General features: G+C 29.4%; 43 protein-coding genes, 1 tRNA gene and 2 riboswitches. Of the genes, 39 read left to right on the top strand and 5 right to left on the bottom strand.

What is annotated here, in order from left to right:
- The 5 genes from ACRC8M_RS00615 to ACRC8M_RS00635 all read left to right on the top strand — a co-directional run.
- Positions 1 to 663 (top strand): putative PEP-binding protein (locus tag ACRC8M_RS00615; RefSeq protein ID WP_438527347.1); only part of this gene is annotated, 663 nt, incomplete at its 5' end.
- Positions 664 to 747: 84 nt separating this feature from the next.
- Complete coding sequence (locus tag ACRC8M_RS00620) at positions 748 to 1797, top strand: alanine racemase (protein ID WP_438527348.1); 1050 nt, start codon at positions 748 to 750, stop codon at positions 1795 to 1797.
- A gap of 70 nt (positions 1798 to 1867) precedes the next feature.
- A riboswitch (SAM riboswitch) is annotated at positions 1868 to 1955 on the top strand.
- A gap of 76 nt (positions 1956 to 2031) precedes the next feature.
- Positions 2032 to 3039, top strand: coding sequence for a methionine ABC transporter ATP-binding protein (locus ACRC8M_RS00625; RefSeq protein WP_438527349.1), 1008 nt, complete (start codon positions 2032 to 2034; stop codon positions 3037 to 3039).
- Positions 3029 to 3679, top strand: coding sequence for a methionine ABC transporter permease (locus tag ACRC8M_RS00630; RefSeq protein ID WP_438527350.1), 651 nt, complete (start codon positions 3029 to 3031; stop codon positions 3677 to 3679). The genes ACRC8M_RS00625 and ACRC8M_RS00630 overlap by 11 nt, the downstream gene beginning before the upstream one ends.
- Positions 3680 to 3681: 2 nt before the next feature.
- The gene (locus ACRC8M_RS00635; protein ID WP_438527351.1) at positions 3682 to 4452 is read left to right on the top strand and encodes a MetQ/NlpA family ABC transporter substrate-binding protein; all 771 of its coding nucleotides are present in this window, start codon (positions 3682 to 3684) and stop codon (positions 4450 to 4452) included.
- Between the two features lie 37 nt (positions 4453 to 4489).
- Here the strand turns inward: ACRC8M_RS00635 and ACRC8M_RS00640 are convergent, their stop codons facing one another.
- Both ACRC8M_RS00640 and ACRC8M_RS00645 read right to left on the bottom strand, forming a co-directional pair.
- Positions 4490 to 4933, bottom strand: coding sequence for a DUF134 domain-containing protein (locus tag ACRC8M_RS00640; RefSeq protein WP_438527352.1), 444 nt, complete (start codon positions 4931 to 4933; stop codon positions 4490 to 4492).
- A 2-nt stretch (positions 4934 to 4935) separates the two neighbouring features.
- Positions 4936 to 5307, bottom strand: a complete 372-nt coding sequence (locus ACRC8M_RS00645) for a NifB/NifX family molybdenum-iron cluster-binding protein (protein WP_438527353.1) — start codon at positions 5305 to 5307, stop codon at positions 4936 to 4938.
- Positions 5308 to 5459: 152 nt separating this feature from the next.
- On the opposite strand from ACRC8M_RS00645, the gene ACRC8M_RS00650 reads away from it, so the two are divergent.
- From ACRC8M_RS00650 to ACRC8M_RS00665, 4 genes are all read left to right on the top strand, one after another.
- A complete protein-coding gene (locus tag ACRC8M_RS00650; protein ID WP_438527354.1) occupies positions 5460 to 7217 on the top strand; it encodes a sigma-54-dependent Fis family transcriptional regulator in 1758 nt (585 codons plus the stop codon).
- A gap of 225 nt (positions 7218 to 7442) precedes the next feature.
- The gene (locus tag ACRC8M_RS00655; protein ID WP_438527355.1) at positions 7443 to 8729 is read left to right on the top strand and encodes an L-cysteine desulfidase family protein; all 1287 of its coding nucleotides are present in this window, start codon (positions 7443 to 7445) and stop codon (positions 8727 to 8729) included.
- A 27-nt stretch (positions 8730 to 8756) separates the two neighbouring features.
- Positions 8757 to 10100 (top strand): CoA-disulfide reductase, encoded by a 1344-nt coding sequence (locus ACRC8M_RS00660; protein WP_438527356.1) that lies wholly within the window; start codon positions 8757 to 8759, stop codon positions 10098 to 10100.
- A 47-nt stretch (positions 10101 to 10147) separates the two neighbouring features.
- The gene (locus tag ACRC8M_RS00665; protein ID WP_438527357.1) at positions 10148 to 11578 is read left to right on the top strand and encodes a cation:dicarboxylate symporter family transporter; all 1431 of its coding nucleotides are present in this window, start codon (positions 10148 to 10150) and stop codon (positions 11576 to 11578) included.
- Between the two features lie 35 nt (positions 11579 to 11613).
- On the opposite strand, the gene ACRC8M_RS00670 is transcribed toward ACRC8M_RS00665, so the two are convergent.
- Positions 11614 to 13323, bottom strand: a complete 1710-nt coding sequence (locus ACRC8M_RS00670) for an ABC transporter ATP-binding protein (RefSeq protein WP_438527358.1) — start codon at positions 13321 to 13323, stop codon at positions 11614 to 11616.
- A gap of 160 nt (positions 13324 to 13483) precedes the next feature.
- A riboswitch (cobalamin riboswitch) is annotated at positions 13484 to 13660 on the top strand.
- 124 nt (positions 13661 to 13784) lie between these two features.
- Between ACRC8M_RS00670 and ACRC8M_RS00675 the strand changes: the two genes are divergently transcribed.
- The 29 genes from ACRC8M_RS00675 (at position 13785) to ACRC8M_RS00815 (ending at position 39762) form a co-directional block, all read left to right on the top strand.
- Positions 13785 to 14627: a sirohydrochlorin cobaltochelatase gene (locus ACRC8M_RS00675; protein ID WP_438527359.1), complete on the top strand. Its 843-nt coding sequence runs from the start codon at positions 13785 to 13787 to the stop codon at positions 14625 to 14627.
- A gap of 43 nt (positions 14628 to 14670) precedes the next feature.
- Positions 14671 to 15531 carry an ABC transporter substrate-binding protein gene (locus ACRC8M_RS00680; protein WP_438527360.1) on the top strand — a complete coding sequence of 287 codons (861 nt, stop codon included), beginning with the start codon at positions 14671 to 14673 and terminating at the stop codon, positions 15529 to 15531.
- Complete coding sequence (locus tag ACRC8M_RS00685) at positions 15528 to 16559, top strand: FecCD family ABC transporter permease (RefSeq protein ID WP_438527361.1); 1032 nt, start codon at positions 15528 to 15530, stop codon at positions 16557 to 16559. Before ACRC8M_RS00680 ends, ACRC8M_RS00685 begins: the two co-directional genes overlap by 4 nt.
- A gap of 2 nt (positions 16560 to 16561) precedes the next feature.
- Complete coding sequence (locus ACRC8M_RS00690; RefSeq protein ID WP_438527362.1) at positions 16562 to 17311, top strand: ABC transporter ATP-binding protein; 750 nt, start codon at positions 16562 to 16564, stop codon at positions 17309 to 17311.
- A gap of 133 nt (positions 17312 to 17444) precedes the next feature.
- The gene (locus ACRC8M_RS00695; RefSeq protein ID WP_438527363.1) at positions 17445 to 18512 is read left to right on the top strand and encodes a peptidoglycan DD-metalloendopeptidase family protein; all 1068 of its coding nucleotides are present in this window, start codon (positions 17445 to 17447) and stop codon (positions 18510 to 18512) included.
- Positions 18513 to 18581: 69 nt separating this feature from the next.
- Positions 18582 to 19574, top strand: coding sequence for a FecCD family ABC transporter permease (locus ACRC8M_RS00700; protein WP_438527364.1), 993 nt, complete (start codon positions 18582 to 18584; stop codon positions 19572 to 19574).
- Positions 19574 to 20356 (top strand): ABC transporter ATP-binding protein, encoded by a 783-nt coding sequence (locus tag ACRC8M_RS00705; protein WP_438527365.1) that lies wholly within the window; start codon positions 19574 to 19576, stop codon positions 20354 to 20356. Before ACRC8M_RS00700 ends, ACRC8M_RS00705 begins: the two co-directional genes overlap by 1 nt.
- Entirely contained in the window at positions 20353 to 21207 is an 855-nt protein-coding gene (locus tag ACRC8M_RS00710; protein WP_438527366.1) for an ABC transporter substrate-binding protein, read from the top strand. Before ACRC8M_RS00705 ends, ACRC8M_RS00710 begins: the two co-directional genes overlap by 4 nt.
- A 96-nt stretch (positions 21208 to 21303) precedes the next feature.
- Entirely contained in the window at positions 21304 to 21684 is a 381-nt protein-coding gene (locus ACRC8M_RS00715; protein ID WP_438527367.1) for a hypothetical protein, read from the top strand.
- An 89-nt stretch (positions 21685 to 21773) separates the two neighbouring features.
- Positions 21774 to 22382: a MotA/TolQ/ExbB proton channel family protein gene (locus ACRC8M_RS00720; protein ID WP_438527368.1), complete on the top strand. Its 609-nt coding sequence runs from the start codon at positions 21774 to 21776 to the stop codon at positions 22380 to 22382.
- A 4-nt stretch (positions 22383 to 22386) separates the two neighbouring features.
- Entirely contained in the window at positions 22387 to 22776 is a 390-nt protein-coding gene (locus ACRC8M_RS00725; RefSeq protein WP_438527369.1) for an ExbD/TolR family protein, read from the top strand.
- Positions 22769 to 23473 carry an energy transducer TonB gene (locus ACRC8M_RS00730; protein ID WP_438527370.1) on the top strand — a complete coding sequence of 235 codons (705 nt, stop codon included), beginning with the start codon at positions 22769 to 22771 and terminating at the stop codon, positions 23471 to 23473. Before ACRC8M_RS00725 ends, ACRC8M_RS00730 begins: the two co-directional genes overlap by 8 nt.
- Before the next feature lie 64 nt (positions 23474 to 23537).
- Positions 23538 to 24743: an RNA polymerase factor sigma-54 gene (rpoN, locus tag ACRC8M_RS00735; protein ID WP_438527371.1), complete on the top strand. Its 1206-nt coding sequence runs from the start codon at positions 23538 to 23540 to the stop codon at positions 24741 to 24743.
- Between the two features lie 90 nt (positions 24744 to 24833).
- Entirely contained in the window at positions 24834 to 26171 is a 1338-nt protein-coding gene (bioA, locus tag ACRC8M_RS00740) for an adenosylmethionine--8-amino-7-oxononanoate transaminase (RefSeq protein ID WP_438527372.1), read from the top strand.
- Positions 26172 to 26183: 12 nt separating this feature from the next.
- Positions 26184 to 26837 carry a GntR family transcriptional regulator gene (locus ACRC8M_RS00745; RefSeq protein ID WP_438527373.1) on the top strand — a complete coding sequence of 218 codons (654 nt, stop codon included), beginning with the start codon at positions 26184 to 26186 and terminating at the stop codon, positions 26835 to 26837.
- Positions 26838 to 27013: 176 nt separating this feature from the next.
- Positions 27014 to 28399 (top strand): oxaloacetate decarboxylase subunit alpha, encoded by a 1386-nt coding sequence (locus tag ACRC8M_RS00750; RefSeq protein ID WP_266188413.1) that lies wholly within the window; start codon positions 27014 to 27016, stop codon positions 28397 to 28399.
- A 24-nt stretch (positions 28400 to 28423) separates the two neighbouring features.
- Positions 28424 to 28735, top strand: a complete 312-nt coding sequence (locus tag ACRC8M_RS00755) for an OadG family protein (RefSeq protein ID WP_438527374.1) — start codon at positions 28424 to 28426, stop codon at positions 28733 to 28735.
- Positions 28736 to 28753: 18 nt separating this feature from the next.
- Entirely contained in the window at positions 28754 to 29110 is a 357-nt protein-coding gene (locus ACRC8M_RS00760) for a biotin/lipoyl-containing protein (protein ID WP_438527375.1), read from the top strand.
- Between the two features lie 30 nt (positions 29111 to 29140).
- Positions 29141 to 30259 (top strand): sodium ion-translocating decarboxylase subunit beta, encoded by a 1119-nt coding sequence (locus ACRC8M_RS00765; RefSeq protein ID WP_438527376.1) that lies wholly within the window; start codon positions 29141 to 29143, stop codon positions 30257 to 30259.
- A 21-nt stretch (positions 30260 to 30280) separates the two neighbouring features.
- On the top strand, positions 30281 to 30562 hold the full coding sequence (citD, locus tag ACRC8M_RS00770; RefSeq protein WP_438527377.1) for a citrate lyase acyl carrier protein: 282 nt from the start codon (positions 30281 to 30283) through the stop codon (positions 30560 to 30562).
- Between the two features lie 10 nt (positions 30563 to 30572).
- A complete protein-coding gene (locus tag ACRC8M_RS00775; protein WP_040406397.1) occupies positions 30573 to 31472 on the top strand; it encodes an aldolase/citrate lyase family protein in 900 nt (299 codons plus the stop codon).
- A 1-nt stretch (position 31473) separates the two neighbouring features.
- Positions 31474 to 33024 carry a citrate lyase subunit alpha gene (gene citF, locus ACRC8M_RS00780; RefSeq protein ID WP_438527378.1) on the top strand — a complete coding sequence of 517 codons (1551 nt, stop codon included), beginning with the start codon at positions 31474 to 31476 and terminating at the stop codon, positions 33022 to 33024.
- A 60-nt stretch (positions 33025 to 33084) separates the two neighbouring features.
- A complete protein-coding gene (locus ACRC8M_RS00785; protein ID WP_438527379.1) occupies positions 33085 to 34437 on the top strand; it encodes a 2-hydroxycarboxylate transporter family protein in 1353 nt (450 codons plus the stop codon).
- 124 nt (positions 34438 to 34561) lie between these two features.
- Complete coding sequence (locus tag ACRC8M_RS00790) at positions 34562 to 37333, top strand: DEAD/DEAH box helicase (RefSeq protein ID WP_438527380.1); 2772 nt, start codon at positions 34562 to 34564, stop codon at positions 37331 to 37333.
- Positions 37320 to 38072 carry a nucleoside triphosphate pyrophosphohydrolase gene (mazG, locus tag ACRC8M_RS00795; RefSeq protein ID WP_438527381.1) on the top strand — a complete coding sequence of 251 codons (753 nt, stop codon included), beginning with the start codon at positions 37320 to 37322 and terminating at the stop codon, positions 38070 to 38072. Before ACRC8M_RS00790 ends, mazG begins: the two co-directional genes overlap by 14 nt.
- Positions 38073 to 38145: 73 nt before the next feature.
- Positions 38146 to 38436 carry an RNA-binding S4 domain-containing protein gene (locus tag ACRC8M_RS00800; protein ID WP_023049993.1) on the top strand — a complete coding sequence of 97 codons (291 nt, stop codon included), beginning with the start codon at positions 38146 to 38148 and terminating at the stop codon, positions 38434 to 38436.
- Entirely contained in the window at positions 38436 to 39296 is an 861-nt protein-coding gene (gene ispE / locus ACRC8M_RS00805; RefSeq protein WP_438527382.1) for a 4-(cytidine 5'-diphospho)-2-C-methyl-D-erythritol kinase, read from the top strand. Before ACRC8M_RS00800 ends, ispE begins: the two co-directional genes overlap by 1 nt.
- A gap of 32 nt (positions 39297 to 39328) precedes the next feature.
- Entirely contained in the window at positions 39329 to 39640 is a 312-nt protein-coding gene (gene spoVG / locus ACRC8M_RS00810) for a septation regulator SpoVG (RefSeq protein WP_023049991.1), read from the top strand.
- Positions 39641 to 39687: 47 nt separating this feature from the next.
- Positions 39688 to 39762: transfer RNA gene (locus ACRC8M_RS00815), tRNA-Gln, on the top strand.
- 111 nt (positions 39763 to 39873) lie between these two features.
- On the opposite strand, the gene ACRC8M_RS00820 is transcribed toward ACRC8M_RS00815, so the two are convergent.
- Both ACRC8M_RS00820 and ACRC8M_RS00825 read right to left on the bottom strand, forming a co-directional pair.
- A complete protein-coding gene (locus ACRC8M_RS00820) occupies positions 39874 to 40794 on the bottom strand; it encodes a pseudouridine-5'-phosphate glycosidase (protein ID WP_438527383.1) in 921 nt (306 codons plus the stop codon).
- Complete coding sequence (locus ACRC8M_RS00825; RefSeq protein ID WP_438527384.1) at positions 40791 to 41876, bottom strand: PfkB family carbohydrate kinase; 1086 nt, start codon at positions 41874 to 41876, stop codon at positions 40791 to 40793. Before ACRC8M_RS00825 ends, ACRC8M_RS00820 begins: the two co-directional genes overlap by 4 nt.
- A gap of 155 nt (positions 41877 to 42031) precedes the next feature.
- On the opposite strand from ACRC8M_RS00825, the gene ACRC8M_RS00830 reads away from it, so the two are divergent.
- The gene (locus ACRC8M_RS00830) at positions 42032 to 43366 is read left to right on the top strand and encodes a DUF1576 domain-containing protein (RefSeq protein ID WP_438527385.1); all 1335 of its coding nucleotides are present in this window, start codon (positions 42032 to 42034) and stop codon (positions 43364 to 43366) included.
- Positions 43367 to 43565: the final 199 nt, after the last annotated feature.

A 43565-nucleotide genomic window follows, 5' to 3' on the forward strand; every position in this document is an offset into this window, starting at 1 on the left:
TTAGGATGGAGAGCTTTAAGAATATGTCTAGATAGACCTGAAATCTTAAAAACACAGTTTAGAGCGCTTTTAAGAGCATCAGCATTTGGATATATTAAAATAATGTTACCTATGGTAATTTCAATAGAAGAGTGTAGAAAATCAAAAGCTTTATTAGAAGAGTGTAAAGCTGAATTAAGAGCTGAAGGAATAAAATTTGATGAGGATATCCAATTAGGAATTATGATTGAAACTCCAGCTACAGCATTTAGAGCTAAATGGTTTGCACAAGAAGTTGATTTCTTCTCAATAGGAACAAATGACTTAACTCAATATACATTAGCAGTAGATAGAGGAAATGAGAGAATATCTCACTTATATGATACATACAATCCAGGAGTTTTAGCAGCTATTAAAGCAGCAATAGATGGGGCTCATGAAGGTGGAATATCTATATCAATGTGTGGAGAGTTTGCAGGAGAAGCTAGAGCAACAGCTTTATTATTTGGAATGGGATTAGATGCATTCTCAATGTCAGCTATTTCAGTTGCAAAAGTAAAGAAAAATGTAATGGCTATAGATAAAGCTTCAGCAGAGGCTTTAGTTGAAAGAGTAATGTCAATGAGTACAACAGAGGATATCTTAGCAGAAATAGACAAATATAATGAAGAAGTATTAGGATAATACTTTATAAAAAAGGTGAAACTTTGTTTCACCTTTTTTTGTTTTTAGAGTATACTATTGTAAAAAAGTTATAGGGAGGGTGTTATGGGATTAAAAGATTTTAAAATAAAGGTTTCTAAAGAAAATATTCTACATAACTATCACTATTTAAAAAAACTTAGAAATAAAGATATAATAGCTGTTGTAAAAGCTAATGCTTATGGGCATGGAATAGAAAATATAGTTAAATTTTTATCAGAAAATGGTTGTAAATATTTTGCAGTAGCTAGAGAGTGCGAAGCTGAAAAAATATTAAAGTTAAAAATAGAAAATATAAATATTATTATTTTAGAAACAATAGATGAAATAGAAATTTTAAAAAATAATAAAAATATTCATATGGTAATAAATAGTTTTAAAGATCTTTTAAATCTTTTAGATAAAGGAGTTTCAACACAGCAATTACATTTAAAATTAGATTTTGGATTTGGAAGAAATGGAATTTTAGAAAAAGACTTTTTTAAACTAAAAGAGTTAATAAAAGAAAAAAATTTAAAATTTAAGGGTCTTTGTACCCATGTTTTTGCTGCAGATTATGATGATATGATTTTAATAGAAAAAAAATTTTCTCAGATGTTAAAAGAGTTAGGAAATGAGAGATTTGAGATTATTCATATGCAGAATAGTGCTGGAGTTATTTCAATAGAGGGTGAATTTTGTACCCATATAAGGTGTGGAACTATTCTATTTGGACTTCAAGAAATAGGATATTACGATCCCTGTATAAAAAGAGCGTTTAAGTTAAATGGCAGAATATTAGATATAAAAAATATCGATGATTTAAAATATATAGGATATGAAAAAAAAGAAAATTTAAATATAGGAAAATATAGAAAAGTAGCAAAAATTCGTTTAGGTTATGGAGATGGATTTTCCAAAAGAAGTGAAGGGATTATGTCTATAATCAATAATAAAAAGTTTAAAATAGTTCATATTAGTATGGATAGTTCATTTATTTTAGTGGATGATTCAGTAAAAGAAGGGGATAGTATCGAGATATTTCACGACTTAGAAGAAAGTATAAATCATTTAAAAGTTCCTCATTATGAATTTTTATCTTGTATAAATGATAGAATAAAAAGAGAATTGATATGACTATAAACAAAAATAAAATTTTATTTTAAAAAAATATTGACATTTTTTTTCAAATAAGATATTATACAGCAAACCATCAAGAGAGACCGAGGGACTGGCCCAATGACGTTTCAGCAACCTACCATTATGGTGTGGTGCTAACTCCAGATAGATGGGAGAAGTAGAAGTCTTGTTTACTTACTCTCATCTTAATTAAAAATTAAGATGGGAGTTTTTTTTATACGGGAGGATAAAATGATTACTTTAGAAAGAGTGAATAAAATTTATAATAACAAATTTCATGCTGTAAAAGATGTTTCTTTGAAAATTGAGAAGAGCGAAATATTTGGAATCATTGGATTAAGTGGTGCTGGAAAATCATCTTTAATTAGATTATTTAATGGATTAGAACCATTGACAACGGGAAAAATAGAGATTGAAGGAGTAGATATCTCAAAGCTTTCAAAGAGAGAACTTTTAAATAAAAGGAAAAAAATTGGGATGATATTTCAACATTTTAATTTATTAAAATCTAGGACAGTTAAAGAGAATATAGCATTTCCTTTAGAAATTGATGGTTGGTCAAAAGTAGAAATTGATGCAAGAGTTAAAGAACTTTTAAAGTTAGTAGAACTTGAAGATAAAGAGGAGTTTTATCCAGCTCAACTTTCTGGAGGACAAAAACAAAGAGTTGCAATAGCTAGAGCTCTAGCCAATAATCCAGATATTCTTTTATCAGATGAAGCAACTTCTGCTTTAGATCCAAAAACTACAAAGTCTATATTAAAATTAATTAAAGATATTCAGAAAAAAATGGGATTAACAGTTGTTTTAATAACTCATCAAATGGAAGTTATTAGAGAGATTTGTGATAAGGTAGCTGTTATGTCAAATGGTGAAGTTGTGGAAACTGGAAAAACATATGAAATATTTTTAAGCCCAAAAACAGAGATTACAAAAGAGTTAATATCATATGTTCCCCCTCAAGAAAAAGAGGAGATTGAATACATAAAAAAACCTGGAAATAAAGTTATAAAATTAATGTTTTTAGGCTCAGTAGCTGGAGATCCAATTTTATCTAAAGCTGTAAAAAAGTTTAATTTGGATATAAATGTTTTAGGTGGTGCAATTGATCTTTTATCGACCATGCAGGTAGGGCACTTAATGGTTGAATTGATAGGGGAAATGGATAAACAAAATGAAGCAATAGCTTGGTTTCCAAGTTTAGATGTAGGAGTGGAGGTTATTTACGATGGTATTTAATATGTTAGTACAAGCGACGATAGAAACGGTATATATGGTTTTATTATCTGCTGTGGTTTCATTAGGAATAGGATTTCCTTGTGGAATTTTAGCAGCAATAACATCAGATGGGCATATATTTGAAAATAAAGGAATAAATAGAGTATTAAATGGAATTATAAATATAACAAGATCATTTCCTTATATAATTTTAATGATTTTATTATTACCACTATCTAGATTTATAATAGGGACGACAATAGGAAGTACTGCAGCAATAGTACCTCTTTCTATATCGGCAGCTCCCTTTGTAGCAAGAATAGTTGAAAACTGTGTTTTAGAAGTGGATAAGGGAGTTATAGAAGCAAGTGAAAGTTTAGGAGCTAATAATTTCACAATAATAACTAGGGTAATGATTCCCGAGTCATTGCCATCATTAATTCAAGGAATCACACTATTAATCATTAATTTAATAGGTTTATCTGCAATGGCTGGAGCTATTGGTGGTGGCGGACTTGGAGATTTAGCTATCAGATTTGGTTATAATAGGTTTAAGTTAGATATAATGATTTATTCAGTTTTAATTATTATAGTTTTAGTTCAAGGGGTTCAATTAATTGGAAATTTAATATCAAATAGATTGAAAAAAAATGGGAGGTAGTTATGAAAAAATTAGTTTTAGTATTAGGTTTATTAGGATCGGTTATAAGTTTTGGGGCAAAATTAAAAGTTGGAGCTTCTCCAGTTCCCCATGCACAGCTTTTACAATTGGTAAAAGATGATTTGAAAAATGAAAATATAGAGTTAGAAATAATAGAATTAACAGATTATGTAACACCAAATTTACTATTGGATTCAAAAGAGTTGGATGCCAATTTCTTCCAACATAAACCATATTTAGAAACTTTTTCTAAAGAAAAAAATTTAAAATTAGTATCAGCAGGTAATGTTCATGTGGAACCATTAGGGGTTTATTCTAAAAAAGTTAATAAGATAGAGAGCTTAAAAAAAGGTGGAGTGGTAGCGATACCAAATGATCCTACAAATGGTGGAAGAGCATTAATTCTTTTACATAATAATGGTATTATAAAATTAAAAAATCCTCAAGATTTATTAGCTACAGAATTTGATATTGTAGAAAATAAAAATAATTTAAAATTTAAATCTTTAGATGCTGCTCAAATACCAAGAGCATTAGAAGATGTTGATTTAGCAGTAGTAAATGGTAACTATGCAATTGAAGCAGGACTTAACCCTTTAACAGAAGCTTTATTAATTGAAGGAAAAGAATCACCTTATGCTAACTTAATAGCTGTTAGAGAGGGTGATGATAAAAAAGAGGATATCCAGAAGTTAGTAAAAGCTCTACAAAGTGAAAAAGTAAAAGTTTTTATAGAAAATACTTATAAAGGTGGAGTAGTTCCAGCTTTTTAGAAAAACAATAAAAAAAAGTGAGTTTAGACTCACTTTTTTATTTTATATCCAATTTACAAACTTTCTTACACTTAACTTTCTTTTTTGTACAAAATATATCTTCTGAATTACAATTAGGGCAAAGATCTAAATCTTTTTTTAATGTGGGAATAAAAGTTTGTCCACAAGAGTTACATATAAATTGACAATGAGGAGTTTTAAAATCTCCTCCTTTCAATTGAATTCCATACCCCATAATAAGAGCTTCAGTTATTTTAACTCTTGCTGAATTGAGGATATTTTGAAATGTTTGTCTAGAAACGCCCATTTTTTCAGCACACTCTTCTTGGGATAAATTTTCTAAGTCTTTAAGTCTAATTGCTTCTAATTCTTCAATTTTTATATTATTAAAATGAATATTACAATTTTTACTTCCCTCAGGGATAAATTTTGTTTCATTTGGAATAAATTCGACACTTCTAACTTTAGTAGGTCTAGCCATATTTACTTTCCACACTTACAGTTACAAGAATGTCCATGTTCATGATGATGTCCATGATGATGTTCATGACTATTACATACAGCTTCTCCATTAACTAATATATGTTTAAAGAATCCCTCAGCTATATCATCACAAAATCCTTCTAGTCCAGAAAAAACTTTAATATCAAGAGATTTTAAGTTATTTAAAGCTCCTTCACCAATTCCACCACAAGCTACAAATTCAACACCTAATTCTTTTAATTGTCCAGGAATAGTTCCATGTCCATTACTTTCATGGTATTCCTTATTTGTACCATCATAAACAAAAAAACCTTCTGCTCTTCCAAAATGTTGACTAATTTTGTTATTCTCAGAAACAACTGCAATTTTCATAAAAACACCTCTTTTTTTAGTTATTGGCATATGCTATAATTAATATTAGAGTTTTTTAGTAAAAAAGTCAAGAATTATTTTTTGAAATTGACTGTTGTGATTATTTTTGATAATATACATATATAAAAATGGTATAAATTAAAGGGAGTATAATGAAAACTGATTTATTAGTAATAAAAGATGAGTTAAAAAAATATGCAAAAACAATATCAAAGCTGTTTGCAATGGACGTTGGAATTTGTGATAAAAATCTTATAAGAATAACAGGAAGTGGTCCTCAAAAAATAGGTGAAAAAATAAGAGGAAGAGCTAATAAAAAAACATTAGAAACCAAAGAAACAACAGTTATTTTAAATCCCAGAGAGGATGAGATTTGTAATGGCTGTTCAGAGAAAGACTCTTGTTTAGAAGTGTTAGAAATATCAACTCCAATAATGTATGAAGGAAAATTAATTGGTTTAATAAGTTTAGTTTCTTTTGATGAAAATCAAAAGAAAAGGGTTTTAGAAAATCTAAAAAACTATTTAGATTTTGTGGAACAAATGGCTGAACTGATAAGTATAAGATTTATTGAATATAATGAAAGTTTAGAAAAAACAGAAAGAGAAAATGTTCTTACAACAATATTAAATATAATTCAAAAAGGTGTTTTAAGATTTAATAGTGAAGGAATAATAACAAGTATTAATAATTTTGCTTTAAAAAAAATAGAGTCAGATAGTAGAATAATTGGAAAAAAAATACAGTTAAGCTCACAAAACGACTTCCTTATGGAAGAGGAGATATATAAATTAAAAGTTCAAGAAAAAGAGTTAACTGTGCTTGGAAAAATACTACCTTTTGAAGCTTTTGGAAAGAATGAGAAAATTTTTATTTTTGATGATATGAATAAGGTAAACGATGGAATTAGAGGGCTTGTTGAAACATCAAATAGTGTTTCGCTGGAAAATATAATAGGTGATTCTGAATTTACCAATCTATTAAGAGAGAGAATAAAACACGTTGCACCTTCAAAATCGACAGTGCTGATAACAGGGGAAAGTGGAACAGGAAAAGAGCTAGTAGCAAGAGCTTTACACTATCATAGTTCAAGAAGAAATGCACCATTTGTTGTTATAAACTGTGCGGCAATTCCTGAATCTCTTTTAGAGAGTGAACTATTTGGATATGTAAGAGGAGCTTTTACAGGTGCTGATAAAAATGGACGTATGGGTAAGTTTGAGTTAGCAAATGGAGGAGTTATATTTTTAGATGAAATAGGAGATATGCCTTTATATTTACAAGCTAAAATATTAAGAGTTCTTCAAGAAAGAAAAGTAACAAGAGTAGGTTCAAATAGAGATATAGAGTTAGACATAAGAATTATTGCAGCAACAAATGTAGATTTAGAAAAAAAGATTATTGAAAAAGAGTTTAGAGAGGATCTTTATTATAGATTGAAAGTTATACCTTTTGAAGTAGCACCTTTAAGAGAGAGAAGAGAGGATATTTTACCAATAACAAAGAATCTCATAAAAAAATATAATAGAATAACAGATAAATATATAAGTTTTATTGATATTGAGGTAGAAAAACTATTTTTAAATTATTCTTGGCCAGGAAATATAAGAGAGCTAGAGAATGTAGTAGAATTTATGTTTAATCTTTCAGATAATAGTGATATTTTAAGTTTATCTACAGTTCCTGAAAAACTATTAGAAGATAGAAAAACAAATAGTGAAATAGTAGTAGAAAAAAAAGAGTCAAAAGATGTATCTTATATGGAAGATTTTCAAGTAGTAGAAAAAAGTTATATTGAAAAAGCACTTAAAATTTTTGGAAGAGATACAGAAGGAAAGAAAAGAATAGCAGAGAAAATGGGAATAGGACTAACAACTTTGTATAGAAAAATACAAAAATATAATATTTGATTTTTTCAAAATGAAAAAATAAATTTTCAAAATGAAAAATTTTTCAAAATGAAAAAAAGTAAAATTAACTTTACACAAAAAATGTTAAATTATATTTAAAGTTTATAGAAAATAATACAAAAATATATAAAAAATGACAAAATTATAAAAAAAATATCTATTGGAATGAAAATTGCTTATTAGATACTTATATATTATAAAATAATTAGTTATTTAAAGGAGGAATTGAGAGTTATGATAGATAAAATTTTAAGGATTTTAAATGAAGAGATAGTTCCAGCAGAGGGGTGTACAGAACCAATAGCTTTAGCATACATAGGAAGTAAATTAACATCTATATTAGGTGGAGTTCCAGAAAAGATTGAGATTGCTTTATCTGGTAATTTAATAAAAAATGTTAAAAGTGTAAAAATACCAAATTCAGAAGGAATGGTAGGGATAGAGGCATCAGTGGCTCTTGGAACAATTTTAGGAGATTCTAAAAAAGAATTAATGGTTATATCAAATGTTGATAAATCAAGACTAAATGAAGTTAAGGAGTATTTAGATAATAAAAAAGTTGTAGCTACTAAAATAGATGGAGATGTAAAACTTCATATGAGAGCTACAGGAGTTTTAGGACAAGATACAGTTACAATAGAGATTAAAGATTATCATACAAATATCGTTAAGATAGAAAAAAATGGTGAAATAATAAAAGGAGCATCTTGTGATGAGGTTGTTACTGGAGATATGATGACAGATAAAAGTTTTTTAACTGTTGAATTAATCCACGATTTAGCTAAAACTATAGATTTAGATTTAATCGCTCCAATTTTTGAAAAAGTTATAGCTTATAATTCAGCTATTGCAAATGAGGGTTTAAAAAATGATTATGGAATAAGTATGGGTAAAAGCTTATACGAAGGTATGCAAGAGGGAGTTTACGGTAAAGATTTAAAAAATAAGATTGTAAGTTTTGCAAGTGCTGGAAGTGACGCAAGAATGAATGGATGCTCTATGCCAGTAATGACAACAAGTGGAAGTGGAAATCAAGGTATGTCTGCATCTTTACCAGTTATAAAGTATTGTGAAGAAAAAGGATTAACACATGAGCAGCTAATAAGAGGATTATTCTTCTCACATTTAACAACAATTCATATTAAGTCAAATGTTGGAAGATTATCAGCATATTGTGGAGTTGTTTGTGCTGGTGGAGGAGTAGCTGGTGCTTTAGCATTTTTAGATGGAATGCCTTTAGATAGAATAGATGCAGCAATTGAAACAACTTTAGCAACATTATCAGGAATGCTATGTGATGGAGCAAAGAGCTCTTGTGCAACAAAAATAGCAAGTTCAATTGGAATGGCATTTGATTCATACTATTTATCTAAAAAGAAAAAGAATTTTGAATATGGAGAAGGAATAGTTGGTAAAGATGTAGAAGCAACTTTAGCTAACGTAAAAGTTCTAGCTCACGAAGGATTAAGACAAACAGACGAAGTTATTTTAGAAATAATGTTAAATAATTAGTTTTAATATATGGTTTTAGGAGGAAAAATGAAAATAATAATAATCGGTGGAGTTGCTGCTGGAATGTCAGCTGCAGCAAAAGCAAGTAGACTTAACAAGGAAGCAGAGTTGGTAATTTATGAAAAAACTGAGGTTGTTTCATGGGGAGCTTGTGGACTTCCATATTATGTTGGAAACTTTTTTGAAAGTCCAAACAACATGATAGCAAGACCTGTAGAGAAATTCATAGAAGCTGGAATGAACATAAAAATAAAGCACGAAGTTATAGCAATTGATGTAAATAAAAAAGAGGTAACAGTTAAAGATTTAGTAACAGGTGAAACTTTTATAGACAATTACGATAAATTAATGGTAGCTACAGGAGCTCATGCAATAATGCCACCGATTAAAAATTTATCTACTAAAGGTGTATATACTTTAAAAGATTATACAGATGGTATAATCTTGAAAGAAGAGATGTTAAAAGATGAGAACCAAGATATAGTTATAGTTGGAGCTGGATACATTGGACTTGAAGTAGCTGAAGCAGCTAAACATTTAGGAAAAAGAAGTGTTAGAATAATTCAATTAGGTGATAGAGTTCTTTTAGAAAGTTTTGATAAAGAGATAACTGATGTTATGGAAGAGGAAATAAGAGCTCACGAGGGTATAGAACTACATTTAGAAGAGATTGTACAAGAGATTGTAGAAGAAAATGGAAAAGTTGTAAAAGTAAAAACTAACAAAGGTGAATACCCAGCTGATATAGTTGTTGTATCAACAGGAGTAAGACCAAATACAGCTTTCTTAAAAGAAACAGGAATTGAAATGCTAGGAAATGGAGCTTTAGTAATAGATAGCCACGGAAGAACAAGTATTGATTCAATCTATTCAGCAGGAGATTGTGCAACAGTTCCTCATTTAGTAAGAAAAGAAAATGTATATATTCCGCTAGCAACAACTGCTAATAAAATTGGTAGAATAGTTGGAGAAAACTTAGCTGGAGTAGAAACTGAGTTCCAAGGAACTTTAGGATCAGCAGCAGTAAAAGTTATGGATGTAGAAGCTGGAAGAACTGGAATAACAGAAGCTGAAGCCATAAAAATGGGAATAAATTATAAAACTGTATTTATAAAAGATAAAAATCAAACAAACTACTATCCAGGTAGAGAGGATATATTTGTGAAGTTAATTTATGATGCAGATACAAGAGTTCTTTTAGGAGGACAAATTGCAGGTAAAAAAGGTGCAGTTTTAAGAGTGGATTCTTTAGCAACAGCGATTTATGCTAAGTTAACAGTAGATGAGATTGGAATGATGGATTTTTGCTATGCTCCACCATTTGCTAGAACTTGGGATGTAATGAACGTAGCTGGGAATGTGGCAAAATAAAATAGGCTTCAATAAAAATTAAATTATAGAAACAGGAGAAAAAAACAATGAACAATGTATTTTTTGAACAATTTTTAATGATTAGTGATTTGAAAACTGTTGGTTTCTTAGTAGCTTTATTAGTAATTTTATTTCTAATAAATATGTTACCAAAGAAAAAATTTAACTTTTCAGCAAAAGTTATGGTTGCAACAGTTGTTGGTTTAATTTTAGGATTAGCAATTCAATTTGTAGCTGGATTCCCAGAGAACCCAATGAATTTAACATTCGTAAAAGAGACAACACTATGGTATAGCTTACTTGGTGGAGGGTTCATCTCTTTGATTAGAATGTTAGTTATTCCATTAGTTATAGTATCAATTATACATGTTATTATTAACATGAAAGAGGATGCTAATTTAGGAGATTTAGTAAAGAAAAGTTTAATCATTACTTTAGTAATGGTTGCAATTTCTGTAGGTGTAGGATTACTTTTAGGAAATCTATTTGAAGTTGGAAAGGTTTCGAATGATGCAGTACAAGCTGTAGCAACAGCAGGTGGAGGAAAAATTAGAGAGGTTAGTAATATCGTTGATACATTAAAAGCTCTTATCCCTTCAAATCCAGTTGAAGCAATGGTTAAGTTAAACATCGTTGGGTTAGTTATATTCTCAGCAGTTGTTGGAGTAGCAGCAAAGAGAATGTCAAAGAAATATATGGATACTGTAAAGCCATTCTTTGATTTAATAAATGCTTCTCAAAAGATTATAGTGTCAATGGCAATGAGTATTATTAGATGGATGCCTTTAGCAGTAGTACCATTATTGGCAAATACAATTGCACAAAAAGGTATCGGAGCAATAGCAGAAGTAGGAAAATTTATCGCAGTTTTATACTTAGCAACAGCAGTTATGTTTGTAATACAGATGATAGCAGTATCATTCTTTGGATTAAATCCATTTACATATGTTAAGAAGAGTATCTCTTTAATGATTTTAGCATTTACATCTAGATCAAGTGTTGGATGTTTACCAGTAACAATTTCAACATTAACTAATAAATTAGGTGTTAGCGAATCAACAGCAAGTTTTGTTGCAAGTTTTGGTACAACAGCAGGAATGCAAGGTTGTGCAGGAATATTCCCAGCATTGACTATCGTATTCGTTACAAATATGAGTGGACATTCAATTGATGCAACATTAATAGTAATGTCTGTGATTGTTGTGGCAATCAGTTCATTAGGAATTGCAGGAATTCCAGGAACAGCAACAATGGCAGCTTCAGTTGCTTTATCAGGAACTGGATTAGCGGCTATGTTCCCTCTAATTAATCCAATTTTAGCTATCGATCCTATTATCGATATGCCTAGAACAATGTTAAATGTAATTGGATCAGTTACAAATGCATTGATGGTTGATAAGAGTTTAGGAAACTTAAATCATGAAGTTTATCAAGATATGGAAGCAGGAAGTGAAGCAAACTCTTCTGAGATTGAGTAATAATAAAAAAAGCCACCTTGAAGGTGGCTTTTACTTTATCTAATTCCATGATATAACCTATAGAATTTACCTTCTAATTTTAGAAGTTCTTTAAATGAACCAGATTCAACAATATTATCTTCTCCTAAGACATAGATTTTATCAAAATCTTCAAGAATACTAAGTCTGTGGGTTATTGCAATAACAATTCTATCATCATATTCCTCTTTAATATTTTTTAAAATAGATTTTTCATTGATAATATCCAAGGCATTAGTTGCTTCATCTAAAAGAATTAAATCGGGATTTTTTAAAAATAATCTAGCCATAGCAATCTTTTGTCTTTGTCCAGAGCTTACATGAACTCCACCCTCACCAATTATAGTATTTTCCTCTTGAGGAAATTTATCAAAGATTTCATATACGTATGATTTTTCAATTGCAAAATTTAATTCATCTTCAGTATAATTTTCTTTAACAAGAGTAATGTTATCAATTAGACTTCCATTTATAATATAATCACTTTGATCTACAATTCCCAGTCGTTCTAAATATGTCTTGAAAGTTATTTTATTTAATGGAATATTATTAATTAAAATATCTCCATTTGTAGGAAGTAAAGCTCTTTTTAAAAGAGATGCAGTGGTACTTTTTCCAATTCCACTTTCACCTACTAAAGCTATTTTTTCTCCTTTTCCAATTTTTAAATTAAAGTTTTGTAAAATAGATTTTTCATTGTAAGAAAAACCGATATTTTTAAATTCAATTGATGTAATAGGTTCTATTAGAGGTATTTCTCCGTCTACCCTATTATTAAGATTTATAATTTCACTAAATCTATTAACTCCTGATATTCCTTTTTGATAGATATCAACAAGTCCAACCATTCTCATAATTCTAAGTCTAAAACGATCAACTAAAAGTAAGAAAGATAAGATGATTCCCATAGTAACTCCATCTTTTATATACAAATATCCACCAGCAAGAATAATTATAAGTTGAGTTATATTGGAGTAAAAAGTTACTCCTGAAACAATTAAACTGGATGGAATCATATTTTTCTTTTCACTTTCTAAAAGAGTAGCGTTTTTTTCAAGAAATCTTTTTTGAGCATAGTTTTCTAAGTAATTATCTTTTAAAAAAGAGATAGTTCTTAAAATATCATGAAGATTAGCTGATAACAAACCTGAATTTTTTCGAACGCTTCTATGACCTGCTTTCATTTTTTTATTTTCTTTATAAACAAATATTAACGTTAGTGGCAAAGGAAATAGGGTAATCAATGAAAGTTTTAAATCAAAATCTATCATTATAAAGATAGAGGCAATAATAGTTATAACTGAAAATATAAAGTCCTCTAACCCTCTGTGGCAAAGAGTAGAAACACTGTCTAAGTCATTGATAACTCGAGAGATTAAATCACCACTTTGATTTTTTTTAAAAAACTCACTAGGTTGGTTTAAAAGTTTTTTTAATAGATCGTTTCTCATACTTTGTTTTATTTTGCTTCCCATTAGTTTACCGTTTGCTTGAGAGTTTACTGCAAAAACCAAACGTAAAATATAAAGAACAATCAATACAACTGAAAATTTTAACAGTAAATCAATATTTTTAGAGGGAAGAGCGTCATCTATTAAATTTTTAATTAAAAGTGGTGAGTAAATATCAATAGCAGTCATAGCTAATCTCACACCTAAAAATAGAACAAGGAGTTTATTTTCCTTTTTTAAATAGTAAATAAGAGTTCCAAAAGATGTTTTTTTCATAAAAATTTCTCCTTAATATACATTTATTTCTAAATTAATAGTAACTTTTTTTTTATATAAAAGTCAATACTTCTAGATATAAATAATATAAATAATAGATGATAATGTTATAAATTTTAGATAATTTGATTGAAATTTGTACTATAAAGTGTTAATATTAGTTAGATAAAAATGTAATGGTTCAATTTGATTAAAAGGGAATTGAGTGAAAATCTCAAACGGTCCCGCCACTGTATAGAGGATGAAAACAGTAATACCACTGAGGTGATAAATCTTGGGAAGGGCTGTGAGTAGGATGAATCTAAGTCAGGAGACCTGCCATTATTTAGAATTCTGCGAGGACAGAGAAGGTAAAGGTTTTTACACTTCTCTTTTAGTATTTTCAAAAGGGAGGTTTTTTTTATTGGTGAGAAATTTTAATCTAAAATAAAATAAAGAAAAATAATATGGGGAGATTAGGGATGAACTTTTACAAAACTATGGAAAAGGGCGCAATTGTAGCAGCACATTTTGGAACGACACACGAGGACACAAGAGAAAAAACAATAGATGTAATAAATAAAAAATTAAAAAATGAGTTTGATAAATTAGATTTTTTTCAAGTTTATACATCAAGAATTATAAATAGAATACTTTTAAAAAGAGGTATTGAAAAATTAAATACTATTCAAGTTTTAGAAAAATTAGTAGAACAAGGATATCAACACGTAATTATTCAGCCAACATATATAATAAATGGAACTGAAATGGAAGCTTTAAAAAGAGAAGTGGATATGTTTTCTGATAAATTTGAGGATATTAGAGTTGGATCTCCCCTATTAACGGAGATAGATGATTATTTTAATTTAATTGAAGTAATAGAAAAAGAGAGTGGTATTTTAAAAGATGACGAAGGAGTTGTAATGATAGGACATGGGACAGAGCATCCAGCATTATCAGCTTATCCAATGTTAGCTTATATTACTAGAGATTTAGAAAAATCTATATACATTGGAACAGTAGAAGGATATCCAGGATTAGATAACGTTATAAGAGAGTTAAAAAGAGATAATAAAAGAAAAGTTACACTAATGCCTCTTATGTTTGTAGCTGGAGATCACGCTAAAAATGATATAGCTGAAGATTGGAAAGAAGCATTAGAAGAAAATGGTTTTGAAGTAGAATTAAATTTAAGAGGTTTAGGTGAAATTGAATCTATTCAAAATATTTTTATAGAAAGAGCTAAAAAATTAGAAAATTCTCAACCAGAGGATATACTAGTAAAAAAAGCTGAGTATGCTAAAGGAAGAAAAGCTTCTCATTAATTGGAAGAGTTTAACTCTTTCGATTTTATTAAAAGGAGAAATTATGAAGAAAATATTATTACTATTTTTACTGATAACTACTTTAAGTTTTTCTAAAGAGAATATAAGAGCAGTTTCAACATCACAGTTTACTACAGAAATTTTATTGGCTATAGGAGCAGAAAGTCAGATTTTAGGAACAGCTTATTTAGATGATGAAATACTTCCAGAATTAAAGGAGAAATATGATAAGATACCAGTTTTATCTAAAGGAGCTCCAACTAAAGAGCAATTTTATGCTTTAAATCCCAATTTTTTAACAGGATGGAAGTCTATAGCAACTCCTAAAAATCTAGGAACAGTGGAGGAGCTAAAAGAAAATGGTGTAAAAGTTGTGTTTACAAAATCTCAAGATACATCTAAAATTGAGGATATATATGACGATATACTGATGTTTGGAGATATTTTTGACTTAAAAGATAACGCTAAAAATGTTGTTGAAAATATGAAAAAAGATATCATTAAAGTTAAAGAAAATAATAAAAATGAAAAAAGTATTAAAGTTTTTGCATATGACAGTCAGGAATCAGCACCATTTGTGGTTGGAGGAAGTGGAATGGGAAATACTATGATTGAAATAGCTGGAGGAGAAAATATTTTTAAAGACACAAACTTCTCATTTGGACCTGGAACATGGGAGAAAGTATTAGATGAAAATCCAGAGGTTATTATAGTTATAGATTATGGAAATATAAGTTATAAAGATAAAATAGAGTATTTGAAAAATAGATCTCCAATATCTCGACTAGAAGCTGTTAAAAATAGTAGATTTATAAGAATTCCATTAAGTTATATATCGGCAGGAGTTAAGATTAGTAAAGGTATCGAGATAATTTCAAGTGGACTAAGAGAGGAAAAAAAGTGAAAGCAAAAGATAGAAATATAATTATAATATCTCTTATTCTAATTATAATTTTAGGAACAGTAGCAGTTACAATTGGAAGTGTGTCCTTATCTCCAATTCATGTTTGGAAAATATTGATGAATAAACTTTCTAATAGAGAAGTTTTTTCTATTGAATGGAAAAAATCAACAGAGATGATTGTTTGGAATTTGAGAGTTCCAAGAGTTGTTTTAGCTCTGTTAGGAGGAGCAGGATTATCTTTAGTTGGTATTTTAATGCAAGCGTTAACAAAAAACTCTTTAGCTAGCCCATATATTTTAGGAATATCTTCAGGAGCTAGTACAGGTGCAGTAATCTCTATTGTATTAGGAAGTATTTTGGGAATACCCTTTTCTCCAGGTGTTGGAGCTTTTGTTTTTGGGACCTTTACAGCTTTTTTAGTTTTCTATTTAGCTGGAAATGGAGGATATTCAAGTACTAAATTAGTTTTAATAGGTGTAGCTGTATCCTCTTTATTTTCTGGAATTACAACATTTTTAGTGACAACTGCTAAAAATGAATCTCAGTTAAGAGGGGCTATGTTTTGGATTTCTGGAAGTCTGGCAGGAGCTAGGTGGGAAAATTTAATGACACTATTTTTAGTATTATTGATATCGACAGTTTTAGTTATATTCAAATATAGAGAGTTAAATATTTTAATTGCAGGAGATGATTTAGCTGAGACATTAGGTGTGGATGTAAAGAAATTAAGATTTTTTATTGTAATTATATCTACTTTTTTAACAGGATTTATAGTTTCTGCAACAGGAGTAATCGGATTTGTAGGATTGGTAATTCCTCATATATGTAGAGGGTTAGTTGGAAGTAACCATAAAAGATTAATTCCATGTGCAATACTTTTAGGTGCTTTATTTTTATTAGGAACAGATACTCTGACAAGAGTGATGTTTAAAACACAAGAGATTCCAATAGGGGTTGTGACGTCTATGCTAGGGGCCCCATTTTTTATGAGTATGTTAAGAAAAAATAGTTATAATTTTGGAGGATAATTGTGATAAAAATAGATGATTTAGATTTTAAAATAGAAAAAAGAGATATTTTAAAAAATATAAAATTAAATATAAAAGAGAAAAAGTTTATTGGAATAATTGGTGAAAATGGTTGTGGGAAAAGTACACTTTTAAAAAATATTTATAGAAACTATACTCCTAAAAAGAATAGTATCTATATTGATGGAATAGAATTAAATGATTACTCTGTAAAAGAGTTATCTAAAAAAATATCTGTTCTAAGTCAAAATCAAAAAATTATTTTTGATTTTACAGTTAAAGAGATAGTTGAAATGGGAAAATATAATAAGAGCTCTTTATTTTCAAAAAAAGATTACGAAAAAGATATTGATGAAGCATTAGATAAGGTTGGAATGAAACATTTAAAAGATTCTAGTTTTTTAACTCTTTCTGGTGGGGAGATGCAGAGAGTTTTAATAGCTAGATCTATAGCACAAGAGAGTCAAGTATTATTATTAGATGAACCAACGAATCACTTAGATGTAAGATATCAATATCAAATTATGGATTTAGTAAAAAGCCTTGATAAAACAGTTGTTGCAGTAATACATGATATAAATATAGCGAGTCGTTACTGTGATTATATTTTTGCCATAAAAAATGGTGAAATAAAATATGAAGGAATACCAGAAGAGGTAGTTGTACCTGAAAAAATAAAGGAGATATTTCAAATAGAGGTAGAAGTGATTAAACACCCTTTAAATAATAAGCCGATAGTCATTTTTTTATAGAATTTTTTGAAAAAAGCTAATTGTATTCAGAAAAAATACAAAAAAATAAAAGCTAGACTAAAAAGATAAAAATATGGTAAAATTTATAAAAATTTATAAAAATACTAAAAAACAAAGAAAAGAATGGTGGATTATGAAAAAAAGGAAAAAATTAGTCATAGGGATTTTAGTTTTTTTAGTAACATCAATTTTTTATAGAGAGTTTACATTAAAAAATAACGAGGCTAAAAATAAAGAGGTAATAAAGAGCGAACAAATTATGGAAACTGAAACTGTAGCAACACAGAAAGTTGAAGTTGTAGAAAATAAAATAGAAGAAAAAGTTGTACAAACTTCATTGGAGGATTCTACTTTAGAGGATTTAGAGTTAGAAAATAAAATTGCTAAAGAGTGGGATAATCAAGAGGGACAAGAGTTAGCAGAGTTGGACAGCAGTATCGACTTAGAAGAGAAAATTGTATTGGAAAATATGGAATATGTAATTAAAAAAGGAGATACTATTTCAGATTTATCTAAAGAATATAAAATAAAAACTGACTATATCTATGCAAATAATATTGATAAAAACTTAAGAGTTCTTCAAATAGGGAAGAAAATAAATATTCCAACAGAGCCTGGAATATTCTACTCAATCAAAAAGGGAGATACTTTTGAAGGGTTGTCAAAGAGATTTGAAGTGGATGTTAAAACAATAAAAGAGGATAACGAGATTGATAGACTTTTAGTTGGAGCCAAAATCTTTTTAAGAGAGCCTAAAGTTTCAAGATACTTAAGTAGTTTTAGACAGGAATACGTAAAAAAAACTAATTTAGGTACTTTTTCAAATCCTTTAATGGCTATGAGTTTAACAAGTAGTTTTGGTTCAAGAAAACATCCTGTATTAAAGAAAGTTTTAAATCATGCAGGTGTAGATTTAAAAGCTAAAACTGGTACAAAAGTTGTTTCTGCAAGAGAAGGCGTAGTTACTTTTGCTGGAAGAGCTAGTGGATATGGAAAACTTATTATAATAAAACATTCAGATGGTTATGAAACAAGATACGCCCATCTTAGTCAAATAGACGTTAAGAAAGGTCAAAAAATATCTCAAAATCAATATATAGCTTTAAGTGGAGCAACAGGAAGAGTAAGTGGTCCTCATTTACATTTTGAGATAAGAAAAAATGGAAAAATAGAAAATCCGTTGACGTATTTAAAATTTTAATAAAATAAAAAATCCCCCAAATTATTTGGGGGATTTTATTTTTTGATAAAAGGTAAAAGGAGAAGTACAATGATTTCAAAGCACAAAAGTATGTCTATAGTTTCAGTTGGAATTTTAATTTTTCTTTTCTGTTTCTCTTTGTTCATAGGGAACTATGAAATAGATTTTATCGAAGGTTTGAATCTACTTTTGGGAAATGGAAATAGAGATTTGTTAGAGTATAAAATAATTTGGAATTTAAGAATACCCAGATCAGTTATGGCAATAATAATTGGGATGTTATTAGGGAGTAGCGGAGCTATAACTCAAACGCTTTTTAGAAATCCAATGGCAGATCCATATATAATTGGAATATCAGCTAGTGGTACTTTTGGAGCTGTTATAGCATTTTTACTAGGACTTTCAGAGGTATATTTTGGTATTTTTGGATCGATATTCTCTTTTATTACATCTCTATTAATTTTTAAGCTTTCCAATAGCAAAAGAGGAAGTTTAGATTTATCTACTCTTTTAATAATAGGGATAGCTATTTCAGCTCTTTTAAGAGCGGTAATCTCTTTGGTCATGTATATTGTTGGTGAGGATAGTTTTAGAGTTGTTCTCTGGACTATGGGATATTTAGGAGGAGCAGATTGGAGAAAAATAATAATTCTTTTAGTTCCACTTTTGTTTTCATTAATCTATTTTTATATAAATAGATACAATCTAGATATAATTTTGCTTTCAGATGAAGAGGCTCATAGCTTAGGTATAGATATAAAAAAATTCAAATATAAAGTATTGATGATTTCTACATTTATGGTGGGGTTTTCAGTAGCTTTTACAGGAATGATAGGTTTTGTGGGTCTTATAATACCACATTTAGTTAGGATTATATTTGGAAGTAGTAATATAAGATTAGTTCCATTATCAATGTTATATGGAGGATTATTTCTTTTACTATGTGATACAATTTCAAGAGGGGTATTAACAACTATGGAAATCCCTATAGGAATTGTAACAGCTATATTTGGAGCTCCATTTTTTATATACTTAGCTTTTAAAAATCGAAGAGGTGTGTAATGGAAAGTTTAAAATTAAAAAATTTAAGATACTCATATGGGGATTATAAAATTTTAAATGATATAAGCTATGATTTTTTTTCAGGTGAACTTGTAGGTATATTAGGAGCTAATGGTTGTGGAAAAAGTACTCTATTAAAAGTTATAATGGGATTTCTAGAAAAAGAAGAGGGAGAGATTTATTTAGATAATCTAGAAGTTGAAAAACTTTCAAGAAAAGAGTTTGCTAAAAAAATCTCTTTTATAGCACAAAAATCCAATCAAAATTTAAATTTTACAGTATTAGAGATATTAAAACTTGGAAGAGTACCCCATATAAAAAATAGCTTTAAAGGTTTAGATTTAGAAGATGATAAAATAATAGATGAGGTTATAAAAAACTTAAATTTACATGAATATTTAAATCGAGATATAAAAAGCTTAAGTGGAGGAGAGTTTCAAAGAATTTTACTAGGAAGAGCGTTTATTCAAAATAGTGAGGTTATTTTATTAGATGAACCAACATCAGCTTTAGATATAAATTACTCCTTAGAATTTTTAGAACTTTTAAAAGAGGAGATTAAAGCTAAAAGTTTAATTGGAATAATTGTAATACATGATATAAATTTGGCTTCGTTGTTTTGTGATAAAATTCTTTTTATAAAGGATGGAAAAATACCAATATCGGGAAAACCAAAAGATGTAATAAAAAAAGAGTGGTTAGAAAAAGTATATAATTTTACACCAGAAATTTTAAATTTAGAAAATGATGTATATGTATTACCAAAGCGAGGTGAAAAATGAAGAACTTAATTTTATTATTTTTGATGTTATCTTTAAAAATATTTTCATTAGATATAGTTGGTAATTATGTGATTGGAGAAAAAGGTGAAAAAATTTTATTAAAAGAATACAAAAGAATAGTTATCTATAATTTTGGAGCGGTAGAGATTTTATATAAACTGGGAGCAGATAACAATATTGTGGCTATTGCAAACCATAGTAAAAAAATATGGCCACAGGAGAAAACTGAAAAATTACCTTTAGCGGGAAGCATATCTAAGCCTTCATTAGAAAAAATTTTATCTTTTAATCCAGATCTAGTTATTTTTAATGTTATGGGAAATGAAAAGAGTGGACTAGAAAAGTTTAATATACCTTCAATAACTTTTTCAAATAAAAATTTAGATGATATTTTAAAAAATACATTAATTTTAGGGAAATTAGTGAATAAAGAAAAAGAGAGTAAAGAACTTGTAGTAGAGTTAAATAATAAATTGAAATATATAAAAGAAAATTTTAAATTGCAAGGTAAAGCCGTAATTTTATATTCAGATTCTCCACCGACATCCTTTGAAAAAAACTCTCTTCCAGTGGAGATTTTAGAAACTTTAGGATTAGATGTAATAGTTCCAAAAGTAGGGAAAAAACCAATTCTATCTTCAGAATATATTTTGAGAGAAAATCCAAAATATATCATAGGAACTAGAGGGATAAAAAATATTGATGGAATAAAAAATAGCTTACAGTTAATTGAAGAAACAGATGCTTATAAAAATAAAAACATATATGTTGTTGATTCTAGTGAGATACTTAGAGCATCTCATAGAGTTTTTGATGAAATTGAAAAAATATATGATGAATTAAAAAAATAAAAAAAGTCAAAAAAAGAAATTTTGCCATATTTTAGCCATAAAACTTTGTTAATATGTTTGTGTAAAGACAAAGAGAAAACTTAGGAGGTATAGAAAATGAAAAAATTTTTATTAGTATCTATGATGGCTTTAGGGTTAGGAACAGTGGCAATGGCAAAAGGAAACAATGGACACAAAATGTCAGCTGATGGAATGGGACATAACAATGGTGGAAAAATGATGATGGGTCAATGTCAAACAAATGAAGATAAAGCTTTAATGAAAGAGAAAATGAGAACAAATCCAAAACTTCAAGAGGGAAGAATTAAACTTCAAGAAAATAAAGTAGCGATGATGAAAGAGATGGCTAAAGAAAATCCAAATTTTACAAATATCGAAAAAATAAATAAAGATAGAGCTAACATTCAAGCTGAGATGAAAACAGAGCAAATGAAAATGAGATATGAGATGTTAAAAACAAATAAAACTACAAATTAATTGTTGAAGAGCAAGGTTAATACCTTGCTCTTTTTTATTGAATAATATATACTTTAACTATAAATATTATTAAAAATTTGGAGGGTGAGATGTTATATTATATAAAAGCTGGAGGGCCAATACTATATGTATTACTTGTTTTATCAGTGGTTTCTTTAGGAGTAATTTTAGAAAGGTCTTTGTGTTTTATAAAAAATAAAACATCAGTAGATTCTATGTTTAAAAAAGAGATAAAAGAACTTTTAATAGATGAAAAATATAATGAAGCTATAGAATTTTCAAGGAAGGAAAAAGGGGTAGTAGGAAAAACTTTAACAAAGTTTTTAATCCGTTATTGTTTAGTTGGGGATTATAAAAATAGTGATGAACTTTTAAGAGAGATTGAATTAGAAGAGATGGACATATTAGAAAGAAATACGTATATTTTGGGAATTATTGCATATACAGCTCCTATGATTGGACTTTTAGGAACTGTTACAGGTATGATACAAGCTTTTGGTAAAATTGCAGTTTCTGGAACAGGGGATCCAAATGCAATAGCAGGTGGAATATCACAAGCTCTGTTGACAACTGCAGGTGGTTTGGTAATAGCGATACCTTCAATAATAGCTTATAATATATTCAATAAAAAAATAGAAAAAATGAGTTTAGAAGTGGAAAAAATAGCTACATTTATAGTAAATACAGTGAAGAGGTAACAGTATGAAAAGAAGAACAAAAAGAAGAAGTTTAGCAACTCCAGACTTAACACCTTTAATTGATGTTGTTTTCCTACTCTTAATTTTTTTCATGTTAGTTACAACTTTTGATAAATATAGTGGATTTAAATTAGAGCTTCCCAAGGGAGGTGTAGTTTCTGAAACTTCTAAAGGTGTGTATGAATTAGTTATAGATAAAGATGAAAACTATTTTTTATTAGTAGATAAAATTTCTAATCCTGTAACTTTAGAAACTCTGGGAGAAAAAGTAACAAATATAAATGAAATAACAATAAGCGCAGATAAAAACTTAAAATATGAAGTTGTAGTGAAAGCTATTGGAGCTTTGAAAAGCAGTGGTGTTGATAAAGTGGAGCTGAACTTTTATGAATAAATTTTATATTTTATCAGCTATTTTACATGGTGCAGCTATATTTTTTCTATTTGGATTTACGAAGGATGAAGAGTTAAAGTTCAGAGAGAAAAAGACAATGATAGTATCAGTTAAAAATAGAAGAGCGGTTAGTAATAACACTAATATTAGCTCAGTAAAAGAGAACGAACAAAAAGAAGAGGCTCAAGAGGAAAAGGTTATGCCTCAAGAGAGGCCAGCAGAAGAGGAGATAGTAAGAGAAAAAGCCAAAAAAATAGTAAAAAAAGAAGAGATTAAGAAGAAAAATTCAAAAAATAAAAAGCCAGAAAATAAAGAACAAAAAAATAAGTCTGATAAAGCAAAAGAGAGTTATAATGAGTTTAAAGATCAGAATAGATTTTTACAAGGAGAGGACGGAGTATTTACAGCAGTATCATTAGATGGTATAGAGTATGAGATATTAAAAGAAGTGGATCCTCAATACCCTATAAAGGCAAGAAAAATAGGATATAATGGAATTGGTAGTGTTAAAGTTAAGTTTCTTGTGGATATAGATGGGACAGTAAAAGAGATAAAGTTTATATCTGGTGAAAGTAAGTTTGGATTTAGAGAAGAAGTAGAGAAAGCTCTAAAAAAATGGAAATTTAAGCCAATTGTATATAAAGGAAAAGTAATAAAAGTTCATTTTGAAAAAGAGTTTAAATTTAAAAAAAGCTAATAATTAGGTAGAGTGTAGTAAGATTAAAACTCTACCTCTTTTATATTTAGAGAGGGGGATAAATATGGATTTCAAATTGGGGCTAGACCAAAGTTTAAAGTTAAATCTTTCTATGGAGATGAAAATATCGATAGAAATTTTAAAAATGAGTTTAAAAGAACTAAAAGAGTACCTAGAGAAAGAGAGTACAAAAAATTCAAATATAGAGATTATTTTTCCAAAGTCATCTTTCTCAAAAAATGAAGATTATGAAAACTATATTGAAAATATAGGGGAGGAAGACGAGAGTTTAATAGATTTTTTAGAAGAACAGATAGGTTACTTAGAAGTAAAAAGAGAGATTAGAGATATTTTAGAATACCTAATAAATAATTTAGATGAAAGGGGATATTTAATTTCTAGCTTAGAAGAGTTGAGGAGAAGTGGTGGTTTTAAGCTAAATATATTCAAAGATGCTATAAAAATTTTACATACACTAGAACCGCTAGGAGTTGGTGCTACTAATCTTGTAGAGTGTTTAAAAATTCAACTTGAAAATAAGGGGATTTTAACAGAAACATTGTCAAATATTTTAGAGAGAAATTTAGAAGATATTGCAACTGGAGATTTTAAAAAGATCTCTTTAGAAAGAGATATACCACTTGTTAAAGTAAAGGAATATGTAAATACAATAAAAAGCTTAAATCCTAAGCCTGCAAGAGGATTCTACGTAAATAGAAGAATAGACTATATTATTCCTGATTTATTTGTAGAAACAGATAAAGAAGAGATTATTGTAAATTTAAATGAATCAGTAATTCCAAAAATAAGATTAAAAAGCGAAGGTAAAAAAGATCAAATGCTGGCTTTAGCCTTAGGAAAAGCGTTAGTAAAAAGAGGAGAAACACTTTTAAAAGTTGGAAAGTATGTTTTAAATTATCAAAAAGATTATATTCTTTTTTCTAAAAATTTAAAAACATTGAGAGTTAAAGATATTGCATATAATTTAAATCTTCACGAATCAACAATATCCAGAGCGTTAAAAGATAAATTTATAAAAATAAATGGAAAGATAGAGAACTTAAAGAAGTATATTATTCTAGATGATAAAACTGAATTAATAAAAAGGGAAATTTTAAAGATTATTGAAAATGAAGATAAAAAAAATCCATTATCAGATGAAAAAATTTTGTTAAAGCTTGCAGAAAAAAATCTTCTAGTACAGAGAAGAACTATAGGAAAATATAGAGAAGAACTTGGAATACAATCTAGTAGAAAAAGAAAAAAATAGGTAATAAAAAAGTATTTATGCTATAATAGGCACTAAAGATTATTTTTGTATTAAATATACGAATTTTATAATTGAAGAGGTGTACCTTAAATGAAAAATCTAAGTGATTTACAAAAAAAAGATTTAGAACATATTTTCCACCCGTGTTCACAGATGAAGGATTATGAGCAACTTCCTCCTATGGTAATAGTAAAAGGAGATGGACTATACGTAGAAGATGAGTTTGGAAATAGATATATGGATTGTGTTTCGAGTTGGTGGGTAAACCTATTTGGACACTGTAATCCAAGAATTAATGCGGCTATAAAAGAACAGATAGATAAATTAGAACATATAATTTTTGCAAATTTTTCTCATGAAGCGGCAATTGAATTGGGAGAAAGGTTGACATCTGTTGCACCAGAAGGGCTTGATAAACTTATTTTTACAGATAATGGTTCTTCAAGTACAGAAGTAGCTATAAAGTTAAGTTTTCAATATCATGCTCAAACAGGAAATCCACAGAAAAATACATTTGTTTCAATAGATGGAGCTTATCATGGAGAAACAATTGGTGCTTTGGGTGTCGGGAATATGGATAGATTTACAGATATTTATAAACCACTTTTAAAAGAGGGTATAAAAGTAAAAGGACCAGATTGTTTTAATTGTTCTTTTGGTAAAAAAAGAGAAAGCTGTAATGCTGAATGTTTTATTTTTATGGAAGAGTATTTAAAAGAAAATGGAGATACAATTTCTGGAGTAATAATTGAATCAATGGTTCAAGGTGTTGCAGGAATGAGAATATATTCGCCAATATATTTGAAAAAACTAAGAGTATTGACAGAAGAGCTAAATATTCATTTAATTGCAGATGAAATAGCAATGGGATTTGGAAGAACAGGAAAAATGTTTGCTATAGAACATGCAGGAATTAGCCCCGACATTATGTGTATTGGAAAGGGGTTAACGGCTGGATATTTTCCAATGTCCATAGTTTTGATAACAAATAAACTATATGATGCATTTTATGCTGATTACTCTGAAGGAAAATCATTTTTACACTCTCATAGTTATTCTGGAAATCCTATAGGGTGTAGAATAGCTGTGGAAACTTTAAAGATTTTTGAGGAAGAAAATATTTTAGATGTTATAAAAGAAAAGGGCGATTATTTAAGAAAAGTTGCTACAGAAAAATTAAAAGATATCCCTTATTTAGGAGAATATAGACAAATAGGATTAATTGGAGCTATTGAATTAGTTGGAATTCCTGGGAAAAGAGCAGGATATGAAATATATAAAATAGCTTTAAAAAAGGGAGCTATTTTAAGACCATTAGGAAACGTTGTTTATTTTATGCCACCCTATATAATTAAAAGGGAAGAGATAGATAAAATGTTAGATATTTTCAATGAATCACTTAGGGAGTATTTAGAGACAATTGATTAAAAGGGGAATATGATGGTTATAAAAAAGAAAAAATCAATCCGTGAGCAAGTATATGATTATCTAAAAGATGAGATTGTAAACGGAAAGATAAAAGAAGGAAGTAGAATAGTAGAAGAGGAATTTGCAGAAAAGCTTAATATAAGTAGAACACCTTTAAGAGAGGCAATTAGGATGCTAGAGTTAGAAGGACTTATTGAAGCAAGGGAAAAGGGTGGGGTAACAGTACCAAAAACCACTAAAAAGGATGTAGATGAAGTAGTAAAAATTAGGATTGCTCTAGAAACAGTGATATTTGAAGAGTTATTTGAAAGAGTAACAGAAAAAGATATAGAAAGATTAGAGGAGAATGTAGCTAAAGCAGCAGCTATAGTTAATGATGAAGAAAAATCTTTAGAGGTTTTTAAATATTTTTCTGAGTTTAACAAAATACTTTACAGTATTTCAGATCTTCCAAGAGTGGTGACTCTAATAAATAATTTAAATTTATATTTAAAGAAGTTTAGAAAAATATCGGCTGAAAATAATACTAGAAGACTAAGTGCTCATAGAGATCATGCTAAGATAGTAGAATTGATAAAAGCTGGTAACAAAGAAGAAGCTATAGCTATAAATAAAAAGCATCTGTTAGAGGCTAAAGAATTTTTAATAAAACAGGTTGAAAGTTAAAATCAGAAGAAATTCTGATTTTTTTTTAAAAATGGTTCACAGTGTACTAAAATTATATTTTTTACCATATTAAACACACAAAAAATAATTTGACAAATATAAAAAATGTTGTATACTTTAGTGTAGATAATAAATTGTATACAGAATACGGGACACCGAATACCAAGGAGGATATTTTGAAAAATAAAGTTAAAATAACAGAAACTTGTCTGAGAGATGGACATCAATCTCTAATAGCCACAAGATTGACAACTGCAGAGATCCTTCCAATTGTAGAAAAAATGGATGAAGTTGGATATCATGCATTAGAAGTTTGGGGAGGAGCCACTTTTGATGCTTGTATTAGATTTCTAAATGAGGATCCTTGGGAGAGATTAAGAGAGATAAAAAAGAGAGCAAAAAATACAAAGTTACAAATGCTATTAAGAGGACAAAACCTTTTAGGATATAGACACTATGCTGATGATATAGTGGAGGAATTTGTAAAAAAATCAATAGAGAACGGTATTGATATAATTAGAATATTTGATGCTTTAAACGATACAAGAAACTTAAAGGTTGCAGCGGAAGCTACTAAAAAATATGGTGGGCACTGTCAACTTTCAATTGCTTACACAATAAGTCCTGTTCATACAACAGAGTACTATAAAGAGTTAGCAAAAGAGATGGAAAGTATGGGTGCTGATTCAATCGTTATAAAAGATATGGCTGGAATATTATTGCCTGAAACAGGATACAACTTAATAAAAGAGATTAAGTCAGTAATTAATGTGCCATTAGAGTTACACACTCATGCAACAAGTGGAATAGCAAGTATGCTATATTTAAGAGCTGTAGATGCAGGAATTGATATTATAGATACATCAATTTCAACTTTTGCAGGAGGAACAGCACAACCAGCAACAGAATCTATGGTTAGAACTTTTGAAGGTGGAGAAAGAGATCCAGAACTTAATTTAACACTTTTAAAAGAGATTGCTGAGTACTTTAAGCCAATTAGAAAAAAATATATGGATGAAAAGGTTTTAAATATGCAAGCTTACTTTGTTGAGCCAAGTATTTTAGAATATCAGTTACCAGGAGGAATGTTATCAAATCTAGTTTCTCAATTAACAGCTCAGAAAGCAGCAGATAAGTATGAGGATGTTTTAAAAGAGATTCCAAGAGTTAGAGAGGATTTAGGATACCCTCCATTAGTAACACCATTAAGTCAAATGGTAGGAACACAGGCGGTATTTAATGTATTGACTGGAGAAAGATATAAAATGGTTCCTAAAGAGATAAAGGATTATGTAAAAGGTCTATATGGAAAATCACCAGCACCAATGTCTGAAGAGATAAAGAAGAAAATTATTGGAGATGAACCAGTATTTACAGGAAGACCAGCAGATCTTTTAAAACCTGAATATGCTGAAATAGCAAAGGAGATAGGAGATTTAGCAAAATGTCCAGAAGATGTTTTAATGTATGCTATGTTCCCACAAATTGCTAAGCCATACTTAGAAAATAGAAATAAACCTAAAGTAGAAAAAGAGTACAGAAATATAAATATAATTTTTTAGTTGAAAGGAGAATGATTTATAAGAATGTTTAAAGGAGCAATATCACTTATAACGTCTCTTGAAATAACTTTAATAAGTATGCTAGTTGTATTTACAATATTAGCTATATTAGCTTTTGTTCTTTCTCTGTTTAAATATATTCCAGCAGAAAAAGTTCAAGAGATAAAAAAAGCTACACCAGCAACAGCACCAAAAAAAGTTGAAAGAGAAAAGTTTGATCCATCTAAAATAACAAGTGAAGAGATGAGAGTAGCGATGATGGTAGCATGTATAGAGGCAGCAGGAGAAGATAAAGATGCCAATGTAAGAGTTGTAGGAATAAAAGAATTAAACTAAATAGGAGTGTAATTAAAGATGATAAAAGTATATAAAGTTAAAATTGGAGAAAAAGTATACGAGGTAGAAGTAGAATCGGTTAAAGAAGTAAATGGAACAATATCAACACCAGCATCAACAACTGCAGCACCAGCTGCTCCAGTATCTGCACCAGCAGGAAATGGAACAAAAGTTGAAGCACCTATGCAAGGAATGGTAGTATCTATAGAGGTAACTCCAGGAGCTAGAGTAAAAGCAGGAGATACTTTATTAATATTAGAAGCTATGAAAATGGAAAATCCAATCGTTTCACCAGTTGATGGAGTAGTGGAGTCAATCACTGTAAATAAAGGTGATACAATTGATGGTGGAGTAGTAGTAGCAACAATAGCTTAATAATAATGAATGAAGTAGAGAGGAGTTAAAATGGAGTTTTTAAATAATCTATTTGCAACAACAGGAATTGCAATGATGACAGTAAATCAAGGGATTATGATATTAGTTGCCCTATTCCTATTGTTTTTAGCAATAAAGAAGCAGTATGAACCATATCTATTACTTCCAATAGCTTTTGGAATGCTATTAGTTAATCTACCAGCACCAGTAAGTGAAGGAATAATGGACAAAAATGGACTTTTAAACATTTTATATCAAGGAGTTAAATATGGAGTTTATCCTCCGTTAATATTCTTAGCAATTGGAGCAAGTACAGACTTCGGTCCGTTAATTGCAAACCCTAAGAGTTTACTTCTTGGAGCAGCAGCACAACTTGGAATTTTTGGAGCTTTCGTAGGAGCGGTTCTATTAGGATTAGATGGTAATGAAGCAGCATCTATTGGAATTATAGGTGGAGCAGATGGACCAACAGCAATCTACTTAACTTCAAAATTAGCACCACATATGTTAGGACCAATAGCAGTTGCGGCTTATTCGTACATGGCATTAGTACCAGTAATTCAACCACCTATTATTAAATTACTAACAACTAAAGAGGAAAGACAAATAAAGATGACTCAGCTTAGAACTGTAAGTAAGAGAGAAAAAATTCTTTTCCCAATAATAGTAACAATAGTAGTAACTTTAATAATTCCATCAGCAATTCCATTAGTAGGAATGTTAATGTTTGGAAACTTAGCTAAGGAGAGTGGACTTGTTCCAAACTTAGTTGAACATATAAAAGGAGCTTTAATGTATATAATCACAATATTTATTGGATTAACAGTTGGAGCTACTACAAATGCAGAAGCATTTTTAAATCTTGCAACAATAAAGATAATAGTTTTAGGACTTTTCGCTTTCTCTTTTGGAACGGCTGGCGGAGTAATCTTTGGAAAAGTTATGTGTAAACTTAGTAAGGGTACAATAAATCCAATGATAGGAGCAGCAGGAGTAAGTGCTGTACCAATGGCAGCTAGAGTTGTTCAAAAAGTAGGACAAGAGGAAAATCCAAGTAACTTCTTACTGATGCATGCAATGGGACCAAACGTAGCAGGAGTTATAGGTTCAGCAGTAGCAGCAGGTGTGTTACTAGCAATGTTTAAATAAAAATAAAGTGGAGGCCAGGAGATGGAGATCAAAGTAAAAGCAGTGGCAGGTACTCTTGAATCGAGTGATATGTACGTAATAATTGAGCCAAATGCTACAGGAATTGAATTAGAAATTGAAAGCGTTGTAATGGGACAATATGGAGATGACATTAGAAGAGTAATTTTAGAAAGCCTAGAAGAGCTTGGAGTTACTTCAGCTAAAGTTTTAGTTAATGATAAAGGGGCTATTGAGCCAGTAATCAAAAGCAGAATCCAAACAGTTGTTACAAGAGCAGCTCAACAAAAATTCACTTGGAAGTAGGAGGAAAAAAATGAAATTAAGACGTTCGATGCTTTTTATTCCAGGAAATAATCCAGGAGTAATAAAAGATGTACATATATATAGACCAGATTCAATAATGTTTGACTTAGAGGATGCAATTGCTGTAACAGAAAAGGATTCAGCTAGATTCTTAGTTTACAATATGTTACAAAAAATGAGACCAGTATATAAGAGTTTAAATATAGAAACAGTTGTAAGAATCAATGCTTTAGACACAGAGTATGGAGTAGAGGACTTAGAATTTATTGTAAGAGCTCAGCCAGATATCATAAGAATACCTAAAACAGATACACCAAAAGATGTTTTAGATGTTGAAGCTCATGTGGAAAGAATTGAAAAAGAAGCTGGAATTCCAGTTGGAACAACAAAGTTAATGGTAGCGATAGAGAGTCCTTTAGGAGCTTTAAATGCTTACCAAATTGCAACTTCTTCAAAAAGACTAGTAGGAATGGCTATTGGTGGAGAGGACTATGTAACTAACTTAAAAACAAATAGATCTCCAGAAGGTGTAGAGTTATTCACAGGAAGAGGATTAATAGTAATGGCAGCTAGAGCAGCTGGAATAGATGCTTTAGATTCTGTTTACTCAGATGTAAATAATGATGAAGGATTTATAAAAGAAGCAACAATGATTAAACAAATGGGATTCTCAGGAAAATCATTAATTCACCCAAGACAAATTGAGTTACTTCATAAAGTATATACTCCTTCAGATATTGATATAAAGAAAGCTAAGAAAATTGTAGATGCAACAAGAGAAGCTTTAGAGCAAAATAAAGGTGTATTTACAGTGGATGGTAAAATGGTAGATAAGCCAATTATTGAAAGAGCTGAGCATGTTTTAAGACTAGCAAAGGCAGCTGGGGTAAGATTAGGAGGAGACGAGTAATATGATAAATAAAAGAGTTGACGAAAATCTTTTAAAAACAATAAAAGGTTACGGAGAAAGAAATGCATATAAAGCTCCATTTACTAATCAACCTGAAGGATCTGTTAATGAAAATGCAGAATCTTTAAAAGGTGCTATAAAGAGAACTAAAGTTGTAGATTCTTTAGAAGAAGCTATAAGAAATTCAGGATTAAAAGATGGAATGACTATATCTTTCCACCACCACTTTAGAAATGGTGATAAAGTTTTACCAATGGTTTTAGATAAATTAGCTGAGATGGGATTCAAAAACCTAAGAGTAGAAGCTAGTTCATTTACTAAAGCTCATGAGGGAATTGTAAAACATATTAAAGCTGGTGTAGTAAATAGATTAGGTTCAAGTGGATTAAGAGGAGATTTAGCAAAAGAGATATCTAATGGAATGTTAGGAGATTATCCAGCAGTTATAAGATCTCACGGAGGAAGAGCGAGAGCTATTGTTGAAGGAGATATTAAAATAGATGTGGCATTCTTAGGAGCATCATCATCAGATTGTATGGGAAATGCAAATGGAGTAAAAGGAAAATCACTTTGTGGATCATTAGGATATGCAAAGGTAGATGCAGCTCATGCTGATAAAGTAATCATAATAACAGATACTTTAGTTGACTATCCAAATAGCCCAATGAGTATTCCACAAACACAAGTTGATTATGTTGTAGTAGTTGACGAGATTGGAGATCCAAATGGAATAATGTCTGGAGCTACAAGATTTACATCAAATCCAAAAGAGTTATTAATGGCTAAAAAAGTTTTAGATGTAATGTTAGCATCAGGATACTTTAATGATGGTTTCTCTATGCAAACAGGTTCAGGAGGAGCTTCATTAGCAGTAACAAGATTTATAAGAGAAGAGTTATTAAAAAGAAATATAAAGTGTAGCTTTGGTTTAGGAGGAATAACAAAAGCCTTCGTTGACTTGTTAGAAGAGGGACTGATGGGACAACTTTATGATACACAATGTTTTGACTTAGCGGCAGTTGAGTCAATTGGAAGAAATGAAAAGCACATAGAAGTAAGTGCAGATTTCTATGCAAATCCATTTAACTGTTCACCAGCTGTGAATAAGTTAGACTTCGTTATCTTAAGTGCTTTAGAAGTGGATAAAGATTTTAATGTTAACGTTATATCTGGTTCAGATGGAGTTATTAGAGAAGCTTCAGGAGGACACTCTGACACGGCAGCAGCAGCAAATGTATCAATTATAGTTGCTCCATTAACGAGAGGAAGAATTCCTACAATAATTGATAAAGTAACAACTGTTGTTACTCCAGGAAGTACAGTAGACGTAGTTGTAACAGACTATGGAGTAGTTGTAAATCCAACTAGAACTGACTTATTAGAAAGATTCCAAAAAGCTGGAATAGAACTAGTAACTATGGAGAAACTAAGAGAGCTAGCAAACTTTATTGTTGGAGAGCCAAAAGAGATAGAGTTTGAAGATCAAGTTGTAGCTGTTGTTGAATATAGAGATGGCAGTATAATTGATGTTGTTAGAAAAATAAAAAAATAGTAGGATGTATAAATCAAGATTCAAAAAACATATATAAATAAAAGAAATAAGGGGAGAAAAATGGCACAAAAAAATTTCAAAGAACTGTTTGATCCAAAACAGTCAAAGTGGAGCGGATTATCAATTCAGATGTTCCTAGGTTTATTAGCAATAGTTGCATTAACTGTGTATGTACCTTTTGGTGGAAAAGAAGCTGCTTTTTTAAGAGGTAACTTTTTAGTAATATTCGGTATATTAGCAGTGTTTGGTATCTTATTTGGAGAAATCGGTGATAGAATTCCAGTATGGAATGACTACATTGGTGGAGGAACAGTTTTAGTATTCTTTGCATCGGCAGTAATGGGTACTTATAACTTAGTTCCAGCAAAAGTTTTAAAAGCAATTGATGTTTTCTATGGTGAGCAACCAGTAAATTTCTTAGAGTTATTTATTCCAGCTTTAATAGTTGGTTCAGTTTTAACAGTAAATAGAAAAACTCTTCTTCAATCAATAGCTGGTTATATTCCTTTAATTTTAATCGGAGTAGCAGGAGCTACATTAGGTGGAGTAGGAGTAGGATTCTTATTTGGAAAAGAGCCTTTAGATATTATCATGAACTATGTTTTACCTATAATGGGTGGAGGAACTGGAGCAGGAGCTATCCCTATGTCAGAGATGTGGGCTCAAAAAACTGGTGGAAATCCAAAAGATTGGTTTGCATTTGCTATCTCTATATTAACAATAGCTAACGTTATAGCTATATTCACAGGAGCGTTCTTAAAAGAACTTGGAAAGAAGCATCCAGGATTAACAGGAAATGGAAACTTAATATTAGATGATACTAAAGAAGCTGTAAAAGAGGAAGCGGGACCTAAAGTTGTAGTTACTGCAAAAGATATCGCATCAGCATTTATTTTCATCGGAGTATTATTTATGTTCTCACATATATCAGGAGTAATTTGGACTTCATTAAAGTTCCCATTTGAAATGCATAGATTAGCATTCTTAGTAATTTACTCTATCGTTTTAAATATACTAAATGTTGTTCCTGCAGCATTAAAAGCTGGAGCAAAGGAGATTCAAGCATATTTCTCTAAATATACTATTTGGGTATTAATGGGAGCAGTAGGATTTGGAACAGATGTACAAGAGATAATAAACTCTCTATCTTTTGCCAATTTAGTAATCGCTTTAGCAATAGTTTTAGGTGCAGTTGTATTTATTATGTTAGCATCTAAGAAAATGAAATTCTACCCAGTGGAAGCTGCTATAACAGCAGGATTATGTATGGCTAATAGAGGTGGATCGGGAGATATCGCAGTTCTTGGAGCAGCAGATAGAATGGAACTTATTTCTTTCGCACAAATCTCTTCAAGAGTAGGAGGAGCAATGATGCTTATCCTAGGATCTATGGTATTTGGATTCTTTGCATAATTAGCTCTTAGTTAATTTAATTTACATACATTAAAAGAGGTTGGAGTAATCCAATCTCTTTTTCTTTTAATTTGAAATAAATAATGTATAATAAAGATAAAATGAAGAAGAATCGGAGGCGTATATGTTTAGAAAAGATATTCCAAAATTTTTAATAGAGAATAAAAATAGTGTAGTATATATAGGGTCCTCTAATAAAAATATAGATATTTATTTTGAGAATATGATTAATCAAGAAAATATAGATCTAATTGAACTTTCAAATATACAAGAGGAAGATGATTACTATAGAGTAAACTACCAACTTTTAGAAAGTTTAAAAAGTAATAAAAAATTAGTAATTTTAACCTCTTTAGAGGGCTTATTAACAGAATATTCTTTAAATAATGATATTTTAACGTTAACGCTAGGAACTGGAGTAGCAAGAAAAAATATTATAGAATTGTTAGAAAAAAATGGATATAAAAAAAATTATTTAGTGGAAAAAAGAATGGAGTTTTCAGTTAGAGGAGATATTGTAGATATATTTCCTTTGAATGGAGAGAATCCAATTAGAGTAGAGTATTTTGGAGATGAAATTGATAGAATAACATATTTTTCTATTTTTGATCAAAAAAGTTTTGAAAAAATAAATAGAGTAGATATGTATATAAACAAAAATAATTTAATGAAAATTAACTTTTTAAAGCTTTTAGAAAAGATAAAAGAGAATAGAGCGTGTGACATCTATTTAGAAAATGCTGAAATAATAAGTTATAAATTAGAAGAAGCGATAGTAAGAGAAAGAGATAAAGAGCAACAAATAAGAGAGTTATATGAGAAAATAGAAAATCTTTCTAAAAAAATAGATGTAATTAAAAGTGAAGGTGATACTGAAAGAGTAAAGTCTTTAAGTACAAAAGATGGAATAAAATATGAAAATATCTCTCAAATTAGAGAGGGAGATTACATTATTCATGAAAATTATGGTGTTGGAATTTATTTAGGTATTCAAGAGATTGATGGAAAAGATTATTTAGCAATAAGATATGCAGATGAGGATAAACTTTTTGTACCTATTGAAGGATTGAATAAAATAGAAAGATTTTTAGTATCAACTGGAAAAACTCCTGAACTATATAACTTAGGAAGAAGAGGATTTAAAAGAAGAAGAGAAAAGTTAGAAGAGGATATGCTTAAATTTGCTAAAGAGATTGTAGAAATTCAAGCTAGAAGAGCTCTTTGTACTGGTTATAAATTTTCTCCAGACACAGTTTGGCAAGAAGAATTTGAAGAAAAGTTTCCATATATAGAAACTAGAGATCAAAAAAATGCTATAAAAGATGTAAAAAGGGATATGGAGTCTTCAAAAGTTATGGATAGAATTGTGTGTGGAGATGTTGGATATGGGAAAACAGAAGTAGCTATAAGAGCAGCATTTAAATGTGTTATGGATGGAAAACAAGTTTTGATAATAGCACCAACAACAGTTTTGGCTCAGCAACATTATGATAGATTTGTAGAAAGATATGAAGATTATCCAATAACCCTTGAACTGTTAAGTAGATTAAGCGGAGATAAGGAACAAAAAGAGATAATAAAAAAAGTTGAAAATGGAAGTGTAGATATTGTTATTGGAACTCATAGAGTTTTATCAGGAGATTTAAAGTTTAAAAACTTAGGACTTATTATAGTTGATGAAGAGCAAAAATTTGGAGTAAAAGATAAAGAAAAATTAAAAAAAATGAAAAGTAATGTAGATATGTTGACTCTGACGGCAACTCCTATTCCTAGAACGTTAAATTACGCATTATTGGGAATTAGAGATATATCTGTTATAGAAACTGCACCTGAGGGAAGAGTTCCTGTAGAAACTAGTTTTATAAATGATAATAAGAAAGATATTAGAGAATCTATTATGAAAGAGATAGCTCGAGAAGGACAAGTTTTTTATATATTTAATAGGGTTAAAAGAATAGAGGATAAGTTAAATGATTTAAAGAAAATTTTACCTAAATTTGTAACTATAGATTATATTCATGGAAAAATGTCTCCTAAAAATATAAAAGAGAAGTTAAAAAAGTTTCAAGATGGAGATATAGATATTTTATTGAGTACTACAATTATAGAAAATGGAATTGATATAGAGAATGCAAATACTATTTTAATAGAGGGAATCGATAAATTAGGACTTTCTCAAGTTTATCAGCTACGTGGAAGAGTAGGTAGAGGAAAAAGAAAAGGTTATTGTTATTTAATAGTTGATAAAGAAAAGAAACTGGGTAAAAAAGCTTCTGAGAGAAAAGAAACTTTAAAAGATATAGGGGAGTTTGGAGGAGGGTTTAAACTTTCTTTAGAAGATATGAGAATAAGAGGAGCAGGGGAAATATTGGGAGATAAGCAACATGGTGCCTTAGAAACTTTTGGATATAACCTTTATACAAAATTATTACAAGAGGAGATAGCTAAAGTAAAAGGAGATTATAAAGAGGATTTTGAAACAAAAATTATTTTGAAAGAGGATTCGTATATTCCAAGAGATTATATAGAGGGAGATGAAAGATTAATAATCTATCGAAGATTAGTTGATATAAGAGATTTAGAAAAATTATCAGAGATAAAAGTAGAATTAGTAGATAGATTTGGAGAATTACCTAAAGAGGTAATAAGTTTATTAAGGTATTTAGAGATAAAAATACTAGCTAAAGATTTGAAAATTGAAGAAATAGTAGAAAAAGATGGAGAATATTTCTTAAAATTTAATAATGATTACGTAAATTTTGAAAAATTGATGAAGCTGATTGAGGAAAAAAAAGCTAGATATTCTCAAAAAGAGGGAGGATTATATTATTTTGAAGATATTTTAAAATTTTTATATTGGTATAAGGGAGATGATGATTTAAATGAAAAAGTTTGATGAATTAGTAGAGATTATAAAAAAACTTAGAGAACCTAATGGTTGTCCTTGGGATAGAGAGCAAACTTTAGAAAGTTTAAAACCTCACTTATTAGAAGAAACATATGAGGTTTTAGAAGCTATGGATGAGGGTGGAGAAAAATTAAAAGGTGAATTGGGAGATCTATTACTTCAAATAGTTTTTCAATCTAATATATGTGAAGAAAAAGGTGAATTTAAAATAGAAGATGTTATTGACAGTATCTCAGAAAAAATGATAAGAAGACATCCTCATGTTTTCGGAGATGAGATAATTGTAAAAACATCAGATGAAGTTTTAATTAATTGGGAAAAAATAAAAAAAGATGAAAAGGAGCATGCAGAAAGAATCTCTATTTTAGATGGAGTTCCAAAGGGAATGCCAGCACTTTTAAGAGCTGAAAAACTTCAAAAAAAAGCATCTAAAGTAGGATTTGATTGGCCTGAAATTCATGGAGTTATAGATAAGGTAGAAGAAGAGATAGATGAATTGAGAGATGAAGTTATGGCTGGAGATGAGAAAAAAGCTAGAGAAGAGCTAGGAGATCTGTTCTTTGCTTTAGTTAATTTATCTAGACATTTAGGAATAAATCCTGAGCTTTGTTTAGATGAAGCATCCAATAAATTTGAAAGACGTTTTAGATATGTTGAAAAGAATTGTAATATAGAAGAAGCAACTCTTGAGGAGATGGATAGAGTTTGGGAAGAGGCTAAAAAATAAAAATATTTTTTAGAACTATTGACATATGAAAAAAATAAGGTATATATAATATTACGAAAAGGGAAGTGACAAGATGAGATTAGACAAGTTTTTAAAAGTAAGTAGAATAATAAAAAGACGACCAGTTGCTAAAATAGTAGTTGATGGTGGAAAAGCAAAATTAAATGGTAAAGTAGCAAAAGCTAGTACTGAAGTTAAAGTTGGAATGGAATTGGAGCTTGAGTATTATAATAAATATTTCAAATTTAAAATATTAGAGGTACCAGAAGGAAATGTAGCTAAGAGTAAAACATCTGAATTAGTTGAACTGTTAGATAGTAAAGGTATAGTTATTGATTTAGATGGTGAGGAGGATATATTTTAATGAAAATATTTGATCTTCAATCAAATGCTAAAATAAATATTGGTTTAAATGTAGTTGGTGTCTTAGAGAATGGATATCATCTTTTAGATATGACTATGATACCGATTGATTTATGTGATAATTTAACAATAAAAGTTGAAGATAAAAGTGGCGATTTAAAAATAAAAACAAATAAAAAGGATATTCCAGTGGATTCAAGTAATATCCTTTATAAAATATATATAAAATTTTATGAAAAAGTAAAATTAGCTCCTTTAAGTATGGAGGTTTTTTTAGAAAAGATTATTCCACATCAAGCAGGATTAGGTGGTGGGAGTTCTAATGGAGCAATATTTTTAAATTTTTTAAATAAATTTCATGGTAATATCTTATCTTTTGAAGAGTTAGTAGAATTAGGAAAAAGTATAGGAGCAGATATTCCTTTCTTTATACTAAACAAACCTTCGAGAGTTCAAGGTATAGGTGAAAAAATCCAAGAGATTGAAAATAATTTAAAAGTTTCTGTGGTCGTAGTTAAGCCACCGTTTGGAGTGTCCACAGTTGAAGCCTATAAACAGATGAAAAATATAGAGAATCCCCAAAAATCAAATATTGATAATATAATAAAAGGGTTGAAGGAGAATAACTTATTATTAGTTGAAAAATACATTGAAAATAATTTAGAAGAAGCACTGTTGAAATCAGATGAAAATTTGATTGAGTTTAGAAAAAGATTAGCAGAAGTAGAAGAGTTAAAATTTTTTATGTCTGGAAGTGGAAGTGCATTTTATGCATTTTTAATAGAGGGTATTGATGAAAAAATTAGTAAACTAAGACACAGATTTAACGATTGCGAGATTTTTCTTTGCAATTTTAAATAAAACTACTAAATCATAAGGAAGGTGCATTTAGAATGAGAATTACAGATGTAAGATTGAGAACAGTGAAAAATGAAAACGAACTTAAGTTAAAAGCTTATGCAGATGTTACTTTTGAAGAATGTTTTGTAATTCATGGATTAAAAGTAATTGATGGTCAAAAAGGAATGTTTGTTGCTATGCCTTCAAGAAAAATGCCTGATGGAGAATACAAGGATATAGCTCACCCGATAACACCTGAACTTAGAAAGGATATAACAGATTCTGTTATAGCTAAGTACAAAGAGGTTATGTCGCAGGAAATAACACCAATAGAAGTAGTAGAAGAAGAAATTGTAGAAGAATAAAAAATCGTTGACAATGTTTAAAAAAAATGATATTATTTTATTGATGTTGGGGTGTCGCCAAGCGGTAAGGCAACGGACTTTGACTCCGTCATGCGTTGGTTCGAATCCAGCCACCCCAGCCATTTAAAATAGTATTTAACAGGGACTTGTATGTTCCTGTTTTTTTTTAATATTTTTAGTTTATTAAAAAATAAATCCCTCTTTCAAAATATATGAAAGAGGGATTTTATATTTTATAATTCGCAATAGTTTTTAGCTATTTTAGAAGCTAATTTAGCATTGTTAAAAACTAATTGAATATTAGATTCTAAACTTTTTCCTTTTGTAATATCTTTAACTTTAGCAAGTAAGAACGGAGTACTATCCTTTCCTTTGATACCTTTTTCTTCAGCTTCAGCAACAGCATTATTTATAGCGTTAGTGATTGTATCAAAGTCCATAGCAAACTCTTCAGGAATTGGATTTGCAATAACAACTCCACCTTTTAGATTAACATCCCATTTAGCTTTTAAAGTTTTAGCAATTTGCTCAGGTGTATCCATTTTATAGTCTACTTTAAATCCACTTTTTCTAGTATAGAATGCAGGTAATTCTTTGGTTTGGTATCCAAGAACAGGAACACCTTTTGTTTCTAAGAACTCTAATGTTAAACCGATATCAAGAATTGATTTAGCTCCAGCACAAACAACAGCCACATCAGTCATAGCTAACTCTTCTAAGTCAGCAGATATATCCATTGTTGTTTCAGCACCTCTATGAACGCCACCAATACCTCCAGTAGCAAATACTTTAATTCCTGCAAGAGCAGCAATAATCATAGTCGATGCAACAGTAGTAGCACCATCATCTTCAGAGGCTAATATAGCAGGAATATCTCTTCTACTAGCTTTAGTAACTTCTAAACCTTTTTTACCTAAATAGTCAACCTCTTCTTTGCTTAAACCAACTTTAAGTTTTCCGTTTAAAATAGCGATAGTAGCTGGTACAGCACCATTTTCTCTAACAATTTCTTCAACTTTTAAAGCTGTCTCAACATTTTGTGGATAAGGCATACCATGAGATATTATAGTTGACTCAAGAGCAACAACTGGTTTGTTGTTTTCTAATGCTTCCCTAACTTCTTTTGAAATTTCTAAATATTTTGCTAAATTCATAAATTTTCCTCCTTGATTTTATTAATGTTTTCTAAAGACATATTATCACTTATTGTTTTTTCACTTGAAATAGCTATTGCAGCACATGCAATACCATTTTTACAACTTTCAATAATATCTAAATTTTCTAAATAACTATAGGCGATTCCAGACATAAAAGCATCCCCAGCACCAGTGGTATTTATAACTTTTGTTTTAAATGGTTTCATATGGCCACATATTTCACCGTTAGAGTAAAAGACCCCTTTTTCACCTAAAGAGATAAAAACTTGCTTAACTCCTTTTTGAATGAAGAAATTAGCACATTCTTGTAGTGAAGTTTGATCTATAATATTTATACCAGAAAGAATTTCAGCTTCAAGTTGATTAGGCTTTATGGTATGGAATTTTCCAATAAATTCTTTTATTTTTAAAGCTTTAGTTGTAGAAACACAATCTAAAAATAATGGAATTGAAAAGTTATTAACAATGTATTCTATAGTTTCTTTTGGTATATTAGTGTCAATTATACATAACTTTGATTCATCCAAAATTTCTTTCTTAGATTTAATAAAATCTATGGAAAGATTATTATAAAGATCCATAGCTGAAATAGCTAGCTTCATGTCATTATTGTCATCTAAAATTGATATATAAGTTGACGTTGGTGAATTAGCAATTGTTAAGGAGTTAGATATATTTATTCCTAAAGACTTACAATTCCTTTTAATCTCTTCACCATTAAAATCATCACCTAATACTGTTATTAACTCAACATCTTGATTTAATCTAGATAAATTATCTGCAATATTTCTTCCAACTCCACCAAAAGATGTACTAATTTTCCCAGGATTAGAATCGTAGTCTTTTAAAGATGAATAAGATTGAGCTGAAATATCAATGTTAGTTCCACCAATAACAGAAACGAAAGATTTTTTTTGTATAATATATCCTTTTCCAATTATTTTACCTTTTTTTATTAAGTTAGAAATATGTACTGCAACAGATGAACGAGCAATATCAGCTTTCTCTGCCAATTCAGATTGAGATATAAAAGGATTTTCTTCAATCCACTTTAAAATTTCTTTTTCTCTGTTGGTCATAAACACCTCCGCTTAAACAAATGTTTATTCAAATAAACTTTTGTTTAAATATTATCATTGAAGTATTGAAAAGTCAATGATTTATATATAAAAAAATTGATTTTTAATGGAAAAAATATTAAAATTTTAATAGAGAGTTAAAAGGGGTGATAAATTTGGATAATTTTAAAGGGAATAGAAGCAAAAAGATTTGGCTTCTGACAGAAATAGTAGCAGGGATACTTTTTGCGATGTTTGTTTATTTTGTTTTAAGAGGAAAAGAAAATGTATTAGCAGGGTTTATAAGGATTTTGACATCTCCGACGGTATTGATAACTGATTTTTTAGTTATTGGTGGAATGGGAGCTACATTTTTAAATGCTTTTTTAATTTTTATATTTAACTATACTTTAATGAGACTTCTAGGAACACCACTAAACGGTATAGCGATAGCATCATTTTTTACAGTGTTTGGATTTTCCTTTTTTGGAAAAAATATTTTAAATATTTTGCCGTTCTATGTGGGTGGAATTCTTTACTCAAAATACGAGCATATAGATTTCAAAGATATTTTAGTAACAATATCTTTTACAAGTGCATTGGCACCGTTTATAAGTGAAGTTGCTTTTAATATTCATGTATTGAGTGAGTATGCCTATATAAATGCAATAGTCTTAGGTATTGTAATAGGATTTATTGTAACGCCATTAGCTAAGAAAATGGCAGGATTTCATGAAGGGTTTAATCTTTATAATCTAGGATTTACAGGTGGAATACTAGGAGCTGTGATAGCTTCAGTTTTAAAACTTTATCAATTTGTTGTTGTTCCTCAAAGAATAATCTCAACGGAACATGACTTAGAATTAAAAGTTATATCTAGTGGAGTATTTTTATCATTAATATTTATAGGTTACTATATAAATAATAAAAGTTTTTCAGGATATAAGACGCTATTAAAAGATACAGGATTAAAAAGTGACTTTGTTATAAAATATGGATATGGACTTACTTTTATAAATATGGGAATTATGGGGTTTGTAGCTATGATGTATCCAATTTTATTAGGTCAAACTTTAAACGGTCCTTTATTAGCAGGAATATTAACAATAGTTGGATTCTCAGCTTATGGAAAAACAATTTTAAATATAACTCCAATATTACTTGGAGTATTTTTAGGAAAGTTTGGAAGCACTACAGATGGTTTTACAATAGCTTTATCAGGATTGTTTGGAACTTCTCTAGCTCCTATTGCAGGTGTATATGGTCCTATCTGGGGAGTTGTGGCAGGAATGTTACATATAGCTGTGGTACAAAGTATTGGTGTAATTCATGGCGGACTTAATCTTTATAATAATGGATTTTCAGCTGGAATTATAGCAGGGTTTTTATTACCAATAATAAATACAACTAAAGAAAGTGTAAATAAAAGAAGAGCTAAATATCTTCAAAGGCAAAAAGCATTACATGATTTAATTAGAAAAACAGAAGATAGTTTTAATGATAAATTATAAAAAAAAAAATTTATTTCAAATAAAATTAAAAAAGTTGTTGACGAAGTTTAAAATTTATGGTACTATAATTTTTGTCAGCGGGAAACACCGCCGGCAAGAATTATAGAAAAGGACATTAACAACCGAATAGAGAAAATAGTCAGAAGTTATGAAAATAACAAAACGCCAGAAATGGCAAACCAATAAATGGTGTAAACGT

This window comes from Cetobacterium sp. (assembly GCF_051653945.1).
Taxonomy (GTDB): Bacteria; Fusobacteriota; Fusobacteriia; order Fusobacteriales; family Fusobacteriaceae; genus Cetobacterium_A.

Coding starts and splice junctions, on each gene's coding strand:
- ACRC8M_RS00635 (WP_438527351.1), top strand. CDS start 3,682: ATGAAAAAATTAGTTTTAGTATTAGGTTTATTAGGATCGGTTATAAGT.
- ACRC8M_RS00710 (WP_438527366.1), top strand. CDS start 20,353: ATGAAGAACTTAATTTTATTATTTTTGATGTTATCTTTAAAAATATTT.
- ACRC8M_RS00720 (WP_438527368.1), top strand. CDS start 21,774: ATGTTATATTATATAAAAGCTGGAGGGCCAATACTATATGTATTACTT.
- ACRC8M_RS00725 (WP_438527369.1), top strand. CDS start 22,387: ATGAAAAGAAGAACAAAAAGAAGAAGTTTAGCAACTCCAGACTTAACA.
- bioA (WP_438527372.1), top strand. CDS start 24,834: ATGAAAAATCTAAGTGATTTACAAAAAAAAGATTTAGAACATATTTTC.
- ACRC8M_RS00650 (WP_438527354.1), top strand. CDS start 5,460: ATGAAAACTGATTTATTAGTAATAAAAGATGAGTTAAAAAAATATGCA.
- ACRC8M_RS00665 (WP_438527357.1), top strand. CDS start 10,148: ATGAACAATGTATTTTTTGAACAATTTTTAATGATTAGTGATTTGAAA.
- ACRC8M_RS00785 (WP_438527379.1), top strand. CDS start 33,085: ATGGCACAAAAAAATTTCAAAGAACTGTTTGATCCAAAACAGTCAAAG.
- ACRC8M_RS00670 (WP_438527358.1), bottom strand. CDS start 13,323: ATGAAAAAAACATCTTTTGGAACTCTTATTTACTATTTAAAAAAGGAA.
- ACRC8M_RS00745 (WP_438527373.1), top strand. CDS start 26,184: ATGGTTATAAAAAAGAAAAAATCAATCCGTGAGCAAGTATATGATTAT.
- rpoN (WP_438527371.1), top strand. CDS start 23,538: ATGGATTTCAAATTGGGGCTAGACCAAAGTTTAAAGTTAAATCTTTCT.
- ACRC8M_RS00765 (WP_438527376.1), top strand. CDS start 29,141: ATGGAGTTTTTAAATAATCTATTTGCAACAACAGGAATTGCAATGATG.
- ACRC8M_RS00660 (WP_438527356.1), top strand. CDS start 8,757: ATGAAAATAATAATAATCGGTGGAGTTGCTGCTGGAATGTCAGCTGCA.
- spoVG (WP_023049991.1), top strand. CDS start 39,329: ATGAGAATTACAGATGTAAGATTGAGAACAGTGAAAAATGAAAACGAA.
- ACRC8M_RS00825 (WP_438527384.1), bottom strand. CDS start 41,876: ATGACCAACAGAGAAAAAGAAATTTTAAAGTGGATTGAAGAAAATCCT.
- ACRC8M_RS00705 (WP_438527365.1), top strand. CDS start 19,574: ATGGAAAGTTTAAAATTAAAAAATTTAAGATACTCATATGGGGATTAT.
- ACRC8M_RS00800 (WP_023049993.1), top strand. CDS start 38,146: ATGAGATTAGACAAGTTTTTAAAAGTAAGTAGAATAATAAAAAGACGA.
- ACRC8M_RS00640 (WP_438527352.1), bottom strand. CDS start 4,933: ATGGCTAGACCTACTAAAGTTAGAAGTGTCGAATTTATTCCAAATGAA.
- ACRC8M_RS00680 (WP_438527360.1), top strand. CDS start 14,671: ATGAAGAAAATATTATTACTATTTTTACTGATAACTACTTTAAGTTTT.
- ACRC8M_RS00790 (WP_438527380.1), top strand. CDS start 34,562: ATGTTTAGAAAAGATATTCCAAAATTTTTAATAGAGAATAAAAATAGT.
- ACRC8M_RS00695 (WP_438527363.1), top strand. CDS start 17,445: ATGAAAAAAAGGAAAAAATTAGTCATAGGGATTTTAGTTTTTTTAGTA.
- ACRC8M_RS00730 (WP_438527370.1), top strand. CDS start 22,769: ATGAATAAATTTTATATTTTATCAGCTATTTTACATGGTGCAGCTATA.
- ACRC8M_RS00755 (WP_438527374.1), top strand. CDS start 28,424: ATGTTTAAAGGAGCAATATCACTTATAACGTCTCTTGAAATAACTTTA.
- ACRC8M_RS00820 (WP_438527383.1), bottom strand. CDS start 40,794: ATGAATTTAGCAAAATATTTAGAAATTTCAAAAGAAGTTAGGGAAGCA.
- ACRC8M_RS00700 (WP_438527364.1), top strand. CDS start 18,582: ATGATTTCAAAGCACAAAAGTATGTCTATAGTTTCAGTTGGAATTTTA.
- ACRC8M_RS00760 (WP_438527375.1), top strand. CDS start 28,754: ATGATAAAAGTATATAAAGTTAAAATTGGAGAAAAAGTATACGAGGTA.
- ACRC8M_RS00775 (WP_040406397.1), top strand. CDS start 30,573: ATGAAATTAAGACGTTCGATGCTTTTTATTCCAGGAAATAATCCAGGA.
- citD (WP_438527377.1), top strand. CDS start 30,281: ATGGAGATCAAAGTAAAAGCAGTGGCAGGTACTCTTGAATCGAGTGAT.
- ACRC8M_RS00675 (WP_438527359.1), top strand. CDS start 13,785: ATGAACTTTTACAAAACTATGGAAAAGGGCGCAATTGTAGCAGCACAT.
- mazG (WP_438527381.1), top strand. CDS start 37,320: ATGAAAAAGTTTGATGAATTAGTAGAGATTATAAAAAAACTTAGAGAA.
- ACRC8M_RS00715 (WP_438527367.1), top strand. CDS start 21,304: ATGAAAAAATTTTTATTAGTATCTATGATGGCTTTAGGGTTAGGAACA.
- ACRC8M_RS00620 (WP_438527348.1), top strand. CDS start 748: ATGGGATTAAAAGATTTTAAAATAAAGGTTTCTAAAGAAAATATTCTA.
- ACRC8M_RS00645 (WP_438527353.1), bottom strand. CDS start 5,307: ATGAAAATTGCAGTTGTTTCTGAGAATAACAAAATTAGTCAACATTTT.
- ispE (WP_438527382.1), top strand. CDS start 38,436: ATGAAAATATTTGATCTTCAATCAAATGCTAAAATAAATATTGGTTTA.
- ACRC8M_RS00625 (WP_438527349.1), top strand. CDS start 2,032: ATGATTACTTTAGAAAGAGTGAATAAAATTTATAATAACAAATTTCAT.
- ACRC8M_RS00630 (WP_438527350.1), top strand. CDS start 3,029: ATGGTATTTAATATGTTAGTACAAGCGACGATAGAAACGGTATATATG.
- citF (WP_438527378.1), top strand. CDS start 31,474: ATGATAAATAAAAGAGTTGACGAAAATCTTTTAAAAACAATAAAAGGT.